Raw genomic sequence first — 57,671 nt, 5'->3', positions numbered from 1 at the left:
GGAGTGCTGGAGATCGTGTCCCGCTGTAGCGGACCGGTCAGACTGATCACCGAACACACTCGGTGATCAGTCTGCAGAAGCACCGAGTCAGCCTGTTTTCACTCTGATCTGCCGGGCAACGCCGGTGGAGTCATAGCGATACCTGGCCATCTCCTGGGTAACGTTGTACCGCTTGGCGATCTCGTCAGGGCTCCACCCTTTGTATATGCGGCGGCGGTGAGCAATGGACGAGGGAGCAGAAGGGTTCCACCGAATGCGGTAGCCTGCTCCTCTTCGTCGGGCTGGCAGGTGCGAAACGGGATGCCCTCGATCTCACGAACTTCCGACAGCTGGTGCTCGAGCAGGCGGTGCGCCACCTCGTGCGCGACATCGCTCGCGAGACGTCCGGGGCTCCGGACTGGTCCTGACGAGGGTGCGGCGGACGATGGCCCGCAGGTGGGTGATGATGGGCGTGAGCTGGTCCTTCTTGACATCGCTACCGTGAGCCACCGCGCTGCGCACCTTGTAGGCCATGTCGACGTGGTTGTAAATCTTCAGGCGCTCAGCGTCGTTACGGCCAACCAGCACGGCAGTCCGCTGAGGGTGCGACCTTTGAGGTCGCCGCGGTCGCCTTTCGCCGACACCAGCCGCTCCAACGCCACGACGTAGTTGAAAGCCACACCGCCAGGATCCTGCCCGATGTTGACCTCGGCGTCGAAAGCGATCTTTGTGCAGGTGTCGAGGAACCTGCCCCGCAACTGGTTGTAGGCGCATGCTCGCCCTCGTCATCACCGTAGCGGCGGTCCACGCTTTCTAGCTTGCCAGCCAGCGCCGAGAGGAAACCGGGCAACCAACCCGCCTGATCCTCGTCCACACACAAGGGTCCGAGCAAAGGAACCTCGTAGTCGCCCTCGGGACCGAGGAACGTGGTGGGGATCGACTCCTGATAGATGGCCACAGAACGGCCAGGCTCGACGAGGTACCCCGCGACAGGCATGACGGGGGTGTCCTGCGCAAGGTTGAGGCACAACAACGGCGCCCACGCCGGCGAGAATCTTTCGACCCGGGGCAACATCATCGTGCTGGTCGACGAGGTACACCGCACCCAGTCCGCCAAGGCGAAGTCCCTGGCCGGGCAGATGCGCGCAGCGTTGCCGCACGGAAAGTTCATCGGCATGACCGGCACCCCCGTCAGGAACCTCGCCACTGACACCTTCGCACTCTTCGGCGAAGAGACTGACCCGGGCAGGGTGCTGCACCGCTATACAGATGCTCGGCAACCTCCGGCGGTAACCGAGCCTCGTCGCGCTGCGCAGCGACGACGAAACTGATGAGAGCTGCACAGGACACGCACACGGACGGGGGGCCCAACGCCACCGATGCTGCAGCCGCGGCACCCCTGCAGCACGACACCAAGAGGCTCCTCGTCGTTGCCACGCCAAACGCTGCGCGTTGCCCACTCACAGTCCGGATGAAGCCCGCCTGGCCGAGCTGACCTTGCAGTCCGTAGGCAGCATGGCCTTTGGCACCGGGTTTGGCGGCGAGCGCGATTCGGCCGCCAGGAGGCAGTAGACGGTACGGGTCGCCAACTGGCCCTTTCTGGCCCACGGCCGACCATGCTGGCAAGCTCGTCTCGTGCGCAACTACGACATGCTGTCCGATCACGACTTCGAACTGCTCGTTGCCGATCTCATGGGCGCCGAGTACGGGGTCGTGTACGAGGCGTTTGCGCGCGGCGCGGACCAGGGTGTCGACGTACGCCGGCTTACACCAGAGGGCCCGGACATCATCCAGTGCAAGCACATGCTCAGGTCCACTTACGCCCACCTGAAATCGGCCGCCTCGGCCGAGGCCACGCGACTCACCGCACTTACTCCCGGCCCCTGGCGGTACCGGTTCGTGACCAGTCAGTCACTAACGCCGCGGCGCAAGACGGAACTGGCCACGATCTTGGCGCCGTGGATAAGCAATGACGATCAGGTCGTCGGCGCTGACGACCTTGAGGGCCTGCTCAATCGCCACCCCGAAGTTGAGCGGGCGCACGTCAAATTGTGGCTGTCCAGCGCGGCACAGCTCGACGAGCGGCTCCACGCCGCGACCTGGACTCGCAGCCGCCAATTGCACGCGGAGATCAAGGCCTGGCTGCCCCGCTACGTCGAGAACCAAGCCTTCTGGGAAGCCCGAAAGCGACTGCGAGCGGAGCGGGTGCTGGTCATCTCCGGGCCGCCTGGGATCGGTAAGACCACGCTGGCACGAATGCTGCTCGCCGACGCCGCCGTGGACGGCTATCAGCCGGTGGAGGTGTCCTCCGACATCGAGGAAGCATTCGAGATCGTCAATGATCACGAGGCCCGCGCCTACTACTACGACGACTTCCTCGGCAGTACGTTTCTGCAGGATCGCCTGGCGAAAAATGAGGACAAGCGGCTCACTTCGTTCATGCGGCGATGCGCGAACAGTGGCAACAACCTGCTGGTGCTTACCACTCGCGAGCATATCCTCCAGCAGGCAGCGTCGTGGTACGAGGAGCTGGAACGAGCTGGCCTGCCACTGCGCCGGTTTCTACTCGAACTGTCGACGTACACTCGCTTCGATCGCGCCCGGATCTTTTACAATCATATCTGGCACTCCGAGCAAGTTGAGGCGACCGGTCGCCGAGCGCTGCTGCAAAACAAGGCGTACTTGAAGATCGTCGACCACCCGAACTTCAATCCTCGACTGATCGAGTACATCACGGGGCTGACCTCGCCGGCCCTCGACGCTGAGGCGCGGACTGACTACCTCGACTTCGCTATTGGAGTCTTCGACACCCCCGATCGGATCTGGAAGCGGGCGTTTGAGCGGCAGTTAGACGAGCACTGCCGTGCGTTGCTCATCGCAGTAGCCATCACCGGCGGCGAGATGGTCGTCGACGACGCGCGGCGAGCGTTCGAGTTCCTGCTCAGCAGGCAGGGCAGGACGCCGACCAGAAACGACTTCCGGTCAGCGCTGCAGGTGCTGGATGACTCATTCCTGTGCAGCACAGAACAATCTGAGCACACGTTCATCAACGTCTCTAACCCGTCGGTGCAGGACTTCGTCGCGGCATGGCTTATTAGCAATCCCGATGAGGTGCTGACAGCGATCAACGGTGCCGCGTTCTTCGAGCAGTTGAGGTGGCTATACCGACGGCTCGAACCAGCCGGCCAGGTGAACAGCCAAGTGCGCACAGCGCTGATCGCCAACGTGCAAAGATGCTTCGATAGCGATAACCCCGCATGGCACGACGTACGGATCGGCGGCACGAACACTACTATCGTTATGCGGCAAGGGCGTCACCGCGAAGACCGGCTCCGGTTTGTGCACGGCCTGCTCTCTGCAGGTAAAGGCGACGCACTCAGCTCCTGGTTCGAGGAGAAGCTTCAGGCCACGGCTGAAGAATGGCTGCACCACGTGAGCGATCCCGGCAGACCAGTTGCGTTGATCAGCGGACTCCGCAAGGCGGGATACCCGGTGCCGCCCACCGTCATTGAGGCCGCGCGCGACGGACTCGGCAAGGCCGAGTACAGCTATGCCTGGTCGCAGCTGGCACGGCTGCGAACCCTCGCTCCCGAGGCGTTTCCGCCGCAGGCGAATCACCGCCTCGTCTCCGACTGCGAAGAGTGGGTTACACAACAGCTCGTCGACCCAAGCGACATCGATGACGTCGACGAACTCGACAATATACGGTCATCGGCGAAATCCATGGGTTCCTGGAGACCAGCACATGACGACCTGTACGACAGCGCCGCGGTAGAAATCGCTCATCGATCGCAAGACGCAGACAAGCCGAACGACAACGAACCCGTGCGAGATTCGCCAAGCATGTCTCCCGCCGCGGAGCAAGCAGCAATCGAAGCATTGTTCGCCCGGCTCGAGGAACCGACCCCGCCGTCCTCTTGAGCTAGGTGTACTGACCATAGAGGTGGCCGCGGCGTGAAACTGACGTATGATCTTGATGTACGGAAGAGCCTTCTGGGTCGGTGCGGATTGCGCAATGACCCCGAAGCCTGGAGGCTCTCGTCTCGATTCAGAACTCCGAAAAATCCTTTTGTGTCAGATCTGGTTCTTCAGTCCGCCAGATTTCTGGCGCTTTAGCTGCAAGGGCGGTGTGCGGGTGTTTCTCGCCCAGCACCCGCACAGAGTCAGCGAGCACCCGTCACTGATCGTCCCGGCACGCTGCCTCGTACGTGGCGGTTTCCTCCGCCGACTGTTCGCAGTCGGGGAACCACACGCGTTCCATCCGCCAGGTCGGGCGCGTGCCGAGCTTGCGGACCTCGCGTTCGAGGGTGCTGATCTCGTTTGAAGGAAAGCCCGCATAGCACTCCTCGACGTCGAACTCGCCGTCTGGCCAGGCCCGCAGCGGCCGGTCGAGCGCGCGCAGCGCCTCCTGGGTCACGCTGCCAGTCGGTGGCAACCACGGCATGGCCGGCTTCGGAATCTGGGCGCCGGTCACCCGCCGCAGTATTCCAGTGGGCTCGGCCGCGCCGAGGCCACCTCCGGGTGCGGCACCCGCAGGACTGGGCACTGCAGGTGCCTTGACCTGCAAACACTCCCAAAAGAGTGGTAGTTACTGGAGAATACTGGAACTCTGGTACTGTCTTGTCCATGGCGGAGCCCCTAGAGGAACTCGAGCGTCGCATCGACGGTCTACGGACTGAGGTGCGCCGGGCGGCCATGTCCGGCGACCCCGCGCGAGCGCGCGAACTGCGGGCCGGCCTGCGCCGCGCGGAACGCACTTGGGACGAAGCCCTCGCGGCCATGACCACGCCCACGCCCGAGCCGGACCCGGTTCGACCTGCGGGGTCTCTGCTGCCGATCCGCGACCAGGTTCACCGGGCACTCACCCTGCTCGGCGTGCCGTCCGCGCCCAAACTGATCGTCGCCGTGCACAGCGCGTTCTTCGGGGGCGAGATGGCCGGGGCGCGGTTGACCAGCCTGCGGCGGGACGAGGAACGCTCGTTCCGATCGTCGCCGCACGCCCGCCCGTACTACTTGTGCAGCGCGTTGACCGCGGATCGGCTGGTGCCTGCCCGTGGGCTGCTAGCGGTCTCGACCTGGCCCATGCCTCGCAGAGTCATCGGCCCGCTCAGCGCGCGCGTCGACTTCCTCCTCGCAGCCATCGGACTGTCGGAACAGGTTGACAGGATGAGCGAGCCGCCGTTGCCCGCATTGAGTTTGTTGTGGCGGTTCGCCACGAACATTCCCGGTGCCGCCGAGTCGTTCGATGCGATCAAGCCAGCGAGGGTCGCTGATGCGGCGCGAGCAGAACTAGCGATACACCATGAAGCCGACCAAGCACACCGCGAGGTGGCAGCCACCCGAGCCCGGACACAACTCGATGAGATCCATCAGCTGTTCGGCTCGGCCCTGAAGGTCGTATCGCGCGCCACTACCAAAAACTGAGCGGACTTCCTGCCCGCGCTTCCCCCGCGAAGGAAGAGATAGTTGACCAACACCGACACCCGTCTGAACGCCATCCGCGGGTCGGCTGAGCCGAAGAAGCACAATGCCCGGACGATCGCCGCGTTAACCAGCAATCCCGGCTGCGCCCGCAGGAGCGTTCTCGACGCAGCCTCCATCGACAAACAGGCACTGGCCGAGCACATCGGCTATCCCGCCGCGTTCGGCATGTCCAGCTTCGCCATCGCCCGAGGTAACGCCTTCGAGGCACAGGTCAAGGCCAACGGCTGCGCCGAATTGCTGCGACTGCTGCGGAAGCACCTCGACCTGCCGCTTCCCGAGGTGTCCTACGACGACCTCAACAGCGTGGCCGGACACGAGACGCTCGAAGCGCGCTACCGGCGATCCCGCCAGCTGTTGGCGCACGCCGCCCGCTCCGACCAGGACGCCGGCACCCTATTCGATCACCCGTTGCTGCGCATGAACATCGGCGGCCGAGAGGTGTACCTGGAGCCCGATCTCGTCGCGTTTCGGCTGCGGGACCGCTTCCATGTCGTGGAGATCAAGTCCTTCCCGGTGATCGATCGCCGGGCCGATTCCCACAAGGTGGGCGCGGCGGCAATCCAGTCCGCCGTGTACGTCCTGGCGATGCGCCAGCTCTTGGAGCAGCTCGGGGTCGACCCGGCCCTGGTCTCGCACGAGGTGTTCCTGGTGTGCCCCGAGGATTTCTCCAACCGGCCGACCGCCGCGCTGATCGACGTGCGCAAGCAGCTGACCGTGGTACGGCGTCAACTCGCCCGGCTGGCCGACGTTGGCACCCTCGTCGCGACGCTGCCTGTCGGCTTGACCCTGGACTTGCTGCGTGACGAGGAGGGCGAGGCGACGCGGTCGGTTGACGAACTGTGTGCGGCGTTGGACCAGATCGAGGCGCGTTATGCGCCAGAGTGTCTGGATACCTGCGAGATGGCCTACTTCTGCCGGGCTGGCGCTCGCGGACACACCGCCGCGCTCGGGAGGTCCGTCCAGGAAAACCTGGGTGGGATCGATACCGTCGCCGCGGCGATCGGGTTGGCCACGGATGCACTTGCGCCTGACGAGCATGAGCGAGAGGCGGCTCATGTGTTGCGGATGGCCGAGCATTTGCGCCGCGAATGTCTTGGTGGTGCGGCATGAGCACGCTTACTTCGTTGGCGAGGGCACACGCGGTCCAGCGCGGCTGCGCCCAGCCGATCACCACCGTCCGCCACGTCCACGTCAGCGCACGGCCGCTGGTGTGTGTGCCGCTGGCGATGGCTGGCGAGGCGAACGCGCCCCTGGCCGCCATGGTCGGCAGGGACCGTGACACGCCCCGACTGCTGATCGTTCCGCAGCCCCGCAACCGCGGGCAGCGTTTCGAGTTCGCGCACTCGTTGGCGTTGGTCCTGCTGCACTATGTGGCGACCTTCGCCAGCACGACGGAGGTCGTCAGCCAGCCCGGCGGAGTGGCCAAGCCTCGTATCGCCGACGCGCCGCAGGTATGGGTGCCCAACCGCGCGGGTATCGACTTTCTCCGGTTGTTCGGGCGTTCCACCCGGTTTCGCTCCACGACCGGCCCGTACGCGGTCGAGGTCTCCGTGCCCACGTTGGGCAAGTGGCTCACATTTCTGACGGAGCGAGCGGAGCACCCCGGTTCGTCGCTGTTGATGGCCGCCACGGACGCCCTGGCCCGGAACTGGGCCACCGGGCAAAGCACGATCGAAGACGGCAACCTCGCCTCCCTGCTGGGCTGGATCGCGCCGCCGCCGGGTTCGGACGGAGCGCAGACCGCGCTCGCGGCGGAGGATCCTTTGGTGTGCCCGCCCGCCGGACCGGCCACCGACCCGACCTTCGACCGGGAGGTGCTCGAGCCGGGGATCACCGAATATGACCGCGCATCCGGTGACCCGGAACGGCAGCAACGCGCCATGACCAGGCTCGAGGCCGCGCTGCGCGGCCAGCTCGAGCCCACCTGGCACCTGATGTGGCAAGCGGTCGACCGGCTCGGGGCACTGCCGCCGGGAGACCATGTCGCGACCCGCTGGGACCAGGACAAGGACGCCTATCTTCAGTTCCACACCTACCTCACGAACGGCGGCTACCCGCAGCCCAAGCGGGACAGTGCGGTGGCCGCGGCGAGGCGGCTCAACGAGCTTGAACGGCACCAGGCCGATTACGACGCGCAACGGGCTTTCGATGACCCGCTGGTCATGGCGGAATACCGGCTCGCCGGTGACGCCTTCGCGGGAACGGTCACCTCGGCGGTGCCGAACCGACGGGTCGGCACCGGCCGCAGCGCGGTGCTCCGCCCCTTGATCACCGTGTCAACTCCGGATCCCGTGCGGCTGGTCCCCGGCGACGCCATCGTGAGCGACCAAGCGCGACCACGGCAGCGAGCCGAGATCGTCGCGATAGCCGAGATACCGGTCGGCCTGGAGATCACGCTGGAACTCGCCGGCGGCATGGGGCGCGGCAGAACAGCACCGGCAGGGACCATGCCGACGGTCGGGGACCGGGTGTGCTTCAGCACCCTCACCGACTCCTACCAACCACGCGGCACCTTCCCCGCTCGGGAGAACACACCATGGACCCACGGCGGCCCGCCCGTCCAACCGACCCCGACCAGTGACGACGCAAAGGAGGAGTGGTCGTGACCGCCGACGCCACCGCCGAGGTTGAACGGGTCATCACCGCCGCATTAGCCGACTTCACCACCCGCGGCCACCTCGGCGTCGTCGTGGACTCCCCGCCCGGCGCGGGCAAGTCAACCCTCGTGGTCAGGGCCGCGACGCAGATCGCGCACGGGGGCGAGCCGGTGATGGTCATCGCCCAGACCAACGAGCAAGTCGACGACCTGGTCGACCGGATGTCACGTGAGGCTCCCACGGTGCGCGTCGGCAGGCTGTCCGCGCACGGCTACGTCCCGACGACCCGCGTCACCCACCCCAATGTCAGCGTCGCCGACCGAGTCCAGGACCTTCACGCCCCGCAGATCACCATCGGCACGGCAGCGAAATGGGTGCATGTCGCGGACGGCCCGTGGCCGTGGGCGATCATCGATGAGGCGTACCAGATGCGCTCGGACATGCTCCTGCGCGTCGCCGCGCGGTTCGAGCACGCCTTGTTCGTCGGAGACCCCGGTCAGCTGGACCCGTTCTCGACCGTCGAGGTCGACCGGTGGACCGGGTTGACCTGGGATCCCATGCAGAGCGCGGTCGCCGCGATGCTCCGCAACAACCCCGACCTGCCCGTACACCAGCTGCCCCTGTCCTGGCGTCTGGCCGCGTCGGCAGCGCCACCGGTGTCAGAGGCGTTCTACCCGTTCACCGGCTTCCGTTCCGCCACCACGGCCGATCAACGACAGCTGGCGTACCAAACCCGAGGATTCGGCGGCCCCATCGACGACACGTTGGAGATTGCCGCCCGGACCGGTTGGGCACTACACGAGCTACCCGCCCGGCACACCCTCCGCACCGACACCCAGGCGGTTTACGCGATCACCGATCTGGCCCTGCGGGTGATCCAACGCGGGGCCACGGCTCACTCCGAGCGCAGCCCGGACGGCATCCCTGTCACAGCCGGGCGTATCGCGATCGGGGCCGCCCACCGCGATCAGGTCGCGGCGATACGGCACACCCTGCACGAGCGCGGAGGCCAGGCGATCAAGGTTGACACGGCCAATCGCCTGCAGGGCAGTGAATATGACCTGGTTCTGGTGCTGCACCCGCTGTCAGGGCGGCGCGATGCGACCGCATTCCACCTCGAATCAGGCCGCCTGTGCGTCCTGACCTCCCGACATCGGCACGCCTGCATAGTCGTGGCCAGAGCCGGCATCCAGGACCTGCTCGACGCGCACCCGCCCAGCGAACCCATGCACCTGGGCGTTCCAGCGAAATTCCCCGACGGTTGGGAGGCCAACCAAGCAATGCTCGCGCATCTGCGCGCACATCGAGTAGCGGCGGCATAGAGACACGGCCCATCGTCCGCACCTTCGAACGCATCCGGTGAATGCCAGCGGACCTTGAAATCCCAGCTACCCCGGTGAACACGCCCGCCCGTTGACGTCATGGTGGTCCTGCCGCTAGTCGACTCTGAGAGGAATGATGAGAGTTCTCCACGTATCCGACTGGCACCTCGGTCGGGTCACCTACAACGAACCCCGCTCCGTTGACCACGATACTGTTCTGACCGAGATCATCGCCGTGGCCCGCAGCGAAAAGCCGGAACTGATCGTGCACTCAGGCGATCTCTTCGACCACGCCCGGCCGTCCTATCCAGACATGAGCAAAGCCACCACAGTGCTCAAGGAGCTTGCGGCCGTCGCGCCCGTGGTCGTCGTGTGCGGCAACCATGACTCGCCGCTGCTGTTTCAGCTTTTCGCGCAACTCCTTGGCCCCGACAGCGGGATTCATTTCATCGACAAACCCCGCGATCCCGACCAGGGCGGGATCCTCCGATTCCACGGAGCCGACGACACCGTGCTGCGCCTCGCGGTTCTGCCGTTCGTGCATTCCAACCGGGCCATCGACGCTTTCGACGACCCCCACCACTGGCGCGCCGCTTATGCCGAACGCATCGGCAGGATGGAGCGGATGCTGGCCGCAGAGTTGCTGCGCGACTTCGACGACCGCCGTGACATCGCGATGTTCGCCGCGCATCTGCACGTCGGCGGCGCCAACTTCGCCGGAAGCGAACGCCCGGTGCACGCCTCGGACTACTACGCCACCAACGCCGAGGACCTGCCCGCGGTCAACTACGCGGCCTTCGGCCATATCCATCAGCCCCAGAAGTTGCCCGGCACCCAGGTTCCCGGCCGGTACGCCGGATCTCCGATCCAGCTCGACTTCGGCGAAGCCGGGGAACGCAAGAGCGTCGTCCTCGCCGACCTCCGGCCCGGCCAGAAGGCCAACATCGACATCGTCGGGTTGAGCGGTGGCCGGCAACTGCGGCGGCTTGAGGGCACCCTGGACGATCTGCGTGTACTCGCACCGTCGGTCGGACGGGACCTGTGCCAGGTCACCGTGCACACACAAACGCACCACCCAGCCCTGTCCGAGCTGGTCGACGACCTTCTGCCAGACGCCGTCGTCCTCCAGGTCAACGAGGTATGCGCGGATCAGAAACTGGAGGTCCTCACCCAAGACGCGGTCGCCGCCGACGTCGAACCCAACCTGCGTCAACTCTTCCGCGACTACCTGGCAGACCAGGGCACCACCACGGTCGCGGCCGACCGCGTCATGGCGACATTCGCGAGGGTGCTGACAGCGGTGGAAGAACAACAACCCGCTGTGATGCCAGAGGAATCGCTGCTCACCGACCCGCTGGAATCCGACCGAGCTCCGGTTGCCGCGGAGGTGTCACGGTGAGGCCCCTGACCCTGAAGTTCACCGGACTGCGCTCCTACCTCGCCGAGCAGGAAATCAACTTCACCGACGTGGACCTGATGGCGGTCGTCGGGGACACCGGCGCCGGAAAGTCCTCGCTCCTGGAGGCGCTGTGTTTTGCGCTCTACGGAGGCTGCACCTGGGACGCCCGAGGCGGAAAGAGGCTGATCGCCGACGGTGGAGACGGAACCCTGCGCGTCGAGCTGACCTTCCAAGCCAGGGGCAAGACCTGGCGGGTCACTCGGACGACCTCCGCCAGCAACTACCCCCCGTCGACGCATCGGCTCGAAGGTCTGGACGACAACTCTGTCCTCGACAACTCCCGCTCGGTCGACGACGCCATCCGCAAGCTCATCGGGCTTGACTACGCCGCCTTCCTCAAAGCGGTGGTCCTGCCCCAGGGACGGTTCCAAGAACTTCTGCAGACGCGGGAAGCGGACCGCACGGCCATACTGAAGAACGTCCTCGGGCTCGACCAGATCGCTGAGGTTCGCCGACACACCAACGGATTGCACGATCGTCTTCAGCCGCTGCTGCACGAAGTGGAACTGCGTCGTGCGTCGTTGCTGCCTGACCCGGCGGCTACCATCGTGGACGCTGGCGAGCGGCTGTCGGTGGCACAGGAGCAAGTCCAGAAGCTGGATCGCCTCAAGGAGGTGATCGCCAAGGCTCGCAATGCCCACGACGATGCCGAAGGTCGGGCAAGCGACCATCGGACTGCGGCGCAACAGCTGACAGCGAAGATTCCAGAAGACATCGACGAGCAGTACGGTCGCTTGATCGAACTCGACATCCAACTCACCGACGACATCAACGCCGTGGACAGTCAACTCGACCAGGCCGATTCCGACGAGGCCGATCTCAAGGCGGTCCTCGCCACCGCAGATGCCGCGGGAACGGGAATCACTGGGGTCGCAACGGCATTGGCCACACTTGAGTCGTTGCTAGACCAGATTCCGGGAATCGACGACGAGCAACGTGACCACGCCGAAGAACGCGCGACCATCGACGCCGAGCGCGCTGTCCTGAATGACCGCAGAAGCGGTCAGGCTGAGCTCATCGCCCAGGCCGAGCTGGCTCAAACCAACGCGGGCATCGCGGAGACCGCGCACACTGACGCGACAGAAAAGCTCGAACAGTGTCGTGCCCTGCTTACTGAAGCCAGGCGTGCTGTCAAAGCCGCATCCACCGCGTCCGAAACGGTAAACACGCATCGGGAGGAGCTGAACAAGCGCACAAACGAGGTCGCCGAAGCACAGCGGGTCGTCGCGCAAGCGGACGAAGATTTCGACAAGGCAACGGCGCGGCTTGAGGCCGTGCACCGTGCAAACGCGGCTGCCCATGCAGCATCCGCCAGTCACCCCGGAGAACCGTGCCCCATCTGTGTTCGCCCCCTTCCCGACGACTTCACCGCGCCCACCACCGCCGAGACGAAACAAGCCACGACCGCGCGGACCAGCGCACAGAAACACGCCAAGACATCGGCAACCAAGCTCGCCGAGGCGAAAGAGTCACGCAAGACCGCGCAGACCAACGTCGACGAGGCGATCAAGGCCCTCGACACGGCGCTTTCCGAACGCGGCGAGGCTTATCAGGCCATCTTCGCAGTGCTCGGTGACGTGAATCTCGACCAGGACGACGAAGCGATCCTGACCGCCGTGCACGAGGCCGTGGGCCAAACTGCCACTGCCAAGGAAACAGCCGCCGCAGAGGCAAAGACGGCGCACGACGCCATGACAAATGAGATCGCCGATCTGCGCCACGCCGAGCGCGCACTCGCCGACCGCGAGGCCGCTCTGGCCAAAGCACAGCGAGCTCTTTCGCGGCGACAAGAGAAGATCACGAAGGCGCACGACACACTACCCGAGCCCTACCGGGTCCACACTGAACTGACCACCGCGGCCATCGACCGCAGCAAGGAAAAAGCCCAGCAGCGCCAGGCAGAACTGGAGGACGTCACTGTTCAGCTCGACGCCGCTCACAAACAGATCAAGCTGTTGCGCGGTGAGAAGGAACGACTCGGCCGTCAGCACCGGACCACCGTCGAGCAACCCGCGACACAACTGAGCCAGCGCATCCAAGCCCTGGCCGACCAGTCCCTCGCCGCGGCACAGCTGACCGGACTTCCAGCGGCGCAGGAACGCCCGACACCCTCGACCATCGCCGAGGACGCGGAATGGGCACGTGACGTGCTGGCGGCCGTGGAGGCGATCAACCAACACTGTCTGCGCGAAGCATCCATACAAGACGGCCTTGCCGCGACAGCACAATCTGACGCCGCCACAGCGCTCGCCTCGGCCGACATCGCCGACGACGACACGCTGGCCACGCTGTTGACCGAGGCCAGGGCCGACGCACGCGTGGCCGAGCGCGACCGCGACAAGGCGATCGCCCAACAGCCCCTCTGCGCCGAACTGGACACCCGCATCTCTGCCGCCAAACCCATGGTCGATAGCCTCCGCGAGCTCGGCAGCCTTCTCGCCGACGGCAAGTTCCTGGCCGCGGTCGTCAAGCGCCGCCAACGAGCACTCCTGGGCATAGCGTCGGAGTTGCTTCAGTCGATGACCAAGGATCGGTTCGCGTTCTCCGACGATTTCCGCATCGTCGACGGTCATACGGGGCAGCCTCGCGACGTGAAGACCCTCTCGGGAGGCGAGACGTTCCTGGCGAGCCTGGCTCTGGCCTTGGCCCTGGTGGAACTCACCTCTCGGGGTGGCGGACGAGTCGAAGCCCTGTTCCTCGACGAAGGATTCGGTTCCCTGGACACCAACATCCTCGGCGACGCCCTCGAAGCACTCACCCGCCAAGCCGACGGTGGCCGGTTGGTCGCCGTGATCAGCCACATGCGTGACGTCGCCGAGAACTTCGACAACGTCCTCATGGTTACCCGGTCCTTGGGCGGCAGCCAGGCACGCTGGCTGACCCCGTCTGAGCGTGACCAGGTCGTCACCGACGAACTGACGGCGGGGCTGCTCACCTAGCCGCGAGCAGCGATGGAACCCGTTCGGTGGAGCTTGGTGGCAGGCAGGCCGATGACGTACAGGAATCGGGCTGGATTTCACCATTACGCAGCCCAGTGACCAACCGTATTGGAGTAGCGGGAGGTGGATGCACAACTCGAATGGCCTCATGGCTCTGCGACGTGCGGTTACTCGAACGTTTGTTCTCATCGTCGGATTGTCAGGATACCTGCCTACAGTCGATCGCGAGACAGCGAGCTTGTGCCGAACTGGGATGCCGCACCCCCGCTTCGGATGCGCGAGCGGAGTGATGTCCGTGCCCGCCTGGAGACAGGAGTGATCGCGTTGACCAACCTGCCAGAGCTGACCCTGGATGATCTGGCCGGTGAGGCCGCGGTGCTGCGGGTCTATCGCCAGGTCTTCGCGGTGCTTGCCCGCGAGGCAGGGGCGATGATCGTAGATCCGACCACGATCGATGTCGATGAAGCGATCTTGGAATCCTTCGCGGAGGCGGGCAGCGAGGGGCTGACTGTGGAACAGGCGGTCGCCGCGTGCCGACAATGGGATGCCCAGATCGTGGGGCGGCGGTTCGAGGTTCTGCGTGAGTATGGCGCGATTAGCAAGGTCGTTGACCGACCGAATGAGCGCTACCACCGGGCGGCATTCGCGCCCTACGTGATGCTGTTGTTCTTGCGGCGCATGGCCGAGCAGGGCGGCCAGTCGGAACTGCACCAGCTGCTGACCCTGGAGCAGTTGAACGTCAAGAGCGCCAACGCCACATCCGCCGACGGCGTGGCCTCGGTGCGTCGGTTGACGAAGGTGTTCCGGTTGCTGGGCAATGAACTGGCCATCCTGGCGGCGGGCAGCACAGCCGAGACGCTTGGCGACAACGCCCAGCTCCTGTGGGGTAACGAGTCGCTGATTGACCAGGCCAAGGACGTCCATGCTGTTGTGCTGAGCAGATGGCCCGGACTCGATCGCGACTGCGCGGAGCTACGGACCGCGCTCGCCGCCTACGCGGACGCGATCGACGCCGCGGCGGGCCGCCTGATCGCACAGGCTGGCACGACTCGCGCGTTGGGACTACTACCCGTGGAGGCATGGCGCACCTTCGGCCGCGAGTCGAGCCCGGCGGTGCTGGCCGCGGTGCTTGACCGGTTCGTCTTCGACGCGCCTGCGCCGTGGTTCTCCCCGCAAGCGTTGATCGAGGCAGTGGAGGCGGGACGCCAGGTCACCACCGCACGGGTTCCGCCTCCTCGCTCGGACGATGCCGAGCCTGAGCCAGAGGCCGATACTGGTATCGCCGATGACGTTGAGGAACTCAGGGCCATCGCGGAGCGGCTGCTGGCGGACTCGGACTCTGTGAGCGTTGTCGAGGTGCTGGATGACGCCGGTGACTGGATGTCGGCACGTCGCGTGCTCGCCGAGGTCACCGCCATCCATCACCACCCTGACCTCGACTACGAGCTCGTGTGGCGAGACGGCGTGCGTATCGAGGTCGCCGCCAGCCCGTCCTGGACCTCGGATGGTCGCTTCCGGCGCGGCAGCCGGGTGTGGGGAGACGCAGGGTGAACGAGGCGGAAACGGCACTGTGGTGGGCGCGCGTCCGCGCCGCTGGCCCGCAGCGCGTGGAACCGAGCAGCGCCTTCCCAGCGGGAATGCTTCGCCTGGTCGAGCCCGAAGTCACGGCGGTGTGGCTGCTGGCAGTGGTTCCCGAGGGCGCGCGACACAGCGTGTCGGAAGAGCTGGGGCTGCCAGCGCTTGCCGTCGAACAACCCAACGACACCGCTCGTGTGCTCGCCGCGTGCCTGCGGTGCTGCTGGGCGGAACCGACCGGACCGATGTGGCCAGGCGTGCCCGCGTCCAAGGATGAGGTGGCAGCGGTGTTCGGGGAGATCACCAACCGGGACAAGGCCGCCTCCAACCGGGCCTTGCTCGCGGCGATCCGGCGCCTGGCTGGCGCCGCCTGGCTGCTGTGGGACGAGCCCGGCCAGACAGTACGGCTCGGTCCGCGAGTCGCGGCATGGGGATCCGCCGAGCTGAGCGCCCTGCGCGAGCTGTGGCGGATGTTGCCCTCCGCCGCCGACGTCGGCCGCGCCGATGAGGAAGGGCCGCGATGATCAGCGCGAACGCGGCGCATCCGGTATTCGAGCCGATCCTCGCCGAGTTAAGCGAACAGCACCGCGACGAAGTCCTCGCCGCATTCGCCGCCGTCGAATACGGCGCCCACCCGGTGCCCGAGGTGCAGATGCTGGCGTTGCGGGATGCCACGCTACGCCGAGACCTGCAGCGGCTGCTCCACCAAGTCGGACGGACTCTGGTCCCGGTGGGCGGCGCGCAGTGGACGTCGGGGTACCGCGACGACATCGCGGCCGAACTGACCGCTGCAGGTTGGAACGGACTCCCGGTCATCGATCGGGCCGTGCTTGTGCTGGTGTTGATCCACTCGGTTGCGATTCCCCGTAGCCAGGGACTACTGTCCGGCGACTCTTGGACCTCCGCGCAACCGACGTCGGCCGACGAGCTGCTTCGCTACGCGCAGCCAGGTAAAGGCGATGTCCGGGCCGCACTGCAGAGGCTGCGTGCCGCCGGACTCGTGCAGCTCGCGCCGACTCGTGGCCGAGCCTCCATCGGCGGGACCGCCTACGTGCCCGGTCCCCAACTGCACCGGCTGACACCGCTCACGCGCCGAGTGTTGCAGCAAGAGCTGATTCTGGCCGCCGCCCCCAACAGCCCCCTGGCCGCCGCGATACGAGCACGCCGCACACACCCCCGAGGAGAACAGTGAACACAGCCCGAACCTGGCCTGCCGCGAGCGGCGATTCCGGGCCGTTCGACGTTGTCGGCGAGCGGGTGCTGGTCGGCGTCCAGGTCGTCAACATCTCCCGGTTGTCCACGCACCCGGTACCGATGGTCAGTCAGGGGCTGGTCACGGTCGCGGGCCAAGGCCCGAAAGACTCCAACGGCGCCGGGAAATCCTCACTGATCGCCGCGGTGAGCCTGCTGCACGCCGATGAGCAATGGCGGCTGGCCAGTGGCGCTGCCGGGGCGGCGGAGCTGCTGTTCACCGCCGAACTTGCCGCGCAAGAAGGCCGCTGGTCCAACGTCGACTGGGGGTATGTGATCGGCGTGTTCGCTGACCCCCGCGCCGACACGGTCGACGAGCTGTCGGCCAGCGCCCTGACCGTGTGGCTGAGGATCAACCGCAAAGCATCGCACGTGCACCTCCGGTGGCACGAAGGGCTCTATGTCCCCTACGGCGCGACCGAGTCCGAACGTGCCGCGGGAGTCGATGCACTGTGGGACGCCCTCCCGAAAAGCAACGGCCGCACCGACTTCCACGCGAATCGGCTCACCTCCGTCCTCTACGGCAGCCACGTGCGCTGCGTGTCCTTTCTATCGACCTCGGTCCGTTCCAGTCCGGCGGCCAACCTGCTCGCCCAACCCCTCAATGACCTGGACCCCCGAAGGATCTTCGACGCCATCGCCACGCTGACCGGGCTGGATCGCGAACTCGAACAAGAGCAAGCCCTCCGATCCGCCGAACACACCCACCGCACCAACGTTCGCGATGCGAAAGAAGATCTCGATAGCTGGGAACACGAAATGGCGATCGTCGAAGCTGGCATCGCCCAGCGCGTCGAAGCTCGGCACCTGCTGGGCAGCGCGAACGCGTCGTGGCAGGCCCGCTGCGCCCGACGCTTCCTCGACGGGGTCACCCGCACCGAAGAGATCCGCCAAGAGCTTGGCGCGCTCGACACTCGCGCCAAAGAACTGCAGTCCCAGTTGGACACCTTGGAGGACGACCTTTCCGGGCTGACCGATGACGAGGAGTTCAACCGGAACTTCCGCGAGGTCGAAGGGCGCTGGAAGGAACTCAGCGGGCGAGACCAGCGCCTGGACACCGAACATCAGGTCGCCGCCCAGAACCTGGAAGACCTGGCCACCAAACATCGGACACTGTCGGACAAGGCACGCGGTGCCGACGGACGCAGCGTCGAAACCGCCCATGCTGAGGAGATTGCTGCGCGCACGGCCGTGGAGCAGGCGCTCGGGGCCAAGGGCGTCGCTGAAGAAGCCGAGAAACAAGCAAACGCGCTGCTGGCCGCCGCCGAATCCGGCGACGACGTCGCCACCGATGAGCTACAGACGCTGCGCGAGGAGGGCATCCCCGCTGCGGCGTTGTTGGATGTCGTCCAGCTCAACCACGACCAGCGACGCAGCTGGGAACCCCGCCTCGTGCCCTATCGCGGCGCTGTCGTGGTATCGCGCACGCATGCTGAGCAAGCCCAGGAAAAGCTGGCGGGGCGGCCAGGGGCAACGCTGGTCATCGCTGACCCACCCCGGACTCACGCGCCCGCCTCCGGCACCAGCCTGCCCGCGAGCGCCGACGCAAGGTTCGACCTCACCACGTTCTTGACCGCGATCGCCGATCGCGCTGGTACCGGCCCTGCGGAGGTCGACGTGGCCGCCGGAGTGATTGTGCTGGGCGACTTTGGCGAACCGCTCACCGGACGAGCCGCACGCATCGCCGCCGCCCGCGCCGAACACCGCGCGAAGGTCGACCTTCTCACCGAAGCCGAGAAGCGCCTCGCCGCAGCTCGACACACGTTGTCCCGGGCAACAACCCGCACCGAAGCCGCCGTGGCTGGCGAGGAGGCGCAGGCGACCGAACTGAAGATGTCCGAGTTACGGGCTGCCAACCAAAAGCGCGAGGAACGACGCGAGGCGCTGAAGCCGACGCTGGAGGCCGCCCGCGTCGCTTACACCGACGCGCTGGGTGCGGGGCGCGCACGCGAGGAGCGGATCGCGAACCTGCGCGGTGCCAAACGGCGCCTTGAGGGCGAGTTGGCCGAACAAGACAAGACCAAGACGAAGCTCACTAACGAGAGACTGGCCCTGGACCTGCCCGGTCGGGAGGCAACCTGGGGTGACTCGCCCCAGTCGGCGCAACGGTTCCTGCTGGCCTTGGACGCTGAGCAGCAGGCCCGCACTACCGCGGCGTGGAACGAAGAAGCGTGCTATCAGGTCAACGAGGTCGTCCGACGCTGTTTCCCCGAGGGCACACCACACGACGAGATGCCCGCGGAGATCCGGGAACTTCTGATCGAACAACGCTGGCAACGCGGCGGCCTGGACACTCGAATCTCGCTGGTTCCCGCCCTCATCCGTGCGCTGCGCACCCACCTGACTCAGACCGAAAAGCACGACCTTTACCAGCAGCAGCAAATCACTGCCCAGCGTGCGCAGCGAACCAGCGACCTCGAGGCGGCCCGGCAAGGCTTGAGCGAGGCCGAGCAGACCTCCCGGGCACACCGAGCTTCGCTCGCCTTGGGGATCAAGGCGAAGCTCAAGAAAGTCAGCGAGGAATTCGACCGCCTCGACGAGCGGTACGGCGGCTACGGGGCGGGCTTGGACTACCCGGAACCCGAGCCGCCCTCAGAACCCGATCGGCCGTGGCGGTGGACCGTCACACCCAAATGGCGGCGCGCCGAGGGACAACGCATGTCGGGCTACAACCTTCGCAGCAACACTGCCCAAATGGACGAGAAGGCCGTCAAGTTGGTCTGCGCCGCTGCACTCGCTGGGGGAGGCAGCCGGCCCTTGCTGCTCGTTCTCGATGAACTCGGCCGCAACCTCGGCAAGCAACATCGTCGTGAGGCGGTCGCGCTTTTCGAGCAAATCGGTAAGGACCGCAACATCACCGTTATCGGTGCCCTGCAAGACGACATGGAGCGCTACGCCATCGAAGCATCCGGGCTCTACATCAAACTCCGCCGCCGCTCCGACAGCATGGCGTACAACGAGGCGCCCGTGATCGTCGGAGACGAAGCCAACCGTGCCCGCGTCGAACTACTGCAGGAGTGGCTGGCTTCCTACCGACCCGTCATCGGCATCGCCGATGACGACGACTCCGATGAGGACGTGGCGTGACCGAACCATCCCGTGCAACAGGGGAATTCCCGATGCCCGGGCACCCCGGCGTGCCCGACGGACTCCGTGCCTACGCACAACCAACACACGCCGACGGCACCTTCGACCACGACCGAGCCGGCCGCCCCAAAGTCCGGCGAGTACACCTGCGTGCGCATCCGCCCAGTGCACCACAGCGGCCAGCCGGACTCGTCAGCGACGCAGACTGGAACTGGGCCACGAGCGCACCTCGCCGATGGAACACCATCACGACCAAACTCCACGATCGCGCCAGCGACGTGGCGCTCGGCTTGGCCCGTGCCGGATGCGTGGCCCTGGAGCACGACTACCGCGCAGGCACGATCTGCCATCCGCCCCGAGGCTGGAACCCCCACCCTGACCTTGCCGATCATCACGCCACCGGGAAGCAAACACGACAGGCCGCCCGACAAGAGCTGCTCGACCGTGCTGGAGAACTCCGCGACCTCCTCATCGGTGAATGGCCAGGGGTCGCTGCAGCCTTGACCGCGCCCACCACAGACCCCCGGCTCGTATGGCTTGTTCGCGCCGCCGAAGACCTCGTCGCCGACCGCAGCTACGACGGACCACGGGCGTTCGTACAGCACCACGCCAAGAACACCAAGGCCCGCGAAGACCTGCCCCGGCTTCTCACCGACGCCGGCTTCGAGGCCGAGGCGCTCGTCCTGCTCGGCGTCAACCGCAACCCCTACATCGGCCTCGGCGGCCCAATCCGCGCCCACCACAACGGACGAACCCTGGACTGGACCGGATGGCCAGGCCCACACGACATCCGACTACCCGCCCACCGCACCATCACCCTCGAGGTCGCCCGAGGCACCCGCGTCCTGCTGATCATCGAAAACCGGCAGGCAGCCGAAACCATCTGCGACACCCACCCCGACACCGCCGTGATCTGGTGCCACGGCCAGCCACCAGACCCGCTCCTCGACCTGATCAACCAAGCCGCCATCGGCGTCAACGACATTGTGATCTGTCCCGATGCCGACCTCGGCGGAATCCGCATCGCGGCACGAATCCACGACCATCTCCCGCCGGACACCCGCCGCGTAATCGTCGACATCGGCGCGGGTGAGCACGATCAGGGCGAACCCTTCAGCACCCTGACCCGCGACCGAATCGCCACAACGGCGGAACGCACCGACGCGGTGGGAGATTTCGCGCGCAGTTGCCTCGCACGCGGGTACGCCGTCGAGCAAGAAGCCCCAGCACGCGCCACCCTGCAGCCGCTCCTGTAGGTCCGCACACGTCCGCGCGGTTGACCTCGAGGCCACACCAGAGAGGTTCGGACAGCATCCACCAACGAACGCCTTCCCCGGAATAGGCTGAACACTCGCGAGTTGGACCTGCAGAGTAAGGAGGACAGCGTGGTCTATGTGCAGCATCTCTCCGTGCGAGTACCGTGGCATGACAACGGCTGGGACGGGTCGGTCTGCCGCGATCCGCTGGGTAACAGTTCGTGCCTGCTACTGAAGAACATCGGAGAGAACCGGCGGGACGAATTCGAGGTCGCTAACGCCGGAATACCGATCGCCGACTTGCCTGCGGACAGCGTGCCGTGCGTCGCCGAGCGGAGTACGTTCCTCAGCGCGCACGCTCAACTCGTCACCAAGAAGCATCCGTACCGGTGGACGTCAGCGCTGCAAGGCATCGAGGAGAAAGCAATCCACGTGCCGCCGTGGTCGGTTGCGGTGTCGCCGTACTTCTGGCTGCACCGAGCGAACCTGAACGAAGGCGTGCTGCCGTACTTCAAGGTTGACGACTACAGCGCGGACGCCGAGCAGGAGGCCATCGAAGCGCTGGGCTTCGAGCCGCCGTGGGTGCTGCATGGGGACAACCAGCAGGCCGCGATGACCGAGTTCTTCCGCGATGTCCATAAAGGGCAGTCGCTGGTCTTCTTCTACCTCAAGCATTCCCCGTTCGAGGACGCAGGCAAAATACTCGTTGGCGCGGCGACCGTCGCCGATCTCCGGTTGCCTGGCCGCTGGCCCGGCAACACCGCGTTCCCCAACCACATGTGGGAGACCGCGCTGAGCCACACGCTGCGTCCGGACGGCACGGACGGCATCCTGCTTCCACTCCAGGAACTCGCTGCGCTCGCCGAGACGGGCACCGACGTGTCGACGGCGCTGCCGGTTGCGCCGGAACAGCACCGCGAATTCTCGTACGTCACCGAGCACGTCTCGGACGACATCGCGGTGGCGGCGTTGCTCGAGCTCCGCCGGGCCGCAGACGCCGCCGTCGAACTCGGTGTCAACGTGCCGGCGTCCGCCGTCACATGGCTCGACACTCAGCTCGGTCTCACCTGGCGACGCCGCGGTCCTTCGCCCGGCCTGCCTGCCGTGCTACCGCAACTCGGCTGGGCGCACCCGACGTTCGCCGCGCATACCATCGCTGGGGCCACACCGGACGGCGGCGACCCGTGGGACGTGTTGGTGGCCGCCCTCGAAGACCGGCCGGCGCCGGACATCGTGCGGTACTTGGCCACCGAGCCGCGTCGGCGGATCTGGCGCTCGCTCGACGCGAAAACCAAGCGGCTGCTGCGGCTGCTCGCCCGGTTCGAGCTGACCAAGGATGAGGTCGGGCGCGTCATTGACCGGACGACCGCCATCCCGATCGAGTACACCGACCTGCTGCGCAACCCGTACCTCCTCGTCACGTCCACGGTGGATGGTGCGGCGCCGATCCCGTTCACTGTCGTTGACCGGGGCTGTTTCCCGGAACCGGCGCTGGCCGCCCGCCACCCGCTGCCGATCGACGAGTCGTTCGCCGACGTCATCGACCCCCGACGGATCGAGGCCGCGCTGACCTGGGTGATTGCCGCCGCGGAAGCGGACGGGCATACGCTGCTACCGGTATCGCAGGCGATCGAGCGGGTGCGCGGGCTGGCGGTCGCCCAGCCGTTCGACCTCACTCCGACCGTGCTGACCGGCCTGGGCCTGGCGCCGGACGACCTCGACAACGACCCGGACCCGGACAAGGCTCCGCTCGCGCGAACGACGCTCGCGGATAGCAGCCCTGCCTACAAGCTGCGGTCCGCCATCATCCGAGGTTTCAGTATCACCGAGTTCCTTGACTACCTGCACAAGTTGGGCCGACACAATGTACCGAGTGACTTGTCAGCGGGAATCGACGAGATTCTCGGCCCGATCCACGCCGACGACCATCAGGAACAGCGAGCCAGGGAAGAAAAGCGCGCCGCGCTGGCGGAAATGTATGCCTCCCGGGTCACGCTGCTGAATGGCCGCGCAGGCACTGGGAAAACGACACTCGTCGAGGCGTTGGTCAAACGGCCGGAAATCCAGCGGAAGGGTGTGCTACTGCTCGCGCCAACCGGCAAGGCGGCCGTCCAGTTGACCAAGAAAGCCAAGAGCCCGGCCCAGACACTTGCCAGCTTCCTCGGCAGGACCAAACGCTACGATGGGGAGACCGGCCGATACCTCGCTCTCGGTGACGACGCGCGAAAGGCACCCAGGGTCGGTACGGTCATCGTGGATGAGGCGTCCATGCTGACCGAGGACATGCTCGACGCGTTGCTCGACGCGCTGCACCCGCCGGACCGACTCGTCCTAGTCGGTGACCCGCGCCAGTTGCCGCCGATCGGCGCCGGCCGTCCATTCGTGGATTTGGAACGCGCCGCTCGCGTGGACCACGACGGTTCCTGGCCGCGCGTCGCACCCGGCTGGGGGGAGCTGACCGTGCTCAATCGGCAGCGGGGAGATGTACGCGACGACCTGATGCTGGCTCAGTGGTTCAGCGGCGACGAGATCTCGGACGGCGAGGAAGAAGTGTGGGACCGCCTGCGCGGCGGCATCACGATGCCTACCCTGGCCGCCGTGCCATGGCAGGGCCGCACAATCGCCAATGTGATGGACGACGTACTGCGCGACGAACTTGATGTGGTGACCGATGATGAGGGCCGCAGCTTCGCCAGGTCCTACGGCGCGACCGTCGACAAATGGGTCAGCTACCGGGAAGCGCCAGGGAAATGCGAGAACTGGCAAATTCTCTCTCCGGTGCGCGGCCGGGCACACGGCACCGTGCAGCTCAACCGCCACCTCAAGCTCACACACCGGGAATTCGAGCTGAAGAAGGCCACCAGCCGGTACCGGTCCGTGCCGAAACCGCTTGGTAGCGAGCAAATCGTGCTAGGCGACAAGGTGGTCAACCTGGCCAACCAGATGCTGAAATCCTGGGCACCCGGCCAGCAGGGCAGGACTAGGAGCTATGTCGCCAACGGTGAGATCGGTGTGGTCATCGGTCAACTCGCCGGCAAGGGCAAGAAAGCGCCATGGGAAACGCAGGTCGAGTTCTCCACCCAGCCGGGCACGCGGATAACCATGAACAACGCGGTCAGCGACGACGATGCCAGCGTGGAGCTGGCCTGGGCGCTGACCGTGCACAAGGCACAGGGCAGCGAGTTCGGCAGGGTCTTCCTGGTCGTCCCCTCCGGCACCCGTGCGCTGTCCAGGGAACTGCTCTACACCGCGCTGACCAGGCAGACCGACCGGATTGTGCTATGCCACGAAGGCCCGCTCGACGATCTGATCATGCTTACCCGCGCGACTGGATCGGACACCGCCCGCCGGTTCACCGACCTGGTCCGCCCGGCCGACCCGCGCCCGGCGGTCAGTCCGGACGGCCACGACCTCGGCATACTCGACGCCAGCCTGGTGCACCTGACCAGCAACGGGGTCCTGGTGCGGTCGAAAAATGAGGTGATCATTGCGGAGATCCTGAATGAGCTCGCCCGCAGCTCGTGGTTTTACGAGAAACGCCTCACCGGCTCGGACGGGCGGGTCCGGCTGCCTGACTTCACCATCGAGGCACCTGACGGCCGCACGGTCTACTGGGAGCACCTCGGCCTCCTGCATGACCCCAAGTACCGCCACGGCTGGGAGAAGAAGAAGGCGTGGTATGCCGGGCAGGGAATCCTGCCACTGCAGGAAGGTGGCGGTGAGAATGGCAGTTTGGTGTGGACGGACGATCGGAGCGGCGTGGATGTTCCGGGATGGCGCGCGCTCGCCGAGTCTTTCCTCTCCGCTGGTCCGCGCCGGCCGAAGCGCCGCCGCATTGGGGGTGGGTGATGTATCCGTCGCTCGTGGCCGAGGATGCCAAGCTCGCGCTCACCGAGTACCTCTCCACCACGTTCACGCTGGCCGACGACGAGGCGCGGGCCAAGGACCCCGAGCGATGAGCCAGGCTCCGGTGTCGCCGTCGTCAGCGAACCTCTCCGGACACCATGCGGCACTGCACGCGTAACGGTTCGATGCTCGGATCAAACGCCGACGATCCACGAGGGGCGCAGTGTCACGACCGACCGTTCGACCGGCGCGCGCCGTTGAGCGGAGAGTAGTCAGTTCCTGACCCTTGCCGAGATTGCCGGTAGCCATCCCGCCGAACCTTGGCGTGGGCGGGTTTCACCGACACCGGTAAACCGCTGACCAGCAGGTTTAGGTTCGTATATTGCCTTGTTGGATGCGCAATCCAGGCAATATCCGAACCCATTCGGGATTTTGCCCGTCGAACGGAAACGGTAATCGGATCGTTGTCTCGTCACTCGGAGTGTCGACAGTCGGGCCCGTACACAGCCGACTGCCCGCCAAGGTCGATCCAGGTCGCGCTCGTCGCGCGCTGCCAGCGGCATGAGCGTACGTCTCGCTATCCAGAACCTCCGGGGCGGCTCACTGCACAGCGCTAATCCGCCCCAAGCATTCGGATGTGCCGCCATACGTGGGCGTAGCTGCGGTGTAACGCGCGCATCCAGGAAGGAACAGAGTGCCAGTCGGCGGCAACCCCTCGCTCGCCCCAGACCACTTGCATGATCCGGCGATCACCGACGAAGCTCTCGACGAGATCGCGGCGCAGGTAGAGCAGGTGGCCGCGCCAAGGCTTGTCCGCGCGGAAGACTGCGGAGGCACGTCGGCCGTCCAGGCCCACGAGGTCCACGGTGCCGGGCAATTGGCGCAGGCCGAACCGGGCGGCGAACTCGAACGACGGCACGTCGTAGCCCCCGCCGAGCCCGATCTCCGAAGTGCTGTCGGGGGAGAAGTCCACGGCGACCTGGTCGAACCCGATGCCGTCGTCCTGCCAGTCGCCACGCAGCGCTCGGTGTGGGAAGGCGCCCGGGGCATCGTCGTCGAACGTCAGCTCGAACCGGGGGCTCCAAGGCATCTCAGCGGCCAGCACGTCGCGGACCATCGGCAGCCGAGGAAAGAAGTCGTTTCCCGGATACTGGCGCTCGCTGGCGAGCTGCCGAGCGGGTTCCACGTCCTCCGGCTTCAGCAGGAGGGTGCGGAAGAACCCGAACACCGTCCGCCCGTCGTGGCGGTGGTCCAGGTATCCCTCGACCAGAAGCCAGCCGCCGTCCACTCCGTGGATCTCCTCGGGTGACCACAGATAGTCCGGGACAGCCACCGTCCCCGAGGCAAGCCAGGTCTGGTCGTCGGTCGGCTCCATGGGCGCCCACAGCGGTAAGGACATGGGTGCTACCGGGGGGCTGGCGGGGAAGGTCGGGTCGATGTCTGGCATCAAGCGTTCTGCGTCCCCGAAGGGGGCTGGTGCGCGGCCGACGTCAACGAGGCGGCCAACCATTTCGTGGTAGGCGATCCAGCCGTACTTCTTGCCGTACCGCTCTACCCTCCTTTTGGTGCTGTAAGGCCGCTCAGCGCTCGCGGCAATGGATTGATCGACGCTGCCGAAATTCTTCTCGCGCCAGCCCAGTTCCCAGACGCGAGCCATGACCTCGGCGCGGGCCCTGCGGTAGTCGGGTTGGTTGAAGTCGTAGTTGGCCCTGCCGTTGATGGCGGCTCCGATGATGTAGTTCTCGAAGTCGAAGCCGAAGGTGCGGTCGCATTCGTCGGCGTTGGGGTCGTCGTCCTCCATCACCTCAGCGGGCGCCACGGCGGCGAACCTCGGCGCAAAGGCATCGACACCGTCAGGGACGGCGGCAGGATGGAGAGTGCCAGCGAATTCAAAGGTCGCCCGTACGTAGCCGCGCAGTTGCTCGTGCGAGATGGGCGTGGTCCCGCCGTCCAGGAAGCGGTCGCGCAACTGCACCAGCCAGTCCCGCAGGGCGCGTTCGAGCGGTCCGCCAGGATCAGGCATCTGGTGGGTACTAGCGGCCCCGAACGCTGCGGCGACGATGCGTTCGACGACGTAGGGGTCGTCGACGTCGAGCATCCGGGCGGCGAGGTCGAACAGCCGCTTGGGTTCTGGCTGGCCGTAGCGCTGGAGGGCCTTCGTCGCCAGGTCCCGCATGCTCAAGTCCGTGGAAGTCAGCAGCCAGGCGATGGCCTGCGCGTCCAGGTCGTCGCCCTGGGCGCGATTGCTGCTTCCCGACCACCTGTGGATCGCTCGTTCCAGGTCTGCTGTGAGCCGATCTGGAGCCTGACCTCGAGCCCATTCGGTCCAGCGCAGGTCACGTTCGGGTAGGGACAGCTGGCGCAGGACGCGGTCGAGGAATACGGCATTCAGGGGGTGGGGGGCGGACCTGCGGATCTCCCACAGACGGCCGAATGCTGGTCGTCCCTTCCTCTTGCTGGGCTGCGCGGTAATGAGCGCGGTTGCGAGCTCGTCGACGGTCTCGTTGTCGAGGAAGTCCGACTCGGTGTTGAGTTCCTGGGTGAGCACAAACGAACGGTGCTCATCCGGGGCGACACGCCACAGGTGGCGCCGGGTGAAGCGGCGTGGCAGCAACGAGATGAGACCGATGAGGATGTCCTCGCCGAGGGGGTGCGCTTGGTTGCCCAGGAGGGACTGCCAGAGAGCCGCCTCCGCGAGCCGCTCGTTGACTTCCGCGGGGGGAATGCGTACCAGAATCGCGTCGGCGATCAAGTATCCAGCAAGGCGGTCAAAGATGAAGCCGCACTCAGTGTCGTCGGAACCCTGGATCTCCTCGCGGAAGATCACTCCTTCCTCTACGAGCCGCCGGAGCAGACTTTCGTCCCAATTCGGCTGGTCGGTGTCGAGGATTCGTCGCGCTTCATCGAAGGGAAGCCGACGGACGTTGTGTGTCCACAGGTGTCTCGCCAGAGCGGCGAGGCGGTGCTGGATCTGGTCGGCTGGCACCGGGATGCGGGCCGGGTCCTCGGCCAGCCGTTCGACCACGCCCTCGCGGTACAGTTCGAAGACGCCGATGAGGGAATGAGGCAGCGCTTCCACGCCCACCGGCGCTCGGCGGTCATGGTTCGCGGCCTCGCAGTACATGCGCACGAACAGCGGGTTGTGGAACTCTTCGATCGGCAGCCAGGCCTCGGCAGGGTTGATCAGGTAGTGGCTGAAGTAGACGCGGAGGATGTCGTCGACTTCCGCGCGCTGCCACTCCAGTTCCAGGCGCACCGTGCCCTTGGGGAGGGCCTGGTCGGCGAGTGGTTCGCGGAGGGTGACGATCACCGCCACGTGAGGGTAGCCGTCCAGGACCGGTGCCAACCCCGCGAGCAGTGGCCTCCATTCGGAGGGCCGCTCGGCTTCGTTCAGGCCGTCGATGATCAACGGGATCTGGCAGCCGGCGCGGTTGCCGGCTGAGTTGAGCGCTTCCAGGAGGTCTTCGAAGTGGTCGACCTTCAGTCCGGGGATCCGTCGCGCGAGGTCGTCGAGGGTCTTGCCAGCGCGCAGATTCCCGCCCTGGATGAAGACTCCTGCCGTGGGCTGGCCGTTAGGTGAGGTCATCTGCGCGGCGAGGTGCGTCTTGCCCTGTCCCGCGGCGGCGATGACGGCGAGCAGGGGGGCTTTGGTGTCCGCCCGCGTGTTGTGCAGCCACTGGACGATGTCGCGGATCTCCGCGCCAAGGCCGGTGACGAGCAGCGCCTCGGGCAGGCGACGCTGCCTCAGTTTGAGCACCAGGCGTCGCAGCGTGCTGGGAGAGGTTGCGGGTGGCCGCTGTGCGGCCAGGCGCTCGCGGACCTCCCAGGGCCGGAGGCTCCTCCCGGCGTCGAGGATCTCCCGCAGGTCGTCGACGAACCGGTCCAGGTCGTCGGCGATCTCGACGGCGCCTTGGCGGAAGGTGGTGTCGAGGCCGTCGAGGGCTGCGCGCAGTGCCTGGATCCGGGTTGCGATGTCGTCTGTGCGCTGCTCCAGCCACTCGAATGACGCCGGGCGTAGCAAGGCCCGGTCGATGCGGTGCTCCACGTGGTGGGAGGTGTGCAACCGTGGCGTCCACCGGGCCTCGACGGGCGCAACAGATCGCTTGTGGGCTTGCGCCAGTACGTCTGCGGTGAGGGCTAGTTCGCCGAAGAAGGTGGAGCGGAGTTCATCGTGTCCGGCGAGTTGTGCGTCGTAGTTCTCGGTGGACCAGAGTTTGACGCTGACGCCCTGCCCACCGAGTCCGTCGATCCACTCCTCGTCGTTCTTCGCGGGCCGCTGTGGAAGGCAGAGCACGAAGTCGGTCAGGCCGGCGACGTGCTTGATTGCCTTGGAGAGCGAGTCCTCGATCTGATCACGCTGGTCCATGGTGAGGCGGTTCTTGCTGTCGAGGATGAACCACTTGCACGACCAACCCCATACCCGGCCGGGATCGCCCAGGGCACCGGCGTGGTCTACACGCAGGTAGAACTCGACGCCGGGCTGGTTCCGGCGCTCCCGCATCGTGCCCAGCGCGCCGTAGCGGCGGGACACGATGGCCCGCGTGAGCGCTTCAAAGTTCTGGTCGGCGGCGCCGGGCAGGCGTGCCAGATCAGTCAGATCCACCGTCGCTCCGGTTGCTCGCATCCGGCCGCGTGATCGCGTCCTCGTCCCATTCGTGGCGGGAGAAGACCTCGACCCTCGCGCCGTAGTGGAGAAGCACCTTCAGGAATCCCTGAACGTCGGACTCGTCGGTCCAGATCCGGACCGTCTCCGCTGTGCGGGTGACGCTGTGATCAAGCGCGTAGTTGTCGACGTCGTGCCGCCCCATGTCGTACAGCTTCATTTCGCGCAGTGCTTGCCCGAGTTCGGGAGGCATGCGTTCATCGGGGCTCCGCCAGTCGTCGTCGGACCACGCGGCCTCGGCGAGCGCCTGCAGAGCCTCGATGCGCTCCTCGGCTGCCTTCGCGCCGGTAACCGTCTGGAACCGGCCGATCAGAACCAGGTCCATCGAATGCTCCGAGCCGTAGCCGTTCCAGATCCTCATGGTGCCTCCCTCAACGCCTGCACGGCTTCCATGATGGAACTTCCGACTGACAATCCCGTGTGCGCGTAGGCGTGAGGGCGCAGGACGCCAGTCGCGTCGACGTGCATGTGCGCGTCGAGAGGGCGCTCGCCTGGCACGGCCTCCGCCGTGGGCAGCGCAGCTTCGAGGCCAGTACGGGAGATGGCGAGCCGAACCCTGTTCCTGGGGATCGCGGCCCATTCGACGAGGCGCTGAGCGTCGGCGTCGCTGATACCGGGAGTCGCCGCGGTCGGCTGCTCCGGCAGAAGCAGGAGTTCGGACGCGCCGACCTTGTCGGCGAACTCGGCGAGGTCATCTAGTTCGCTGACCGTGTCGGCATTGATGACGGCGTTGATGCCGAACGGGGCGAGGGTGCCGAGCAACGCCGCCGCCTGGACCACGGCCGCGAACGGTCGGCCGCGGAGCCGCTCGTAGGTGGCTCCGACCCCGTCGACTGACAGGCGGACGAAGTGCACGGCCCCGCGCAGGGATTCGACGAGTTCGGGTGTGAGCCGGTGCCCATGGGTCGTGAAGGTCACCGCCATAGACGTGGACTGGGCTATGTCCGAACACAGCTGGGCGAACCTTCGGTATGCGGTCGGTTCCCCTCCTCCGAAGCCGACACCGAGGCACCCGGCAGCATCGAGTTCGGCCGACCACGCGACTACACGCTCCATGTCGAGCGCTGCGGCGTGCTTGGGCGCGTAGCAGTAGGCACAGTGGAGCTCGCAGGCGTTGGTCAGCGCGACGGACAGGTACCGGGGAGCACGGGAGAACTGCTCAGCGGGAACAGCCATCTCGTCGAGCAGCACGTTCATCCCGGAGACACGGTCAAACAGGTGAACACCAGCTGCGGACAGACGAGTCTTGCACCTCACCGACAGCATGATGCCACCGCCGCGAGCCGCTTGTCCGACGCACCCGTCGAGCTGAACCAGGACCGAGGCAAGACGACTTCGAAGAGGTACCGTTTCTTGCTGCAAAGCGCCATGTCGCACCGAAATCGTCGTTCTCCGGCCCGGTGCCGCCACGTCGGTGACAAGGTCCCTTCACCGGATACTTCGGAATGAACTACCAGGCATCGAACGCGGTGTTCACCGGACGAGGCACCCGACACCCTGATCGTGCTGCCGGACGGTACCACCTGGAAAGGCCCTTCCCGGGCACTCAGCCGCGTACAGGGAGGCGATCGGGTTCATCGACCTCTACATCGAGGAGCTGGAGCTCAACTTCAGACGATGACCCGCGGAGTCTGGCCTGACCTTGTGGCGCCGGTGGCAGAATCCCTTCGTGGCCGGCTCAGACCGTTCCGCACCTCGTCCGCCTCCGCCGACCACAATCGCGTCACAAAAGACAAATCACTGATCATCTCTCGCATGGCGAAACGCCCTCTCATCGGCATAAGTGTGCGTTCGCACCCGGCAGACGAAGGAGCGCGTGGCGCGTGTTGACAGCACGGCTCCGGCGACCAAGGGCGGCTACCACTACCCTCCGCTACGGATCACCGGGTCCGCCGGTATCCATCACGCCGAATCTTCGAGTGTGCGGGCTTCACGGAGACCGACAGGCCGCTGACCAGCAGGTTTAGGTTCGTATATTGCCTTGTTGGGGGCTCTCCACAGGGTTCGAACCTACCTGCGACGACGCCGAGCTACTGTGGCTTGCCCAGTAATCCGCAGCTCACAACGTGCCTGGTTTCGTGTGGATGCTGTTCGAACCGCACCGGGGGCACGAGTTGTGAGCGCTGAACGAGACCAGCTGTCGCGCCCGGTGCCGGCGCTGTCGGAGGAGCAGCCCAGGTGCTGCCCAACGTGCGCAAGTACGTCCAACCCGTGAGCGGTACGCAAACGTCCAGGCAGCCCGAGCTGATCGGCGGGACAGAACGATCCGAAGGCGTAGGAAGGCTGCCAACGCGGTGCTGCCGCAACTTCCGTTGGTCAGCCCTCGCGTCCGGTCAACCAGATCAACAAACTCAGTGCCTCGGCTTGGCAATGCTCCCGGAATCCGACCGCCGGCCCCGTGCTCCACACCATAATGATCCGGCTCTTCTCGCTCTCGGGAGCGAGCTGTTCACGACACGACGCCGGCCGCCATCCTGGGCGACCTCCAGCGCCACCGCCAGTCGCCGAGTCAGCGACGGTTTCACCTTCGTGACGGCTTCGTCGAGCGAAAACAGCCCGGCCGACAAGTTCTCCGGATCGGTGAGGGACAAGTCGTCTACTTGTGCGTCGGTGATCGTCCCACCATCGAAGATGAACGCCAGTCCTTCCGGCATCCGGTCGTCGCGGGGCAGGTAATCGATCACGAGAAGCCGCCCGGGTGGCGGGTCGATACCGAGTTCCTCGCGGACTTCGCGGACAGCCGTCGTCCATGGCGCCTCGTCGGCGTCGACCGGAAGATCCCAGTGGGCTGCCGGGCTGCTGCACCTGTGAGACAACGGCTACGTCGAGCCGGTGACACCGCCGCCGGAGCCACGCCACCGGTTCGGTCGGCGGCATTTCATGGACATGATGGCAGTGTTCACCGCGCCACCGCAATTCACCGCGCTGGACGGGCGGCGGGAGATCGGGCGCACCGACCCGTCGCTCACCGAGAAGGTCGACGGGCCCCGGCTGCTGCTGCTCGGTGGACGCAGCTGGAAGGTGACCTGGATCGACTGGAAACGCCGGCGCTGCTTCGTCGAGGCCGCGGACAGCGGCGGGCGGGCCCGCTGGCACACCCCCGGTGTCGGTGGCGCGGGGTTCGCGCTGGCCCGCGCCGCCCGCGATGTGCTGCTCGGGACGGACCCAGCCGTGCGGCTCACCCAGCGCGCGCAACGGGTTCTCGCCGAGTTCGCGAGGATCTCGGCGTCACCGCGCACCCTGGCGGAACGGTGATCTCCCGCGGCGGCAGGGACATCCGGTGGTGGACCTGGGCCGGCTACCGCGCGAACGCGACCCTTGCCGCCACGCTGGGTTCGCTGGCAGATGAGAAGCAGCGCGTCGACGAGGCCTCCATCCGCCTCCGCGGCGATTTGACCAGGGAAATGTGGCACGCAGTCACCGCAGACGCGGCCGCACAGCTCAGCCTGCCCGACATCGACGAACGCGCACTCAACGGCCTGAAATTCAACGAAGCACTCCCCCGCCGCCTCGCCGTCGCCACCCTCTCCGCCTCGCCGACCTCAACGGCGTCACCACCGTACTCAGCGAACCGGCCCGCTGGGTCGGTGACTGCACGCACCGTTTAGTGATCGATTGAGGCGCGTCCTCAGGAGCCATCTCGGCTCCCAGGGGTCAGCCGACGTAGCCTGGCTGTGGACTTGACGGAAGGGAGCTCGCCATTTCAATCGAGAAGGCAGCGCTGGTGGTTAACGTGGGTTCGCGCACCGGGCTCAAGGCATGCGATGTGGCTGTCGAGACGTTGCGCGACGTTGGCGTGCCGCTGCACGCTGTGTACAGGCTCAGCGATGCGTCCCGGCTTCCCGAGACGGTGTCCGGTGCGATTGACGCAGGTCACGACCTGGTGGTCCTCGGCGGTGGAGACGGCACCGTGAGTGCCGCGGTGGATGTGCTCGCACACCGCGAGGTCCCGATAGGCCTGCTACCGCTGGGCACGGCCAACGACTTCGCCCGCACCATGCATATCCCGACAGACATCGACGGTGCGTGCCGGACGATCGCCGACGGCCACGTGGTCGACGTCGACCTCGGGCTGTGCGGCGACAACTACTACGTCAACAGGGCATCGGTGGGCATGGGAGCGCACGTCGCACAAGCCATGTCACCGTGGTTGAAGCGGCGCCTCCGCCCGCTCGCCTATCCGACGGCGACGGTGAAAGCGTTGCTGCGGCACCAGCCTTTCCGGGCTCGGCTGACCTTCCCCGACGGGGACCACGAACCGTGCGAGTTCCCGCGACTGATGCAGGTCAGCGTCGCCAACGGGCGCTACTTCGGCGGGGGACAGCAGGCAGTCTCGGATGCGGGTATTGACGACGACGCGCTGGACGTCACTGTCATCCGGCACGGCGGACCACTGCAGATGGCAAGTATCGCGCGGGAAATGCGCTCCGGCAGCGAGGCCGACAGTGCGCACGTCACGCACATCCGGACCAGGCGGGTGGAGGTGCACACCGACGACGAGCTCCCGATCAACATCGACGGTGAAGTGGTCGCGCAGACCCCGCAGGTGTTCGCGCTGGCGCGCAACGCGCTGCACGTCGTCGCGCCCCAGACATGGGTCGACGGCACGGGAATGTGAGTGGCGCCTGCCGTGCTCGTTCCTTAGGACGTGAGCATCTGCTACTGGTGGTTCAGCGCTCAGACGACCCTCCAGTGGGTCGTGAGTGTTGCGGCCGGTTAGAACCGGTCTGTCCACTCACGAGGGAAGCCCCTCGTCGGATGGAGTCCGCCGGTAGCTACTGAGAGAAGTACCAAGGTTGTCGTCACGGCGATGTTCGCCGACCTAGTGGTCCGTTGTTTGAAGTGGTCTGACGGTTGGCTTTGGCGAGGTTCTGGCCGGGGGTTCTGGTCCAGATAAAGGGGTGGCAGCGGTTGTTCCGGAGGTTGATGAAGGCGCGGATCTTGGCGTTGAGGTCGTGCACCGAGCGGAAGCTACCGCGGCGGATGGCCTGACGTTCGATGATGCCGAACCACACCTCGACCAGCTTGAGCCACGACCCGGAAGTCGGGGTGAAGTGCAGCCAGGCGGTGTGAGACCCGCTTCGCCCGCTCCGCTGATGATGATCAGCGCTGTGCCGGTGCAGCCGAAGATCGCCGCGACGACCGCCATCCTTACCAGCTCCTCATCGGGGTGGGAGTGGGTTGGATGTCCAGTGCACCGAGCCCGCCCAACGCACTCGCGACTGCTGACTTGTGCTCCGGCGGCGTAGAGGCCGCTGCGCCGCCAGAACCCTTGCACCGAATCCTGTATACAGGATACATTCGGGCGCTGTCAGCACACTCGACGCCGAACCGAAACGTCCACCACCACAAGGCACATGCCTTCCGGAACAAGGGCGTAGTCGCGCCCGCCCAACACATGGCCCACCGGCAGCAGCCACATAGACCGAGGAGTGGATATGCAATCACCCGAACGGCGTGCCAGAAGAGCGCCTTTCAAGCGCATCCTGATCTGCCTTTCAGTCCTCCTGTTGTTTGTCGGCGCCTGTGCCTCTCCAAACTCGTCCGGCGGGGCGGAGGGCAGCGACTATCCCCAGAAGGCCATCCAGTTGATCGTCCCCTGGTCTGCGGGCGGGGACACGGACGCCATCTTCCGCCTGGTTGGCGAAGGGCTCACGGAAGAACTCGGACAGTCCGTTGTTATCCGCAACGTCGCTGGTGGTGGCGGGTCGGTGGGGGCCCAACAAGCCCTCAATGCAGAGAACGACGGCTACACTTTGCTGGCCGGCCACGACTCCATCGCCATCTCCAACCTTACTGGACAGACCGATTTCGGGTACTTCGACTTCGAACCAGTGGCGCTCATGACGTCCACGTACGACTTCGTAGCTACACCGGCAGACAGTCCATGGAACAGCATGGAAGAGATGATCAAGGACGCCGAGACCAACCCCGGAAAGGTTACCTTCGGTGCTTCCATCGGCTCCACGTCGGAACTGGAACCCGCCCTGATCCAGGCAGCCACCGGTGTGCAGTTCAACATCGTCGGCTACCAGGACACAGCAGCACGGATGCAGGCTCTGGCCGGCAGCCACGTCGATCTCGGCGGAGTATCCGTCGTGGCAGGCAAGGAATACCTCGACGCGGGCAAACTCAAGCTCTTGGGTTACTTCGGTGACGAGCGCTCCGATGCGGTACCGGACGTCCCGACTCTGAAGGAGCAGGGGATTGACGTCTCGACGGCGACCAACCGGGGCGTGTTCGCACCCAAGGGCACCCCGGATGCCATCGTCGAAAAGCTAAGCACGGCCATGGAAAAGGTCGCCAGCAGCGAAGACTTCGCCACGACGCTGCGCAATCTGGGAACAGAAGTCAACTACATGGGCCACAAGGACTACCGCAGCTTCCTGCAGAAGAACACGAAGGAAATGGAGTCTGCGATGAAGAAGGCAGGTATGATTTAGGTTTCTGGGCGATCTCGTCTCATGATCAACGCGAAACGAGACTGTGTCAACGCCCTGGTGGTGCTCACATTCTCGGCAGTCCTGTACTTTTCCATCGACACGATCCCTGATCCAGGTGTGCGGCGGACAGGGGCCGCGTTCTTTCCCAAGATCGTCGTCCCTGTGCTGGCTTTGCTCGGGTTCGTACTCCTCGTCGACAGCGTCCGACGAATTATCACGGAGCCGAGGGAACGGCTAACCCTCGCCCCGAGAGAGCTGTACCGGAAGAACCGCAAGGTCATCTACATCTTCCTCGCGTGCGGCGCGTACGTCCCGGCCCTGTACTACCTCGGCTACCTGGTGTCGACACCTTTCTTCCTCTTGGCCGTGTACTTCCTCTTGGCCAGGCAGAGGACTCGGCGACTGTGGGCGGTCATCCTGGGATACCTCCTGTTCACGGCAGCGCTTTACGTTGTCTTTCAGCAAGTCCTGTACGTCTTCCTCCCACCCGGTCGGCTCTTCTTCTAGAGGTTACATTGTGGATAACCTTCTTATAAGCCTTCAATCGGTCGCCAATGTCGAGACGCTCGCCCTGCTGCTTGCCGGCGTGATTGCTGGGATCATCATTGGGAGTATCCCTGGGTTCACCATTACGATGGGCGTCGCGTTAACCCTCCCATTCAGTTTTGGTATGGATCCGATCAACGGCATCGCACTCATGATCGGCGTCATGGTCGGCGGGAGTTCCGGCGGCTTACTTCCTTCCATCCTCCTGGGCATACCGGGGACACCGTCCGCAATGGCGACAACCTTCGACGGCTACCCCATGGCACGGAAAGGAGAAGCGGGAAAAGCTCTCGCGATAGGACTGCTCGCGTCCGTCGTCGGCTCACTGATATCGGGGATCATCCTGATATTCCTCGCACCAACACTGGCGAGCTTCGCGACCAGCTTCGGCCCCTGGGAACTGTTCTCTCTGATGCTGTTCGGACTGACCGCGATCGCCGGACTCGGTGGAGGATCAGTCCTCAAGGGCCTCATCTCGGGGGGGCTCGGTGTCTCATTCGCGCTGGTGGGGATCGACCTGCTCACGGGGACCCAGCGCTTCACCTTCGGCCTCGTCGAGCTCCAGGGCGGCTTCAACTTCCTTCCAGTCCTGATCGGACTCTTTGCGTTCTCTCAGCTGCTCGGTGACGTCAAGAGGCCACCCCCAGCCAGCGACATGCACCAACGTAACGTCGCCTACCCCATCACCAAGGCCGCCGCAGGTCTCGTTCGATCCGGTGTGAATCTTCTGCGCTCCAGCCTGGTGGGAACGTTCGTCGGGATCTTGCCCGGAGCTGGCGGCAGCATCGCCAACGTGATGAGCTACGACATTGCCAAGAAGTTCTCCCGCACGCCGAGGAAGTACGGCAGCGGCATCCAGGACGGTGTCATCGCGTCCGAAGCGGCCAACAACTCATCCGTAGGGGGCGCTCTGGTACCCACGATGGCTTTCGGCATCCCCGGGGATGCCACGACAGCGATGATACTCGGCGCCCTTTTGATCCACGGCATTCAACCGGGGCCGATGTTCCTCACATCGCAACCGACCCTCGCCTATGGCATCTTCATCACGTTCTTCATCGCAGCCATCTTCATGCTCATCGTCCAGAGCTACGGCATCAGACTGTTCCTCCTGGTGAACCGCGTTCCGCAGCACCATCTCGTCCCGGGAGTCCTGCTTCTCTCCACTGTCGGGAGCTTTGCGATCAACAACCGCATATTCGACGTCATGGTGCTGCTGCTGTTCGGCGTGATCGGATACTGGATGAAGGAGAACGGCTTCTCCCTGGCGCCCTTCATCCTGGGCATCATCCTGGGCCCCATGTTGGAGACCAACCTGCGGCAGGCCGTCACAACCGATAGCAACCTATTGCTGTTCCTCACCCGCCCCATCTCCGGCGTGCTGGTCGCCCTCGCTGCCATCTCGCTGACCTACGGGCTCTATGCCGCGACAAAGTCCTCACGTGATGCGCGGAGAACACCAGTACCGGACAGGACGGAGGAGTGAGACGGGCCGTTCACCACGGCTGGTGCGCATGCGGACATCCAGATCGTGGCCGCGACAAGTGGAGTAAGAGGAGCGATACATGACCTTCACCACCCGGCCGACGCTGCAGGGAACCTTCGGCATGGCCTCGTCAACGCACTGGCTGGCGTCGCAGAGCGCCATGGGTCAGTTGGAGCTGGGCGGGAACGCCTTCGACGGGGCCGTGTGTGCGGGTTTCGTGCTGCACCTCGTCGAGCCTCACCTCAATGGTCCCGGTGGGGAGGTTCCCGCGATCGTCGCTACCGCCGCCGATCCCGCCCCCAGGGTGCTGTGCGGTCAAGGGGTTGCCCCCGCTGCGGCCACGATCGAGCATTTCCGCTCTTTGGGGATCACGCAGATCCCCGCCTCGGGACCTCTCGCCGCCGCCGTGCCTGGTGCGGTCGACGCCTGGCTCCTGCTCCTGCGGGATGAGGGCACAAGGACTCTGGAGGAGGTCCTGGAACCGGCCATCTCCTACGCGCGCCATGGCCACCCTCTGGTGTCCCGAGTGGGGAACACAGTGGCATCGGTCCAGGAGCTCTTCGAACGTGACTGGCCCACGTCTGCGCGGTTGTGGCTCAAGGACGGACGACCGCCAGGCGACAACGAGCTCTTTCGTAACCCTGTCTACGCCGACACCCTGGAGCGTCTCGTCACCGAGAGCAAGGCCGGCGGAGGAAGTCGCGAGGTGCAGATCGACCGCGCGCGCCACGCGTGGCGGGAGGGGTTCGTCGCCGAGGCCGTGGACACCTTCTTCCGCAGGCCCGTGCCCACCGGGGGCGGTGAGCCGCAGGCGGGACTGGTCACCGCCTCGGACATGGCGGCGTGGCAGGCCGGCTGGGAAGAGCCAGCCACACTGGACTGGCAGGGCCACACCATCTCCAAGACCGGCCCGTGGGGCCAGGGACCGGCGTTGTTGCAAGCTCTTGCGACACTGGATGCCGTCGGCGATCCGTCGGCCCTTGACCCTTCGTCGGCGGAGGGCATCCACCACGTCGTCGAGAGCATCAAACTATCGTTCGCCGACCGAGAGGCGTGGTACGGCGACGGTTACGACACCCCCTTGAACACGCTCCTGTCGCCGGAGTACGCAACGGAGAGAGCGGCGCTGATCGGGCACGAGGCGTCCCACGAGATACGCCCCGGAAGCCCGGGCGGCCGCCAACCGCGACTCGCGAAGTACATCACCGATCCCGCAGCGCGAGGCCCGCTGGTCCGGGACGCCACCACCGGAGAGCCCACCGTCCAACGCGAGGGCACCACACGCGGAGACACGTGCCACATCGATGTCGTCGACCGCTGGGGCAACATGATCTCAGCGACGCCCAGCGGGGGGTGGCTGCAAAGCAGTCCCACCATCCCCGAACTCGGGTTCTGCCTCGGCAGCCGAATGCAGATGTTCTGGCTGGAGGAAGGCCTGGCGTCTTCCCTCGCGCCGGGACGGCGACCCCGCACCACGCTGACTCCCACCCTGATTCACCGTGACGGGGTACCGGTCATGGCCTGCGGCTCACCCGGGGGAGACCAGCAGGACCAATGGCAACTGGTCTTCCTCCTGCGCGTCCTGGCGGGCGGACAGTCCCTGCAGGAAGCCATCGACGCTCCGATGTTCCACACCACCAGCTTTCCGGGGTCCTTCTGGCCACGGCTGACGGAGCCGGGAGTGGTCGTGGCCGAGGACCGGGTACCCGTCGAGAGCAGGAAGGCCCTGGGCGCGCGTGGTCACGAACTCGAGGTGCAGGGCCCCTGGAGCCTAGGCCGACTGTGCGCGGTCAGGCGGGACCCTGACACTGGCGCGCTGTGGGCCGGGGCCAACCCTCGCGGAATGCAGGGCTATGCGGTCGGTCGGTAGAAGTGCCGCGCTGGGCGGCGCCGCTCACTTGAAGGAGCGAAGACTCTCCGAAGCGGCCGAACCCGCCATGTTCACGTGTCTCCACGCGGCCGCCTCGGCCTCTTCGGCATTACCGGCAGCGATGGCGTCAACTAACTGGGTGTGCTCTGCCCAGGAGTGGGGGGCGCGATCGGCGGCAGAGATACGGAACACCCATTGCACGTGCAGGTACATAGAGGTGGCGATTGAGGCCAACCACCTGTTTCCGCTGATCTCGATCACTCTCAGGTGCAGCGCACTGTTCAGTTCCGAAACTTGCGCGAAGTCCTCAGCATCGGTGGCTTCGCGGGCACGGGAGAGCAACTCCCGCAGGGAGGCGACATCGTCCGGTGTGGCGCGCTCGGCGGCCAGCCGCGCGGCGAGAGTCTCCAATCGGCCACGCACCATGAACATGTCCCGGACCGAGTCGAGGTCAGGAGTACGCACGATGGCTCCGCGCCGCGGAAGCATCTCGATGAATCCCTCGGCCTCGACCACACGTAGCGCTTCGCGTACCGGATTGCGCGAGACGCCGAAGTCGTCTGCGAGACGCTCCTCCCTGAGCCGCTCCCCTGGCGGGTAGTGGCCGTTGACGATTCGGCTTCTCAACTCGACCATCACTTGATCCCGCAGCGACAGGTGCCGGCCGCCGATCGTCATCTCGCCCTTACCCATATCGTCCGTGCTCCTTCTGGCCCTGGAGCCCAGAACCTTTGCTCCCATCCAAACCGTATACGAAAGACAAGCCATGCCATGGATTGAGGCGGTTCCTGTGCAGGGAGTCATGCAGGAGATAACCGGCGTCCCGCTCGGACGCTGGCTGCTCGCAGCGAGCCCGGTGCTGGTCTTGCTGACCCTGGTTCTGTGGGGCCGGTGGTCGACACTGGTCAACGCCCTGCTCACCGTGGCCGGAGCGTTGGTGGTCGGGATGCTGGTGTTCGACGCCGACATGCAGACCGTCGCCGTCGGGCTGGGCAAGGGCGCCTGGGTAGGAGTCTGGATCCTCTACGTCATCGGGCCCGCCCTCTTGATGCACCACCTGACAGCCAGGATGGGCATGAAGGAGCTCGGGCGAGCTCTGTCATCCCTGCTTCCCACCAGAACGGCCACCGTGCTGCTGCTGGCCTGGGTCCTGCCGTCCTTCATCCAGGGTGTCTCCGGCTTCGGCACGCCAATCGCCGTGGCGGCACCACTGCTGGTGGCGATCGGAGTCCGGCCGGTCCGCGCCGTGGCCCTGTCGCTGATCGGTTATCACTGGGCCGTCGGCTTCGGATCCATGGGTTCCTCCTTCTATATGGGCGCTCTCACCGCCGGACTTGACGCGAACGGTATCGCCGCTTTCGCCACCTCGGGTGCCATCGTGCTGGGGGTCAACTGCATCCTCGCGGGTGTACTCGTCGCGCTCATGCATGACGGGTGGCGCGGGCTGCGGGAGGGCGCCTGGATGCTGGCGGTCACAGGCCCCACCATGGCGATGGCGCAACTGATCGTGGCCCAGCTCGAGCCGGGGATCGCGTCCCTGTGTGCCGGCGCCGCCGGAATCGGCGCCGTGCTGCTGGTGCGCGTGCTGCCCCACCCGAAGACAGCAACTTTGGTGGCACCGGGACTCCCGGACACCGTGCGCTCAGGCGAACAGGAGAAGGTCCAGGAGACCGTGGGAGCCGATCAGACCCGTGCCCGCGCAGGCAACGCCGCAGTGCCGTACGTCCTGCTGGCGGTCATCGCCCTGACGGTGTTCCTCCCTCCCGCTCTGCGCTCGTGGGCCAAGGAGAATCTGCTGATCGGCCCCTCCTTCCCCGCCACGGGCGGTGGTGCGCAGGTGCGCAACGAGGCGGTCTCGACTTATAGCCCGATTGCGGTACTGGGCCACCCCGGAACGTTCCTGCTACTCGCCTGCCTGGCGAGCGTTCTGGTGTGGTGGGCGCGAGGGCGGTGGCGGGCAGGCACTTGGCGACCGGTCTGGCGTGGTGCGTTGCGCCAGACCTGGAAGACCGCACCATCGGTAATCCTCCTGACCTCGCTGGCCGGTGTTCTCGTGGATACCGGCATGGTGCGCACGATGGCCCAAGGGATCGCCGACGTAGCAGGCTCCAGTTACCCGCTTGTGGCGCCCCTGATCGGGGCGATGGGCTCCTTCGTCACCGGCTCGACGACCAGCTCCAACGCGCTGTTCAGCGCATTGCAGGCAGAGGTCGCTCAGCTACTGGACCAGCGACCCACAGACCTGCTCGCCGGTCAGCTTGCCGGCGGCAACATCGGCAACTCGTTGGCCCCGGTCGTCATCCTGTTGGGGTTGAGCGCCGTAGGCGTGGGCAGGGAGGTAGGGCGGGTCCTGCGGCTGACACTGCCGCCAGCAGCCGTGTTGCTGGTATCGGCGGTGACCGTGACACGGGTGCTCGTCGCAATAAATGAGTGATCTCGACGGACTGGAGCCGCCACAAAGTAGACGAGGGAGCTCCATCCCCAGACAAACTGGTGCTCATGTCCGGGAGTGAGAAACCGGTCGTTGAGCTGGCGAAGCGTCTCGGGATCAGCGAATCGTGTCTGCGGAACTGGATGCCCCAAGCTGAGACCGGCGAGCGCGATACTGGCGCGATACTTCGACGAAACCGAGCGCGGAGAAATAGAGCTCTGACCAGTGACATGGCATTGGCGGGCGGCCGGAAGCCCGCTGACATCAACGCACCCATTGCCTGCGCGTTCTCCGCACCGATCACCAGCACGGCCAGCGGAAGTGACACGGCGAGGACAGCCCCGGGGTCAAATATCGAGTGGCGCCCGACGAGTTCGGCACTCAACGCTTCCATGTTGCTGCGACGGAATGCGAATGCCTTCTACGCGTCAATTCCCACCGGGCAACTATCTCGCGTCCCTTACCGCTCGGTCGCGCCGACCGCCATCCTCACCATCGTCCGGTACTTCTCCGCGAGCTCATGAGGCGTCAGTTCCCCGCCAGGTCGGTACCACTGCGAAACACCGGTGCACATCGTCACCACGGCGCGACTGATCTCGCGGGGAAAGGGGGCGGAGAACAGCGTCTGCTCAACACCCGCGTCAATGATGTTGTCCATCAGGCGCTGCTGGCGGTCACGGGCGGCGATGTGTGCTTCCCGCGCGTCACCGAGCAGGCTGCGGATTTCGTTGTAGGCGATGAACGCCAGTTCGCGCCGATGGGCATGGAAGAGCACTAGACATTCGACGAGCAGGTCGAGGCGGCGGCGTGCGTCTTCTCCCGCCTCATCCAGCGCCGCCAAGCTCCGCCTCCAGAGATCGACCATTGCCGTGTCGACGATGGCGACGAGGAGTGCTTGCTTCGAGGGGTAGTGGTGGTACAGCCCTGGGACGGAGAGATTCGCACTGGCCGCGACCGTCCGGATCGTGGTGCCGTGGTAGCCGTGCTCGACGAAGCAGGTGAGGGCGGCGTCGAGGATCGGCGGCATGACGTTCTGCGAGTAGTCGCGCCAGTCAGCGTCAACTCGGCTATGCGTCTCAGTTGCGATGGTGTCCACCCCTTTCTATCGGCGCCCCAGTATGCCCGCCAAGCGGCCACCCCCTTGACAGACCTCGTGCTGTAGTCAACAGTAACGCCTCAACCGATCGAGCGCTCGGTCTGTCGCGTGAAGTGCCGTCGATCTACCAAGAGGGAGTTGTGACGTGGAGCCGAAGTCGTGGACATCCCTGTACCCGCCGGATGTCGACGCCAGGATGCCGGTCCGGCACGCGTCGCTGGTCGATGCCTGGCATGCGCGGGTCGAGCGGAACCCGGACAGCGTCGCGCTGGCTTACTTCGACGGCGAGCTGACCGCGCGACAGCTCGACGAGGAGTCCGACGCGCTCGCGGTCGCTCTGCAGTCCCTTGGCGCCGGCAGGGGTGACCGCGTCGGCATATACCTGCAGAACATTCCGCAGTACGCGATCGTCCTGCTGGCCCTGTGGAAGCTCGGCGCCACCGCCCTGATCCTCAACCCGATGTACCGGCGCCAGGAGCTGCGCCGCCTCGTCGACGACTCCGGGGCCATCGGGCTGGTCTGCGCCGACACCGACGTGGAAGAGCTCACGCAGACCCTCACCGAGGGCACCGTCGGCTGGCTGGTGAGTACCTCGGCGCTGGATTACCAGACCCGCAACGACCCAAGGATCTTCCCCACAACCGAGCGCTCGATGGCAGCCCGGCAGGGCGACCTGGTCGAACTGGTCAACAGGTTCCGCGGCTCTCGCCCGGCGGCGGTCGACCTCACCCGCGACGACGTCGCGCTGCTGGCCTACACCTCCGGCACCACCGGACCGCCGAAGGGTGCGATGAACACCCACGGCAATCTGCTCGCGGTGACCTCCACCTACGGCGCCTGGATCGGGTTGGAGCCGGGAGACGTGGTCTTCGCCATGGCGCCCCTGTTCCACATCACCGGTGTGGTGGTGAACGCCAGCATCGCCCTGCTCGCCGACACGACCCTGGTACTGGCCAATCGGTTCCAGGCGGAGGTGACGCTGGACGCGTTCGCCGAGCACGAGATGACCTTCACCATCGGCTCCATCACCGCATACAACGCCCTCTACGAGCTACCGCACGCGACTCGGGAGCACTTCGCCTCGGCCAAGGCACTCTATTCCGGTGGGGCGCCGATCCCGCCGGCCACCGTCGACCGGTTCGAGGAGCGGTTCGGGGTCTACATCCACAACGGTTACGGCATGACCGAGACCAGCTCGGCGGTGATCGCCGTACCGCCGGGAGTGCGGGCCCCGGTGCACCAGCCCAGCGGGACGCTCTCGATCGGGGTTCCGCTGCCCAACCTGAACGCCCGGGTCGTCGACGCCGGTGGCACCCCACTGCCCCCGGGAGAGCAGGGCGAACTCGAGCTGAGCGGCCCCGCGGTGGTGCCCGGCTACTGGAACAAGCCCGAGGCCACATCCGCCACGATGCCCGGCGGCCGACTCCGTACCGGCGACGGGGCGATCATCGACGAGCAGGGCTGGGTCTACCTGGTCGACCGGCTCAAGGACCAGATCAACGTCTCCGGCTACAAGGTGTGGCCCCGGGAGGTGGAGGACGCGCTCTACGAGCACCCAGCGGTGCACGAGGCCGCGGTGGTCGGCGAACCGGACGACTACCGCGGCGAGAGCGTGGTCGCGTACGTGTCGCTCACGGCCGGAAGCGAGGCGACCGGCGAGGAACTCATCACCTTCACCCGGGAGCGGTTGGCGGCCTACAAGTCGCCAAGAACCGTGCACATCATCCCCGAACTGCCCAAGACCCAGACCGGCAAGATCCGCCGCAACGTGCTGCGGGAAAGCGCCGCCGCCGATGCCGGCCGCTGAATCCGCGCGCAAACAGATCCGGCAAGCAGCAAGCTGCATGAAAGGCACCGTGTGAATCAGCATGTCCAGAACCGGCTCGAGGGCCGGATCGCGATCGTGACCGGAGCCAGCCGTGGGATCGGGCTGGCCATCGCGCAGCGTCTCGTGCGCGAGGGCGCCCGGGTCTGCATCACCGCCCGTAACGCCGAACCGCTGGCCGAGGCCGCGGCCACCATGCCCGAGGGCAGCGTCGTCACCATGCCCGGCAAGGCCGACGACGCCGGGCATCGGCAGGAAGTGTTCGACCGAGTCGTCGAGGAGTTCGGCGGACTCGACATCCTGGTCAACAACGCCGGCATCAACCCGGCATACGGGCCGCTGATCGACCTCGACCTCGCCGCCGCCCGCAAGATCCTGGAGGTCAACGTACTGACCTCCCTGGCCTGGGTGCAGGAGGCGGTACGACGTCCCGGGACCGGCTTCGCCGACCGCGGCAGCGTGGTGAACCTGTCCTCGGTCACCGGCGAGACACCTGCCCCAGGCATCGGCATGTACGGCGTCAGCAAGGCCGCCCTCGCGCACCTGACTCGCACCCTCGCCGCCGAGCTCGGCCCGAACATCAGGGTCAACGCCGTCGCCCCTGCCGTGGTGAAGACGCAGTTCGCCAAGGCGCTCTACGAGGGCAAGGAGGCCGAGACGGCCGCGATGTACCCGATGAAAAGGCTGGGCCAGCCCGACGACGTCGCGGCAGCGGTCACCTACCTCGCCTCCGATGACGCGGCCTGGGTGACCGGTCACGTCATCACTGTCGACGGCGGGCTGCAGACCGTCGGCGGCACCGCCTGATCGAGAGGAAACACACCACATGAATCCGGACCGCCTGCCACCCGAGGTGGCGGACCTACGACTGCGCACCCGTCGGTTCATCCGTGACACCGTGATGGCCCACGAGCCGGCGCCCGGGCAGCAGCTGCCCCAGGCGACCCGCGAGAAGCTCCAGGCCGCGGCCAAGGAGGCCAAGGTCTTCGCCCCGCACGTCCCCCGCGAGTACGGCGGGCAGGGGCTCCCGATCGAGCACTGGTCACCGGTGTTCCAGGAGGCCGGATACTCCCCCATCGGCCCGAGCGTGCTCAACTGTATGGCCCCCGACGAGGGCAACATGCACATGCTCAACCTCGTCGCCACCGAGGAGCAGAAGCGCCGCTACCTCGCCCCGCTGGCGGCAGGCGAGGCACGCTCCTGCTTCGGGATGACCGAGCCGCACCCCGGCGCCGGCTCCGATCCGGCCGCGCTGCAGACCACCGCCACCCGTCGGAGCGGCCGCTGGATCATCGATGGGCACAAGCGCTTCACCAGCGGTGCGGTCGGCGCCGCCTTCTGCATCGTCATGGCACATACCGAAGCCGACGGTGACGCACCGGCCGGCGCCACGATGTTCTTGGTAGACATGGAAAGCCCCGGAGTCCGGCTCGGCGAGCCGATTCACACCATGGACCGCTCCATCGCCGGCGGCCACCCGCACCTGTACTTCGAGGGCTGCGAGGTCGACGACGACGCGGTGCTCGGTGAGGTGGGGCAGGGCTTCCGGTACGCCCAGGTCCGCCTCGGCCCGGCCCGGCTCACGCACTGCATGCGGTGGCTGGGGCTGGCACGCCGGTCCCTCGACATCGCGCTGGACCGCGCGCAGGAGCGCGAGCTGTTCGGCGCCCCGATGAAGGACCTTGGCCTGGCACAGCACCTGATCGCCGAGTCCGTGATCGACATCGAGACCTCCGACGCGATCATCAGTAAGACCGCGCAGCTGCTGGAAACCGACCCCAGGTCCGGTTCGGCCATGTCGTCGGTGGCGAAGGTGCACTGCTCCGACGCCATCCATCGGGTGATCGACCGCGCAGTCCAGATCTGTGGCGGCGACGGCGTGTCGGACGGCCTGCCGCTGGCCCAATACCTCAACGAGGTACGCCCGTTCCGCATCTACGACGGTCCGAATGAGACGCACAAGTGGGCGATCGCGCGCCGTGCCTCCACGGCTCGCCGGAGGGCCGTCGAGGGCGGCGAGCCTCGTCAGGGCCACGCCGTGGTGCGGGACGGGATCGCACACTGATGCTGAGCATTCCGGACGGCGTCGAGGTCGTCGCGACCGCCGCCGACGCAGCTGCACTGCCGAACCCCCCGCTGCTGGTGCTGGACCGCGTCACCACGTTCCTCGACACCCACGGCATCGGCCACGGACCCCTGGCGTGGGAACGGATCGGCGACGGCCAGTCGAACATCACCTACCGGCTCAGCCGCGGGAAGGAGGAGGTCGTACTCCGGCGCGGGCCCCGGCCCCCGTTGCCACGCTCCACCCACGACATGGTTCGTGAGGCACGCATCCAGCAACTGCTCCACCCTGCCGGCGTGCCGGTCCCCCGCGTCCTCGCGGTGTGCGCCGACGAGTCGGTCCTCGGCGTGCCGTTCTACCTGATGGAGAATCTCGACGGCATCGTCATCACCGACACCGTCCCGACACGACTGGACTCCACAGCCGACCGAGCCGCCACCGGCCACGCCCTGGTCGACACCCTGGTGCGGCTGCACAGCATCGACGTACGCCACGGCGAGCTCGCCGCGTTCGGCCGCCCGGACGGCTATGTGGCACGGCAGGTGGAGCGCTTCGCCGGGCTGTGGCAGGTCAACACGACCCGGGTCCTACCCGAGGTCGGCGCGCTGGCCACTTGGCTCGGCGACAACGTACCGGCCAGCCAGGCCGCCACCGTGGTGCACGGGGACTACCGGCTGGGCAACCTGATGTACCACCGGACCTCCCCCGCCCGGGTCCTTGCGGTGCTCGACTGGGAGATGGCCACCCTCGGTGACCCGCTCGCCGACCTCGGCTACCTGACCGCCACCTACGCCGAACCAGGCGCCTTCCCCACCCCGCTCGAGCTCACCTCGGTCACCAGGGAGCCCGGCTACCCGTCCAGACAGGAGCTGGCCGAGCGGTACGCCGCGAGGACGGGACTCGACCTCACCCCACTGCCGTGGTACCAGGCGCTGGCGCTGTGGAAGGCAGCGATCTTCTGCGAGGCCATCTACACCCGATGGCTGAAGGGGGAGCGTCCGCACGACCACCACTTCGGCCCTTCCCTGGAGGCCGGTGTGCCACGGCTGCTGGAGTCCGCCCTCGAGTACGCCGGCATCGCAGTGGCGAGCGCGCGCCGCTGATCCCGCCCCTCGCCCAGGCCGAGCGGTCCCACGAACAACCCACGACCACCACCTCGTCCCTGTCGCACACCATAAGGAGAGACCTCAGTGGGCAACGACGAAGCCACCCTCACCCCGCAACCGGCGCTGGCCGGCACGGGGCCCCAGACCCAGCGTTCGAAGCGGAAGTCACTGCTGGCGAGCACCGTCGGCAACGTCATGGAGTGGTACGAGTGGAGCGCCTACGCCGTCTTCGCTCCCTTCATCGCCGCCGCGATGTTCAACTCCGGCGACCCCGTCTCAGCGCTGCTGTCGACCCTGGCTGTCTTCGCGGTCGGGTTCCTCATGCGCCCGCTCGGCGGCATCGTCTTCGGGCGGATCGCCGACCGGCGTGGTCGCAAGTTCGTTCTGGTGACCACCATGCTCACCATGGCGGCCGGTAGCCTGGTCATCGGCCTCATGCCGACGTATGCCTCCATCGGCGCGTGGGCGTCGCTGATCCTGCTGCTCTGCCGCGTCGCCCAGGGCTTCGCCCACGGCGGCGAGTCGGCGACGGCCAACACCTACGTCGCCGAGATCGCGCCCAACGACCGCCGGGGCATGTGGGGCAGCATTGTCTTCGTCGCCATCTTCGGCGGCTCGGTCATCGCCTACACAGTCGGCGGCGCGGTCACCTCAGTCCTCTCCGAGAGTGCCGTCGCCCAGTGGGGCTGGCGGATCCCCTTTCTTCTCGGCGCGCTCCTGGCGGTCGCCGCGCTCTACCTCCGCCGCAACATGGACGAGAGCGAGGTCTTCGAGCAGCATGACTCCGCGACGGACAGCGCTCCCATGCCCCGCGCGAAGATCGTCCGCGGCATCGTCCTGGTGGTCGCGATGACCTCCGGCATCACCGCCGCGCACTACACCTGGACCTCCTACGTCTCCACGTACGCGATCACCGAGCAGGGCATGGAGGCCGGCGCGGCGTACTGGGCCACCGTCGCCGCGCAGATCATCGCCCTGGCCACGCTCCCCTTCTGGGGCCGGCTGTCCGACCAGGTCGGGCGGCGTCCACTGATGATCGGCTTCGCCGTCGCCATGACGATCCTGCAGATCCCGCTACTGGGCCTCATCGGTTCCTCCGGCTGGACGCTGCTGCTCGCCTCCGCGATCGCTCTCATGATCGTCGCCATCCCCGGGGCGCTGCTGTCGGCCACCATGTCGGAGAACTTCCCGACCCGGGTCAGGACCCAGGCCATCGGCTTCGCCTACTCGATCTCCGTGGCCGTCTTCGGCGGCACCGCGCCCTACCTCAACCAGCTCCTCATCGGAGTGGGAGTGGGTTGGATGTCCAGTGTCTACATCATGCTGCTGTGTGTCTGCACCGGCGTCGCGGTCTACCTGATGCCCGAGACCAAGGGGATCGACCTCAAGGACGCATAAGGCTCGCTCACACCCTCACCGCCATCCCGGCACTCCGTTCGAGGAGCGCCGGGATGGCGAGCGTTCGGCCGGTACCGCGGCTACGACGGCCGCACACGCCGCGTGGAGCGCTGCGGCTCCACCGAAACGAAGGCGATCCATAGCCTCCGGATGTGCTCACAACGCGCCAGCGCCGCCACCGCGACGATTCTCGAGCCGACGAGAAACGCAGGATCTGCACGTCTGTCCGAACTGGACGACAGGTGACTCAGCCGGCGACCCGGAAGTAGCGCCGTGGCAGTGCGGTGACCGTGTACTCGCCGACCGGGAACAGCTGCGGGTGGCCATCGATGGTCCCGCGCGTCGGCTCCTCGAGCCGCACGGTGAGCGAAGTGTCCACTGTGCGCAGTGTCTTGCGATCACATCCGGCGATCCTCTCGACCAGCACACCGGTCACGGCGGGCTCCACGGCGATCGCGGCTGTCGTCGCCGTTGGATCACGTTCACGGTGGTATCTGCTCGGACCGGAAAGTTCGAAGCGGGACGCAATCGTGTCGTACTGGCCTTCCGATGTCGTCACGGCCAGCGCGGGCCGGGGCTGCCAATCAGCACCGCGCATGCCCTGCGATGCGGCCGCGGGGTCCAGGACCGGTCGTACCGCCACGACCAGGCCGATATCGTCGGTCACGGGAATGCGGCCGAAAGCGGGAATGGTGGGCAGGTCCAACACCGACCAGCCATGCCTGACTGCTGCCGCACGTACCGCATCGCGCAATGCCCGGCTGTCACGATCGAATCCTCGGACCACCGCGATTCGCCCCGGGCCGTCGTCTGGCGACCAGCGATCAGTCCATGGGATGGGCGTCACACCGGGGCAGGTCCGGTAACTCGTTCAGCACATCAGCCATCGACTCGAACTCGCGCGGAGGAAGGCGGTTCACGGCGGCGAACACGACGGGGCGGGCGTGGCTGCGTATCGCCGCGTCGAGCAGATCCACCACTGTGGGACGATCGGAGACAAACGCGTTCTCGATGTGATCGCTGAGTTCTCGCGCCGTCAGGGGCGCGAATCCGGAGTCCCAGTTCACCCGCACTACTCTACCTTAACGTGAGAGTAGAGTAGGCCAGTGTTCAGCCTACTCGCGCCGACCGGGCGGGCTCGTGCACCAGGCGCTCCCGCAGCATTTCAGCGAATTCTTCCGCAGTTTCCAGTTTCGCGCGCAATTCGGCGCAGCGCTCTTCCGCGGTGCCGGCGAAGCTCCGCAACTGTTCCAGCTGATCCTTACGCAGTTTGCGGGGCTGCGCGGTGCGGCTGGTGGCGGGCTGCAGGAGCGCGAGCAGGTCGCGCATTTCGTCGAGCTGGAAACCCAGTGGCTTCATCTGCCGGGCGAGTTTCAACCGCGCTACGTCTGGTTCGGTGTAAAGGCGGAATCCGCCTTGGCTGCGCGCACTCGGCGTGACCAGTCCGACTTCTTCGTAATAGCGGATCGTGCGCAAGGACAGGCCGGTGTGCTCGGCCACCGCACCGATCTGCATATGCTTGGCCACGCGACCATCCTCGCTCTCTCGGCGCCAATTCCCTCAAGGTACCGGTTGCTCAAGTCGAAGACGGTCGACACACGCGCCAGGAGGTGCACGCGACCCCATCCCGCCGGAACCAGTCCGGCGTGTCCGAGCCAAAGACACCGATCCTGAGACAGTCCCGACCACGACGGCGGAATGACGAGCGTGGGGACGGGTGTTGGAAGTGGATATGAGGATAGATATTTGGTCGGACATAGTGTGCCCGTGGTGCGCCATCGGGAAAGCACAGCTGGATGCCGCACTCGCCCAGTTCGAACACGCCGACGAGATCGAGTTGGTGTGGCGCAGCTTCGAACTCGATCCGGGCGCGCCCGCGGTCCGCGACGGTGACTACGCAGCCATGCTGGCCCGAAAGTACGGCACGTCAGCGGCCGGTGGTGAGGCGATGGTCCAGCGTATGACCGCGACCGCTGCTGAAGCCGGCGTCGAGTTCCATCTCGACCGTGCCCGTCCCGGCAACTCCTTCGATGCTCACCGGCTGGTGCATCTCGCCGCCGACCGTGACCTGCAGCTGGTGGTCAAGCAGCGTTTCCTCCAGGCATACCTGTCCGAGGGGGAAGCCATCGGCGAACATGAGACGCTCACACGTTTAGCTACTCAAGCCGGTCTGGATCCGGATGAAGTGCGCGACGTGCTGGCGTCGGACGCCTACGCCGACGCGGTGCGCGCCGACGAGAGCGAAGCACTCCGGCTGCAGATCAGCGGAGTGCCGCTGTTCCTCGTCGACGGCCGGCTCGCCATCCCCGGCGCCCAACCACCTGAGGTCATTCTGCAGACCTTGCACCGCGCCTGGAGGGAACGGCCGGTGCTGGCGGTCAACAGCGAGATCGGTGACGCGCCGAGCTGCGGCCCACAGGGGTGCAGCACCTGATCTGCCCTCGCCGAGGCGTACGGCACCGAGGTGGCCTGGCAAGCACCGGCTGGTAGACGCCGGTCACTGTTGGGCCGAACCTCAGAGCGGCGGGGTCAAGACGTGGGCACAACGCGCCGGTCAGGCCTGCGGGGTCTGCGGGGCCTTCGCGGCCTGCAGCGTCCCCGGCTGCAGCCGGTCGGCTCCCCAACTGCGTTCGATGTGGCCGATGATCCGCGCGACGTCCTCGGCCGGCACCTTCTCCGGCTCCCCGCGCTCGAGCGGGTCGACGTGGAAGATGTAGAGCCGCGAGGCGAACTGGTCGAACGGCAGCGAGGCCTCGCCGAACCGCTCGCCGTTTCCCGCGGTGGAGACCACGACACCGTCGCCCCAGTCCTGGCCGCTGTCGTTGTTCGGGTTGTAGAAGTACACCCGCATCTCGTCCTGTGGGTCCGGCACGACCCGCAGGATCGTGATCGCGTGCCAGCCGACATACCGGGCGGCGCTGTCGGTGACGGCGACGCCCGCAGGCTGCGGGTGGACCAGCGGTTGCCCGCCGTTGTAGGACGGGTGGTAGCTCGCGTGGAACTGCCGCAGGAACTCGTCCAGGTCGATCAGGTTCCCGGTCTCGACGTCAACGTTGATCCGGAACCCACGGGCCGCCCACCAGCCGTGGAACTCGGGGTTGACCCACCTGTGTGGGTCGCCGGGCCGGCCTGCGCAGCGCCGCCCCATCTCGGCGTAGATCCGGTCCAGGTGGGGCACCACGAGCAACGACACAGGGTCCAGATCCATCGGAAGCGTGGTCGCGACCCCGGTCCCGCTGTCCTTCGACGAGATCGGCTGACCCTCGAAGTGCATGATGATCTCGTCGTCGCGGGCTGCCCAGACCACCATCTGCAGCAGGTAGTCCGGGTCGTTGTAGGCCCACATCGACAGTGCGCGGGCCGACTGGCAGGTCGGGTTGTCGCCCTGCCCGACCCCGAGCGGCTGGCCCAGCATCGACAGCACGCCCGCGATCAGCCGGGCCTCCGGCGTCGGCTGGTCGCCGAACACCGTCGTGAGCCGCTCCCTGGCAGCCGGAGCGAGGTGCAGAGCCAGCTGCCGCCACAGCGCGGGCACTACCGGCGGCTCGTAGAGGATGCCGCGGTCGAGTAGCAGCGCCAGCCCGTAGATGCACTGCGCGGTCTCCGGGTGCACGGCCTCCTCGATCAGCCGGTGCACCAGGTTGCGGTAGCGCAGCAGGCAGTTCCGGCCGGTGTCAGACAACCCGAGCGCCTCGCCGACGAGATAGTCGCTCTCGTGCAGCAGGAACCGCAGCAACTCGGCGTGGTACGGCGACACCAGACCGGTGTCGTGCATGGCCCTGGCGAACCCGGTGGCCTCGTACTGCAGGCCGCCGGTGTCCATCGCCTCCAGCCGGGAGCGGAAGACGTCGACTCCCGGGTCCTCCCGGCACGCCTCGGTGGTACCGAACAGGCTGGTGATGAGCCGGTCGATGCCCTGCCCGGACATCGCGCTCAGGTCAATGTCCGGATCGTCGCGATAGGTCGCGATGCGGATGATCAGCGACTGCACCTGGTCGACCTGGATCGGGCGCTGACGCAGGATCCGCCAGATCTCATCGACCAGCTTGTCCAGCACGCTGTCGTAGCCGATCTCGTCGGCAAGGTACCGGAACAGGTCCCGGATCAGCTGCGCGGTCCGGCCCTGCTGAGTCCGCTCCGCCTCGTCGGGCGGGGTGAACAGCAACTCCAGGTTCATCGCCAGTACCTGGGACAGGAACTGGCGAGCGTCCTCGGCGGAGAGTGTCGGGTGCGGGAAGTCGCCACGGGCGACGGCGAGCATCCGCAGCTCGCTGGTCGTCTCCATCACCACCGTGTCCACGTCTTTGCTGCGCAAACCGGGACCGACCAGCGACGGGACGAGGATCTCCGGGGAGGCCCAGTCCGTCTCCTGGAACAGGCCGGCTTCCTCCAGCGCCTGTGCCCGCGTCTGGACCACCGCGGCACCGCCCGGCTGCTGCAGCACCCGCCGCAGTGCCTCCAGCACCCGCCGCAGCTTCGTGTGCTTGCCGAAGTCCCGGGTCTCGGCCATGGCCTGGATGGCGTCGTCGAGCGAGGCAGTGCGCTTGTCCAGCGTCGTGGCCTCGCCCGTGACGTCGGCGTGCGGTTTCACAGGTTTCCTTCGGGTAGGTCTCCAACGTCCACGGCGTCGTCAGACGTAGAAGTCGAGCTCTTCCTGCTTCTTCAGCAGATCGCGCATTCGGTAGGGATCTTCGCCGAAGAAGTACAGCAGACCCCAGTGATTGCCGAACGCGGTCCTCTTGGTAACTGTCTCCTCCAGCGGCGTCGACAGGTCGTGTGACTCATAGTAGTCATCGTCCTCGGTCTCTTCCGGGATCCGCAGCTCGTTGACGACCCGGCGGCGCGGGTAGACACCGAAGCAGCCCGCGACCCCGGTCGCGTCGACGAGCTCGTTCGGGAAGAAGGCGTCGATCTCCTCCTCGGTCGTCTTCGGGTCGAAGGCCAGTACGAGCGCCTGGTAGGCGTTGAACCCGTAGGCCCGCTCGAGCAGTTCGAAGACCTTGAAGCCCGGCGGACGATACGCGACCTCACCGAAGTACATCTCGCCGTCACTGGTGACGAAGTACTCCGGGTGCACGAAGCCGAACTCGATGTCGAACGTCTTGATGAGCTTCTCGATCTGTGCCCTGATCTGCGGCCGGTACTGCTCCAGTTCCGGGGTCGCCGGAACGAACACCGAGTATCCGAGCTTGACGTACTCGGAGATGTTCAGAAACTTGATCTTCCCTTGGTAGATCCATGCCTCGACGGCGAACTCCCAGCCGTCGAGGTGCGATTCCATGAGGACAGGGAACTCCTCCTCCGGAATCGTGTCGATCTCGTCGGGGGTGCTGATGACGCGGTGCCCGAGACACCCGGCCTTGTCGAACGCCTTGAGGTGGATCGGGTCGTTCGGGTCGCCGTCAAGCTTGAGCAGGGTCTGGTTGACGCGCTTGAGGAAGCGGATCACGTCGTCCCGGTCGTGGGCCTCCTCGAAGATCCCGACCCGGATGCCGCCGAGCTGTGCGCGCCGCTTCATCAGCGCCTTGTCCCTGAGCAACATGGCCTGGCCGAACAGACGCGGGTTGTCCAGCAGGACGGAGTTGATCGCCCCTGCCCACTCAACCGTCTCCTCGAACAGCGGGATCGCGACGTTGACGCCCTCCTGCCTGAGGGTCTCGGCGATCTCCATCGAGCGGTCGTTGAGCCGCTCGAAGTTCCAGGGCAGGTAGGGGATGCCGTGTTCGGTGCAGTACTTCTCAGCCCAGTCCGGCGCCACGACGACATAACGCCGGTCGAACCGGTCGAGAGCCTCCACCGCGTTGAGACTCCAACCGAGTAGCGCTACGTAACCCTTGTCCGCATCCTTCGTGGCCGATTCAGGCTGTGGCATGGACCGCTCCTCCGTTTCGGCGTATTTACTTGTAGGGGCGTGGCGAACCAACCGTACCCCGGCACCCGGACGTCGTCCGGACACCACGGAGGTGCCGCGCGCCCGGTCGCCTCCAGCACCGCATGCCCGTGAATCAGGCTGCCAGTCACGCGTGAACACCAGGTCGAGCGAAGCCGCCGCTGATCGGAGCCAAGCTTCGCGCAGGGCCGCGGTTGACGGCAGCTCGGTGACCACCAGTCGATCGACCACAGTGCCTTCGGCCGTGTCTAACGCCCAGGAGACGGTGACCGCGCGTCAGCTCGCGCCGCGTCCGAAGACCCGCACCTCCGCCATGTTGAGCTCCTGTGGCACCGAGCTGGCGAGCCAGACCCGCAGATACCGGCCCGTGGCCGGGATCTCGATGACGGTCGGGCGCCCTGCCTGTTCGGCCTCATGGTGGCTGCGTACCGCCGGGTTCGCCAGCGCCTCGTCCAGTGTTCCCGTGAATGGCTGCTCGGACACCAGCACGTGGTAGTCCCTGAGCCGATCCGCGCAACAGTCGAGGCGGTTGTAGATCTCCACCTTCTCGATGTCCACACTGCTGCCGAGGTCGACCTGCCACCACGGCTGCGACTCCTGACCTGAGGTGGTCGAGAAGTTGTTGAGGTCCCCGTCGACGGATTTCGCCGCCCCGTACGCCGACGACCAGTCGGAGATCTGGGTGGCCGTCCTGCCCTGCGAGAGGTTGCGCAGCGGCGGGATACCGAGGTACTCGTCGTGGCGCGCGATCACCTGGTCGATGAAGACGTCCACGACGCCGTCCCCGATCCGCACCTGCCCCTCGACCCGGTTCTCGCCGGGGACCGAGCGGATCTGCTCGGCCTGCTTGACGAAACGTTCCATCGCGTCCCGTGCACGAGACGCCCCCGCCGCGTCGTCGGACTCGATGGAGGTCAGGACGTCCACGGCCTCGTTCAGCGCCTGCCCCCACAACCGGGTCGCGTCGAGCCATCGGTCGGCGTCGTCGAGGAACGCCTCGTCGGTCACCGTGGCTCGGATAGTCCCAGGAGCCTGCGCGACCCGGTCCAGGTAGGTCGCCAGCTCGTCGAGGGCCGCTCGCTGGCCACTGTCGTAGGCGGTCCAGAAGCGCTCGAAACGGGAGGCGAGCTCGGGCGCCTGCGGCTGCCACGGCTGCGATCCGAAGGTCGGCGCGAGGTGGTTGAGGTCGAAGAACACCAGCAGCGCTCGTACACCTGCTGGGTCCCCCTCGGCGAGGTACGACGCGGCCTGCCGCCAGCTCACGTCACGGTCGTAGCCGCCGTCGTTCCAGGAGAAATCCGCCATGGTGAAGACCACGACCTTGCTCGCGGACGCCTGGTTCATCGGGTTGGAGACGATGCCGGACACGTGTTCCGACAGCCCCGGCTCGCGCTTGTCGTAGGGCGCCATGAGCAGTCGTCCCGCGGTCTGGCCGAAGTCGTTGACGGGATAGTTGTCCCACACGAACACGTCCCGGCCGAACAGCTCGGAGGCGCGCTCGGCCTGCTCCACGGTGATACTCGGCGGCACGACGTCCGTTCCCGTCCACATGACGAGAACCTCGGGATCGAGGTTGTTCCGCAGAATCTGTTTGTAGGCGGTGTCGGTGAGATCGCCGTACTCGGTGGGCACCGTCTGCAGCGGTTGTACCCCAGGGTGCGAGGCGACGAAATCCCGCTGCACTTCGTTCAGCAGATCAACCTGGGCGTGCGCCGCCGCCGAACGTCCCGGAGCGCCGTACTTCGCCTGATCACCGGAACAGTTCCAGCGGGTGTAGCTGATGTCGTCGAGCGGGATGGAGAAGGAGCGCACCCCCAGGTCGTACATCGCCTGCAACTTGCCGGCCAGGGCCTGCCGATCACTGGCGCTGGAGTAGCAGATGGATGTGCCAGGAGAGAGCGCGAAGGTGAACCGCACATGGTGGGCGGTGGCCTGCTCGACCAGTTCCCCCAGCTCCGCCAGCTTGGCCGCCGGGTAGGGATCACGCCACCGGTCCCGGTGGTAGGGATCGTCCTTCGGCGCGTAGATGTAGGTGTTGGCCTTGACGTCGCCGTAGA

At 66.3% G+C, this 57,671-nt stretch carries 43 protein-coding genes and 1 pseudogene (1 of these 44 cut by a window edge); 28 read left to right on the top strand and 16 right to left on the bottom strand.

Annotation, left to right across the window (positions count from 1 at the left end):
* Positions 1-98: 98 nt before the first annotated feature.
* Both D0C15_RS35675 and D0C15_RS10650 read right to left on the bottom strand, forming a co-directional pair.
* On the bottom strand, positions 99-473 hold the full coding sequence (locus D0C15_RS35675) for an ImmA/IrrE family metallo-endopeptidase (protein WP_116043546.1): 375 nt from the start codon (positions 471-473) through the stop codon (positions 99-101).
* A gap of 60 nt (positions 474-533) precedes the next feature.
* Entirely contained in the window at positions 534-737 is a 204-nt protein-coding gene (locus D0C15_RS10650) for a hypothetical protein (protein WP_116043543.1), read from the bottom strand.
* 261 nt (positions 738-998) lie between these two features.
* Here D0C15_RS10650 and D0C15_RS10645 point away from each other — a divergent pair, with 261 nt between their 5' ends.
* Together D0C15_RS10645 and D0C15_RS10640 are read left to right on the top strand one after the other, a co-directional pair.
* The gene (locus D0C15_RS10645; protein ID WP_211323150.1) at positions 999-1,310 is read left to right on the top strand and encodes a hypothetical protein; all 312 of its coding nucleotides are present in this window, start codon (positions 999-1,001) and stop codon (positions 1,308-1,310) included.
* Positions 1,311-1,614: 304 nt separating this feature from the next.
* Positions 1,615-3,900, top strand: coding sequence for an nSTAND3 domain-containing NTPase (locus D0C15_RS10640; protein ID WP_116043540.1), 2,286 nt, complete (start codon positions 1,615-1,617; stop codon positions 3,898-3,900).
* A 256-nt stretch (positions 3,901-4,156) separates the two neighbouring features.
* Here D0C15_RS10640 and D0C15_RS10635 read toward each other — a convergent pair whose 3' ends face one another.
* Positions 4,157-4,525, bottom strand: a complete 369-nt coding sequence (locus D0C15_RS10635; RefSeq protein ID WP_162829996.1) for a hypothetical protein — start codon at positions 4,523-4,525, stop codon at positions 4,157-4,159.
* A gap of 80 nt (positions 4,526-4,605) precedes the next feature.
* Between D0C15_RS10635 and D0C15_RS10630 the strand changes: the two genes are divergently transcribed.
* The 12 genes from D0C15_RS10630 (at position 4,606) to D0C15_RS10575 (ending at position 24,798) form a co-directional block, all read left to right on the top strand.
* Positions 4,606-5,403, top strand: a complete 798-nt coding sequence (locus tag D0C15_RS10630) for a hypothetical protein (protein ID WP_116043534.1) — start codon at positions 4,606-4,608, stop codon at positions 5,401-5,403.
* Positions 5,404-5,445: 42 nt separating this feature from the next.
* Positions 5,446-6,573, top strand: a complete 1,128-nt coding sequence (locus tag D0C15_RS10625) for a PD-(D/E)XK nuclease family protein (protein WP_116043532.1) — start codon at positions 5,446-5,448, stop codon at positions 6,571-6,573.
* Positions 6,570-8,069 carry a hypothetical protein gene (locus D0C15_RS10620; protein WP_116043529.1) on the top strand — a complete coding sequence of 500 codons (1,500 nt, stop codon included), beginning with the start codon at positions 6,570-6,572 and terminating at the stop codon, positions 8,067-8,069. Before D0C15_RS10625 ends, D0C15_RS10620 begins: the two co-directional genes overlap by 4 nt.
* The gene (locus D0C15_RS10615; protein ID WP_245975697.1) at positions 8,066-9,382 is read left to right on the top strand and encodes an AAA family ATPase; all 1,317 of its coding nucleotides are present in this window, start codon (positions 8,066-8,068) and stop codon (positions 9,380-9,382) included. Before D0C15_RS10620 ends, D0C15_RS10615 begins: the two co-directional genes overlap by 4 nt.
* 133 nt (positions 9,383-9,515) lie before the next feature.
* Complete coding sequence (locus D0C15_RS10610) at positions 9,516-10,781, top strand: metallophosphoesterase family protein (protein WP_245975696.1); 1,266 nt, start codon at positions 9,516-9,518, stop codon at positions 10,779-10,781.
* Positions 10,778-13,780 (top strand): AAA family ATPase, encoded by a 3,003-nt coding sequence (locus D0C15_RS10605; RefSeq protein WP_162829995.1) that lies wholly within the window; start codon positions 10,778-10,780, stop codon positions 13,778-13,780. Before D0C15_RS10610 ends, D0C15_RS10605 begins: the two co-directional genes overlap by 4 nt.
* Positions 13,781-14,053: 273 nt before the next feature.
* Positions 14,054-15,331, top strand: a complete 1,278-nt coding sequence (locus tag D0C15_RS10600; protein WP_245975695.1) for a hypothetical protein — start codon at positions 14,054-14,056, stop codon at positions 15,329-15,331.
* A complete protein-coding gene (locus D0C15_RS10595) occupies positions 15,328-15,879 on the top strand; it encodes a hypothetical protein (protein WP_116043520.1) in 552 nt (183 codons plus the stop codon). The genes D0C15_RS10600 and D0C15_RS10595 overlap by 4 nt, the downstream gene beginning before the upstream one ends.
* Positions 15,876-16,547: a hypothetical protein gene (locus tag D0C15_RS10590; protein ID WP_116043518.1), complete on the top strand. Its 672-nt coding sequence runs from the start codon at positions 15,876-15,878 to the stop codon at positions 16,545-16,547. Before D0C15_RS10595 ends, D0C15_RS10590 begins: the two co-directional genes overlap by 4 nt.
* Before the next feature lie 206 nt (positions 16,548-16,753).
* Positions 16,754-19,693 (top strand): coiled-coil domain-containing protein, encoded by a 2,940-nt coding sequence (locus D0C15_RS10585; RefSeq protein WP_245975694.1) that lies wholly within the window; start codon positions 16,754-16,756, stop codon positions 19,691-19,693.
* 32 nt (positions 19,694-19,725) lie between these two features.
* Positions 19,726-20,949, top strand: a complete 1,224-nt coding sequence (locus D0C15_RS10580) for a Wadjet anti-phage system protein JetD domain-containing protein (RefSeq protein WP_116043512.1) — start codon at positions 19,726-19,728, stop codon at positions 20,947-20,949.
* Positions 20,950-21,078: 129 nt separating this feature from the next.
* Positions 21,079-24,798: an AAA family ATPase gene (locus tag D0C15_RS10575; protein ID WP_116043509.1), complete on the top strand. Its 3,720-nt coding sequence runs from the start codon at positions 21,079-21,081 to the stop codon at positions 24,796-24,798.
* A gap of 610 nt (positions 24,799-25,408) precedes the next feature.
* Here D0C15_RS10575 and D0C15_RS10565 read toward each other — a convergent pair.
* The 4 genes from D0C15_RS10565 to D0C15_RS10550 form a co-directional block, all read right to left on the bottom strand.
* A complete protein-coding gene (locus D0C15_RS10565) occupies positions 25,409-29,398 on the bottom strand; it encodes an NACHT domain-containing protein (RefSeq protein ID WP_116043498.1) in 3,990 nt (1,329 codons plus the stop codon).
* A complete protein-coding gene (locus D0C15_RS10560; RefSeq protein ID WP_116043495.1) occupies positions 29,385-29,819 on the bottom strand; it encodes a DUF6375 family protein in 435 nt (144 codons plus the stop codon). Before D0C15_RS10560 ends, D0C15_RS10565 begins: the two co-directional genes overlap by 14 nt.
* On the bottom strand, positions 29,816-30,655 hold the full coding sequence (locus D0C15_RS10555; protein ID WP_162829994.1) for a radical SAM protein: 840 nt from the start codon (positions 30,653-30,655) through the stop codon (positions 29,816-29,818). The genes D0C15_RS10560 and D0C15_RS10555 overlap by 4 nt, the downstream gene beginning before the upstream one ends.
* Before the next feature lie 1,154 nt (positions 30,656-31,809).
* Entirely contained in the window at positions 31,810-32,274 is a 465-nt protein-coding gene (locus D0C15_RS10550; protein WP_245975693.1) for an NUDIX domain-containing protein, read from the bottom strand.
* 73 nt (positions 32,275-32,347) lie between these two features.
* On the opposite strand from D0C15_RS10550, the gene D0C15_RS34675 reads away from it, so the two are divergent.
* The 3 genes from D0C15_RS34675 to D0C15_RS10540 all read left to right on the top strand — a co-directional run bounded on the left by D0C15_RS34675 (position 32,348) and on the right by D0C15_RS10540 (position 34,076).
* The gene (locus tag D0C15_RS34675; protein WP_211323148.1) at positions 32,348-32,713 is read left to right on the top strand and encodes a hypothetical protein; all 366 of its coding nucleotides are present in this window, start codon (positions 32,348-32,350) and stop codon (positions 32,711-32,713) included.
* On the top strand, positions 32,710-33,066 hold the full coding sequence (locus tag D0C15_RS34670; RefSeq protein WP_211323147.1) for a hypothetical protein: 357 nt from the start codon (positions 32,710-32,712) through the stop codon (positions 33,064-33,066). The genes D0C15_RS34675 and D0C15_RS34670 overlap by 4 nt, the downstream gene beginning before the upstream one ends.
* A gap of 116 nt (positions 33,067-33,182) precedes the next feature.
* Positions 33,183-34,076, top strand: a complete 894-nt coding sequence (locus D0C15_RS10540; RefSeq protein WP_281270686.1) for a diacylglycerol/lipid kinase family protein — start codon at positions 33,183-33,185, stop codon at positions 34,074-34,076.
* 184 nt (positions 34,077-34,260) lie between these two features.
* On the opposite strand, the pseudogene D0C15_RS10535 reads toward D0C15_RS10540, so the two are convergent.
* Positions 34,261-34,518: pseudogene (locus D0C15_RS10535) on the bottom strand (IS630 family transposase); the annotation flags it as partial.
* A 378-nt stretch (positions 34,519-34,896) separates the two neighbouring features.
* On the opposite strand from D0C15_RS10535, the gene D0C15_RS10530 reads away from it, so the two are divergent.
* The 4 genes from D0C15_RS10530 to D0C15_RS10515 all read left to right on the top strand — a co-directional run bounded on the left by D0C15_RS10530 (position 34,897) and on the right by D0C15_RS10515 (position 39,803).
* On the top strand, positions 34,897-35,901 hold the full coding sequence (locus D0C15_RS10530; RefSeq protein ID WP_116043486.1) for a tripartite tricarboxylate transporter substrate binding protein: 1,005 nt from the start codon (positions 34,897-34,899) through the stop codon (positions 35,899-35,901).
* 21 nt (positions 35,902-35,922) lie between these two features.
* Positions 35,923-36,408, top strand: a complete 486-nt coding sequence (locus D0C15_RS10525; RefSeq protein WP_116043483.1) for a tripartite tricarboxylate transporter TctB family protein — start codon at positions 35,923-35,925, stop codon at positions 36,406-36,408.
* Positions 36,409-36,418: 10 nt separating this feature from the next.
* Positions 36,419-37,933, top strand: coding sequence for a tripartite tricarboxylate transporter permease (locus D0C15_RS10520; protein WP_116043480.1), 1,515 nt, complete (start codon positions 36,419-36,421; stop codon positions 37,931-37,933).
* A gap of 79 nt (positions 37,934-38,012) precedes the next feature.
* Positions 38,013-39,803, top strand: a complete 1,791-nt coding sequence (locus D0C15_RS10515) for a gamma-glutamyltransferase family protein (protein ID WP_116043477.1) — start codon at positions 38,013-38,015, stop codon at positions 39,801-39,803.
* Between the two features lie 24 nt (positions 39,804-39,827).
* Here D0C15_RS10515 and D0C15_RS34035 read toward each other — a convergent pair whose 3' ends face one another.
* Positions 39,828-40,544 (bottom strand): GntR family transcriptional regulator, encoded by a 717-nt coding sequence (locus tag D0C15_RS34035; protein ID WP_162829993.1) that lies wholly within the window; start codon positions 40,542-40,544, stop codon positions 39,828-39,830.
* A 61-nt stretch (positions 40,545-40,605) separates the two neighbouring features.
* Between D0C15_RS34035 and D0C15_RS10500 the strand changes: the two genes are divergently transcribed.
* On the top strand, positions 40,606-42,237 hold the full coding sequence (locus D0C15_RS10500; protein ID WP_162829992.1) for an L-lactate permease: 1,632 nt from the start codon (positions 40,606-40,608) through the stop codon (positions 42,235-42,237).
* A gap of 457 nt (positions 42,238-42,694) precedes the next feature.
* On the opposite strand, the gene D0C15_RS10490 is transcribed toward D0C15_RS10500, so the two are convergent.
* Entirely contained in the window at positions 42,695-43,330 is a 636-nt protein-coding gene (locus D0C15_RS10490; RefSeq protein WP_211323146.1) for a TetR/AcrR family transcriptional regulator, read from the bottom strand.
* Between the two features lie 145 nt (positions 43,331-43,475).
* On the opposite strand from D0C15_RS10490, the gene D0C15_RS10485 reads away from it, so the two are divergent.
* From D0C15_RS10485 to D0C15_RS10465, 5 genes are all read left to right on the top strand, one after another.
* Positions 43,476-45,137 carry a class I adenylate-forming enzyme family protein gene (locus tag D0C15_RS10485; protein ID WP_245975691.1) on the top strand — a complete coding sequence of 554 codons (1,662 nt, stop codon included), beginning with the start codon at positions 43,476-43,478 and terminating at the stop codon, positions 45,135-45,137.
* 51 nt (positions 45,138-45,188) lie between these two features.
* A complete protein-coding gene (locus tag D0C15_RS10480; RefSeq protein WP_116043469.1) occupies positions 45,189-45,962 on the top strand; it encodes an SDR family oxidoreductase in 774 nt (257 codons plus the stop codon).
* A gap of 19 nt (positions 45,963-45,981) precedes the next feature.
* Positions 45,982-47,220, top strand: coding sequence for an acyl-CoA dehydrogenase family protein (locus tag D0C15_RS10475; RefSeq protein WP_116043466.1), 1,239 nt, complete (start codon positions 45,982-45,984; stop codon positions 47,218-47,220).
* Complete coding sequence (locus D0C15_RS10470) at positions 47,220-48,323, top strand: phosphotransferase family protein (RefSeq protein ID WP_170161330.1); 1,104 nt, start codon at positions 47,220-47,222, stop codon at positions 48,321-48,323. The genes D0C15_RS10475 and D0C15_RS10470 overlap by 1 nt, the downstream gene beginning before the upstream one ends.
* Positions 48,324-48,410: 87 nt before the next feature.
* Positions 48,411-49,724, top strand: a complete 1,314-nt coding sequence (locus D0C15_RS10465) for an MFS transporter (protein WP_211323145.1) — start codon at positions 48,411-48,413, stop codon at positions 49,722-49,724.
* A 247-nt stretch (positions 49,725-49,971) separates the two neighbouring features.
* Here the strand turns inward: D0C15_RS10465 and D0C15_RS10460 are convergent, their stop codons facing one another.
* From D0C15_RS10460 to D0C15_RS10450, 3 genes are read right to left on the bottom strand one after another with little or no spacing between them, the layout of a single operon-like run.
* Positions 49,972-50,511, bottom strand: coding sequence for a hypothetical protein (locus D0C15_RS10460; RefSeq protein WP_116043463.1), 540 nt, complete (start codon positions 50,509-50,511; stop codon positions 49,972-49,974).
* Positions 50,512-50,548: 37 nt separating this feature from the next.
* Complete coding sequence (locus tag D0C15_RS10455) at positions 50,549-50,791, bottom strand: DUF2795 domain-containing protein (RefSeq protein ID WP_162829991.1); 243 nt, start codon at positions 50,789-50,791, stop codon at positions 50,549-50,551.
* Between the two features lie 43 nt (positions 50,792-50,834).
* Positions 50,835-51,251 carry a MerR family transcriptional regulator gene (locus D0C15_RS10450; protein ID WP_425455378.1) on the bottom strand — a complete coding sequence of 139 codons (417 nt, stop codon included), beginning with the start codon at positions 51,249-51,251 and terminating at the stop codon, positions 50,835-50,837.
* A 205-nt stretch (positions 51,252-51,456) separates the two neighbouring features.
* Between D0C15_RS10450 and D0C15_RS10445 the strand changes: the two genes are divergently transcribed.
* Positions 51,457-52,158 carry a DsbA family oxidoreductase gene (locus D0C15_RS10445; protein WP_116043458.1) on the top strand — a complete coding sequence of 234 codons (702 nt, stop codon included), beginning with the start codon at positions 51,457-51,459 and terminating at the stop codon, positions 52,156-52,158.
* 120 nt (positions 52,159-52,278) lie between these two features.
* On the opposite strand, the gene D0C15_RS10440 is transcribed toward D0C15_RS10445, so the two are convergent.
* The 3 genes from D0C15_RS10440 to D0C15_RS10430 all read right to left on the bottom strand — a co-directional run.
* Positions 52,279-54,315: a hypothetical protein gene (locus tag D0C15_RS10440; protein WP_116043455.1), complete on the bottom strand. Its 2,037-nt coding sequence runs from the start codon at positions 54,313-54,315 to the stop codon at positions 52,279-52,281.
* A 39-nt stretch (positions 54,316-54,354) separates the two neighbouring features.
* Complete coding sequence (locus D0C15_RS10435; RefSeq protein ID WP_116043453.1) at positions 54,355-55,596, bottom strand: ATP-grasp domain-containing protein; 1,242 nt, start codon at positions 55,594-55,596, stop codon at positions 54,355-54,357.
* A gap of 294 nt (positions 55,597-55,890) precedes the next feature.
* On the bottom strand, positions 55,891-57,671 hold the 3' portion of the coding sequence (locus D0C15_RS10430; RefSeq protein WP_116043450.1) for a glycoside hydrolase family 84 protein. 658 nt of this gene lie beyond the right edge of the window; only the last 1,781 of its 2,439 coding nucleotides appear in the window; the start codon falls outside the window, past its right edge; the stop codon is at positions 55,891-55,893.

This window comes from Amycolatopsis palatopharyngis (assembly GCF_003385185.1).
In the GTDB taxonomy this organism is placed as follows: Bacteria; Actinomycetota; Actinomycetes; order Mycobacteriales; family Pseudonocardiaceae; genus Amycolatopsis; species Amycolatopsis palatopharyngis.
The sequence above is the reverse complement of the archived record's forward strand: the minus strand, read 5'-3'. Positions and strand labels throughout refer to the sequence as shown.

Bases quoted from the DNA above. Each gene is read 5' to 3' on its own strand.
- D0C15_RS10630 (WP_116043534.1), top strand. From the start codon at position 4,606: ATGGCGGAGCCCCTAGAGGAACTCGAGCGTCGCATCGACGGTCTACGG.
- D0C15_RS10610 (WP_245975696.1), top strand. From the start codon at position 9,516: ATGATGAGAGTTCTCCACGTATCCGACTGGCACCTCGGTCGGGTCACC.
- D0C15_RS10580 (WP_116043512.1), top strand. From the start codon at position 19,726: ATGCCCGGGCACCCCGGCGTGCCCGACGGACTCCGTGCCTACGCACAA.
- D0C15_RS10530 (WP_116043486.1), top strand. From the start codon at position 34,897: ATGCAATCACCCGAACGGCGTGCCAGAAGAGCGCCTTTCAAGCGCATC.
- D0C15_RS10500 (WP_162829992.1), top strand. From the start codon at position 40,606: ATGCAGGAGATAACCGGCGTCCCGCTCGGACGCTGGCTGCTCGCAGCG.
- D0C15_RS10470 (WP_170161330.1), top strand. From the start codon at position 47,220: ATGCTGAGCATTCCGGACGGCGTCGAGGTCGTCGCGACCGCCGCCGAC.
- D0C15_RS10445 (WP_116043458.1), top strand. From the start codon at position 51,457: ATGAGGATAGATATTTGGTCGGACATAGTGTGCCCGTGGTGCGCCATC.
- D0C15_RS10590 (WP_116043518.1), top strand. From the start codon at position 15,876: ATGATCAGCGCGAACGCGGCGCATCCGGTATTCGAGCCGATCCTCGCC.
- D0C15_RS10435 (WP_116043453.1), bottom strand. From the start codon at position 55,596: ATGCCACAGCCTGAATCGGCCACGAAGGATGCGGACAAGGGTTACGTA.
- D0C15_RS10475 (WP_116043466.1), top strand. From the start codon at position 45,982: ATGAATCCGGACCGCCTGCCACCCGAGGTGGCGGACCTACGACTGCGC.
- D0C15_RS10555 (WP_162829994.1), bottom strand. From the start codon at position 30,655: ATGAACGTGCTGCTCGACGAGATGGCTGTTCCCGCTGAGCAGTTCTCC.
- D0C15_RS34035 (WP_162829993.1), bottom strand. From the start codon at position 40,544: ATGGGAGCAAAGGTTCTGGGCTCCAGGGCCAGAAGGAGCACGGACGAT.
- D0C15_RS10620 (WP_116043529.1), top strand. From the start codon at position 6,570: ATGAGCACGCTTACTTCGTTGGCGAGGGCACACGCGGTCCAGCGCGGC.
- D0C15_RS10600 (WP_245975695.1), top strand. From the start codon at position 14,054: ATGCGCGAGCGGAGTGATGTCCGTGCCCGCCTGGAGACAGGAGTGATC.
- D0C15_RS35675 (WP_116043546.1), bottom strand. From the start codon at position 473: ATGTCAAGAAGGACCAGCTCACGCCCATCATCACCCACCTGCGGGCCA.
- D0C15_RS10560 (WP_116043495.1), bottom strand. From the start codon at position 29,819: ATGAGGATCTGGAACGGCTACGGCTCGGAGCATTCGATGGACCTGGTT.
- D0C15_RS34675 (WP_211323148.1), top strand. From the start codon at position 32,348: ATGGCAGTGTTCACCGCGCCACCGCAATTCACCGCGCTGGACGGGCGG.
- D0C15_RS10515 (WP_116043477.1), top strand. From the start codon at position 38,013: ATGACCTTCACCACCCGGCCGACGCTGCAGGGAACCTTCGGCATGGCC.
- D0C15_RS10525 (WP_116043483.1), top strand. From the start codon at position 35,923: ATGATCAACGCGAAACGAGACTGTGTCAACGCCCTGGTGGTGCTCACA.